Origin of the sequence: Microbacterium sp. HSID17254, assembly GCF_003989315.1 — a bacterium.
Taxonomy (GTDB): Bacteria; Actinomycetota; Actinomycetes; order Actinomycetales; family Microbacteriaceae; genus Microbacterium.
On sequence record NZ_RBLT01000005.1, the window covers coordinates 1 to 57,671 of the forward strand.

Consider the following 57,671-nt stretch of genomic DNA (forward strand, 5'->3'; position numbering starts at 1 on the left):
CCAGCGGCCGGCCGTGCCCGGCGCGGATGCCGAACCGGTCGCGACACGCGCGATGCCCGTCGCCGCGACGAGCGCGGATGAGACCCCCGCTCCGGGGCCGCGCCGGTCGACCGGCACCGAAGACCCCGCACCGGCGCTGGGCGGCGGGCTCGACGAGATCTTCGCCGCCCAGGACGACGGCCGCGATCACGGCGCGCCGACCAAGAAGAAGCGCCGCAAGGGCTGCCTCGTCGCCCTGATCATCGTCCTGGTGATCCTCGGCGGCATCGCCGCCGGCGGAGTCTGGGTCGCCAACACCTTCGGCGACCGCATCGCCGACGCCATGGGGTGGGGGGAGCCGAAGGACTGGGAGCCCGGTCAGGCGACCGGTGAGGTATACGTCACGATCAAGCAGGGCGACACGGGCGGCCCCGTGTCGACGGCGCTGTACGAAGCCGGCGTCACGAAGACCGAGGACGTCTTCTACGACTACCTCATCGACGAGAACATCGCGGTGACCTTCTATCCCGGCGTCTACCGCCTGCAGAAGAAGATGACGGCGGAGGATGCCCTCGCCGCGCTCCGCAACGAGGAGAACAAGCTCGAGAACACCGTCTCCATGCCGGAGGGCGGGACGATCGAATCGGCCCTGCCGTCCATGGCGGAGACTCTCGGGATGCCGCTGGCCGACCTCGAGGCAGCCGTCGCCGATCCGTCCGCGTACGGGGTGGAGGCGCAGAGCCTGGAGGGGTGGCTGTTCCCCGCGGTGTACACGTTCGACCCCGAGGTCACCGCGACGCAGGTCATCCAGCGCATGGTCGACCGGACGCGCGAATCGCTCGCCGCCGCCGGCGTCCCGGACGAGGACGCGCAGCGGATCCTCACGATCGCCTCGATCATCCAGCGCGAAGGCCGCACGGACGACTTCGCCAAGGTGTCCCGCGTGATCCAGAACCGCCTCGACGACGACATGCTGCTCCAGATGGACTCGACGGCGCAGTACGGGTACGGCTCCCTGCACGAGGGCGTGGTCTCGAGCTCGGCCGAGGCTCTGGAAGACCCCAACGAGTGGAACACCTACGTGAACAAGGGGCTTCCGGCCACGCCGATCGCGAGCCCGAACGATGCCGCGATCGATGCCGCGATGCACCCCGCGGACGGGCCGTGGATCTACTTCGTCACCGTCAACCTCGAGACCGGCGAGACGCAGTTCTCGGAGACCCTCGCGGAGCACGAGCGGGGCGTGGAGAAGTGGCGGGACTGGTGCCGCGCGAACCCCGACGCCGGTTGCTGACGCGGTGAACCGGAGACGGCTGGCGGTCTGGGGCGACCCGATCGGGCACTCACGGTCGCCGGAGCTGCACGCTGCGGCCTACGCGGTGCTCGGACTGGACTGGGAATACGGGCGCCGTCAGGTCGGCGCGGAGGGTTTCACGGACGCGGTCGAGGCGCTCGACGACACCTGGCGCGGCCTGTCCCTGACGATGCCGCTCAAGGAGGAGGCGTACCGATACGCCGCCACCCGAGACGCCCACGCGGAGCTGACCGGCGCGGTCAACACGCTCCTGCTCTCGGAGACCCCGGCCGGATTCAACACCGACGTCGGCGGGATCGTCGATGCGCTCGGGGACGCCGGCATCCGCGAGATCGGGACGGCGCGGATCCTGGGCGCCGGAGCCACGGCGGCCTCGGCCCTCGTCGCTCTCGCCGACCTGGGGGCGACACGGGTCGAGGTCGCCGCCCGTCGGCCGGAGCGCGCCGCGGGGCTCGTCGGGATCGGGGAGCGACGCGGCGTCGTGGTCACCCCGCGACCGCTCGACGAGGTGGAGGGCGCCGTCGACCTCACGGTGGCGACCCTGCCCTCCGGCACCGTGCTTCCGCCGGAGAGTGCCGCCCGACTGGCCCAGAGCGGCGGCACGCTGTTCGACGCCGCCTACGCGCCGTGGCCGTCCGCCCTGGCGGCGGCATGGGGTGCGGCGCCGGTGGTCTCCGGGCTCGGGATGCTGCTGCATCAGGCGGTGCGGCAGATCCGGATCTTCCTGCACGGCGACCCGTTCTCGCCGCTGCCGGACGAGGAGGCCGTCCTCGCCGCGATGCGCGCCACCCTCTGAGCGCCGCCGGACGAAACGCGGCACGGCGCGGGGGGAAACGCATGGGAGACTAGAGCACATGCTCCGCGTGCTCACGGCCGGCGAATCGCACGGCCCAGAACTCATCGCCGTCATGGAGGGTCTGCCCTCCGGCGTCCCGGTGTCGTCCGAGGCCATCCAGGCCGACCTCGCCCGCCGCAAGCTCGGCTATGGACGCGGCTCCCGGATGAAGTTCGAACAGGACGAGCTCACGATCTCCGGCGGCGTCCGGCACGGGAAGACGCTGGGCAGCCCCATCGCCCTGCGCATCGGCAACACCGAGTGGCCGAAGTGGATCGAGGTCATGAACCCGGAACCGGTGGAGCTCACCGATCGCTCGCGCGGTCGTGGCGCCCCGCTGACCCGGCCCCGTCCGGGCCACGCCGACCTCGTGGGCATGCAGAAGTACGACTTCGATGAGGCCCGTCCGATCCTCGAGCGTGCGAGCGCGCGGGAGACCGCTGCCCGCGTGGCGCTCGGTGCCGTCGCCCGCTCCTTCCTCGGCGAGCTCGGCATCCGACTCGTCAGCCACACGCTCTCCATCGGTCCGGTGCGCGTGCCGGATGGCGCGGCGCTGCCGACCCCGGACGACGTGGACGCCCTGGACGCCGACCCGCTGCGGTGCTTCGACCCCGCGACCTCGGCGCTCATGGTCGCGGAGGTGGACGACGCCAAGAAGGACGGCGACACGCTCGGCGGCATCGTCGAGGTCCTCGCGTACGGCCTGCCGCCGGGGCTCGGCTCCCACGTGCACTGGGACCGCCGCCTGGACGCCCGGCTGGCCCAGGCGCTCATGAGCATCCAGGCCATCAAGGGCGTGGAGGTCGGCGACGGCTTCGAGACCACGCGCCGCCGTGGCTCCGCCGCCCACGACGAGCTCTTCGCCACCGCCGACGGCATCGCCCGCGGCACGGACCGCGCCGGTGGCACCGAGGGCGGCATGTCCACCGGGACCGTGCTGCGCGTGCGGGCCGGCATGAAGCCGATCGCGACCGTGCCCCACGCGCTGCGCACGATCGACGTCGCGACCGGCGACGAGGCGACCGCGCACCACCAGCGTTCCGACGTCTGTGCCGTGCCCGCGGCGGGGGTCGTCGCGGAGGCCATGGTCGCGATCGAGCTGGCGCGCGCCGTGCTGGAGAAGTTCGGCGGCGACAGCATCCGCGAGACGCGCCGCAACCTGGAGGGATACCTCGACGGCATCCCCGCGGAGCTGCGCACGGCCCCCGCGTCCGAGGCGGCGCTCATCGCGCATGACGAACGCGGCTGATCCGCTGACGCTGGTCCTCGTCGGACCGATGGCGGCCGGCAAGACCAGCGTCGGACGAAGGGTCGCACGGCGGCTGGGCGTCGCCTTCATCGACACCGACAAGCGCATCGTCGCCGCGCACGGCCCGATCCCCGAGATCTTCGCCACGCACGGCGAGGCGCACTTCCGGGACCTGGAGCGCGCGGCGGTCCGCGAGGCCCTCGCCGAGGGCGGCGTGATCTCCCTCGGCGGTGGCGCCGTCACGGATCCGGAGACGCGCGCGCTGCTGCGCGCCCATCCGGTGGTCTTCCTCACCGTGAGCGAGGCGGCCGTCGCCGACCGCCTGCGCGGCGGGACGCGCCCGCTGCTGGCGGGCGAGGACCCGGTCGAGAAGTGGAAGCGCATCTTCGCCGAACGGCGAGGATGGTACGACGAGGTGGCTTCGGCCACGTTCGACACCTCGCGGCGTCCGATGCAGCGCATCGCGGACGAGATCGTGGCATGGAGGAGAGAACAGCGATGAGCACGACCATCAGCGTCACCGGGAACGACGCCTACGACATCACGATCGGACGGGGGATCCTCGACCAGGTGTCCGCGGCTCTCGCGCCGGGCGTCCGCAAGATCCTCGTCGTGCACCCGCCGACCCTCGCGGCCCGCGCCGCCGAGCTCCGCGACCGGCTCCTCGCCGACACCGCGGACGGCCCGCGCGAGGTGCTGCTCGCCGAGATCCCGGATGCCGAGCAGGGCAAGCGCATCGAGGTCGCCGCCTTCTGCTGGCAGGTCATGGGCCAGGCGGACTTCACCCGGACGGACGCCGTCGTCGGCTACGGCGGGGGAGCGGTGACCGACCTCGCCGGCTTCGTCGCGGCGACGTGGCTGCGCGGCATCCAGATCGTCCAGGTGCCCACCACCGTCCTCGGCCTCGTGGACGCCGCCGTGGGCGGCAAGACGGGCGTCAACACCGCGGAGGGCAAGAACCTCGTCGGCGCCTTCTGGGCCCCGCGCGCCGTCGTCGGCGACCTCGACGAACTGGGCAGCCTGAGCCCCAACGAGGCCACCGCCGGCTTCGCGGAGGTCGTCAAGGCCGGTTTCATCTGGGCCCCGGAGATCCTCGACATCGTCGAGGCCGATCCCGCGCGCGCGGTCGACACCTCGACGGACGAGTTCCGCCGGGCCGTGGAGCTCGCGATCGACATGAAGGCGCAGGTCGTCTCGGACGACTTCCGCGAGGCCGGGCAGCGGGAGATCCTGAACTACGGCCACACGCTCGGCCACGCGATCGAGCACGCCGAGCGGTACCGCTGGCGGCACGGGGCGGCCATCTCGATCGGCATGCTGTACGCCGCGGAGCTGTCCCGGCTCGCGGGGCGGCTGTCGGACGCCGCCGCGGAGCGCCACCGCACGATCCTCGAGTCGCTCGGCCTGCCGACGTCGTACCGGGCCGGTGCCTGGCCGCAGCTGCTCGCCACGATGCAGCGCGACAAGAAGAGCCGCGGCGGCATGCTCCGCTTCATCCTGTTGGACGACATCGCCAAGCCCACCGTGCTCCAGGCGCCGGATGAGTCGCTGCTCTTCGCCGCCTACCAGGAGATCGGCGCATGAGCATCGCCGTCCGGCGCATCACACCGGAGGACTGGCGGGAGGTCAAGGCGCTGCGGCTGCGGGCCCTCGCCGACCCGGCCGCACCGATGGCCTTCCTCGACACCGTCGAGCACGCCGCCGCACAGCCCGACCGCTTCTGGCAGGAGCGCGCCGCGAATGCCGCGGGCGACGCCGCCGCGGCGCAGTTCGTCGCGATCGCCGACGACGGCGCCTGGACCGGGACCGTGACCGTGCTCCCGCATCGCGAGCAGCACGACGCGGGGCTGGTCGTCGGGGTCTACGTGGCGGACGCGCACCGCGGTGCGGGCGTCATCGATGCGCTCCTCGACGCCGCGGCGGCCTGGGCCCGCGATCGCGGTCTCCGCGCGCTCGTGCTCGAGGTGCACGTGGACAACTCCCGGGCGCAGGCCGTGTACCGCCGAGGCGGCTTCGTCCGGACCGGGGAGATCGAGACGGCCAACTTCGGGCGGGAATGGGTCATGCGCCGCGAGCTGGTCGACTCCGGGAGCGTGCCCGCATGAGCGCCCCGCGTCGGCTGCTGCTCGTCAACGGCCCCAACCTCAACCTCCTCGGCACCCGCGAACCCGAGGTGTACGGCACCGCGACCCTCGCCGACGTCGAGCGGATCACCGCCGAGGCCGCCGCCGCGCTCGGGTTCGAGGTGCGGGCGCTGCAGAGCAACCACGAGGGCGTGCTCATCGACGCGATCCACGACGCGCGGGCGGACTGCGCGGGCATCGTCATCAACCCGGGCGGCCTCACCCACACCTCCGTCGCCCTGCGTGACGCGCTCACCGGCGTCGCGTTGCCCTTCGCCGAGGTCCACATCTCCGACGTGTACGCCCGCGAGGAGTTCCGTCACCACTCGTACCTGCACGACGTCGCCGCGGTGCGTGTCATCGGACGCGGCGTGGAGGGCTACGCCGACGCGGTGCGGGAACTCGTCGCGCAGCTCTGAGCGCGCGGGGATCAGGGCAGGCCGACGAGCAGCACGCACACCGTGATGCCCACGAGCGTCAACAGGGCCATGGCGAGGAAACCGGCGGCCAGCGCACGGAGCCGCGGCCGCACGCTCGACACCGCGAGGCGGATGACGACCATCGCGGCCAGGCCCAGGACCAGGATGATCGCGGTCACCAGGCCGACGGTTCCCGCCGCGCCGCCGCTGCGGACGATCCCGATCAGGGGCACGAGGCTGACCGCCGTGAAGATCGTGGCGACGATGAGCCAGACCGCCCCGGACGACGTCCGCAGCGCCGGCTGATTCGCCATCCGGGTCGGGTCCCTGTCGCGATCGTCCTCGCTCATGTCGATTCCTCCTGTCCTCGTCCACGCTGCCCGGGGCCACGGGCATCGTCACGGGGCTTCCGCTCTCGCGGAGGAGCGTCTATCGTGCCCCGCGACGGCCTGCGCCGGGCATCCCGTAGAATCGACTGTCGGCCGACCCCGGCCCCACGGACTCAGGAACGGAACTCCTCGCACATGGCATCCACCGCAGACATCAAGAACGGCGTCGTCCTCAGCATCGACGGGCAGCTCTGGAGCGTCATCGAGTTCCAGCACGTCAAGCCCGGCAAGGGCGGCGCCTTCGTCCGCACGAAGCTGAAGAACGTCGTCTCGGGCAAGACCGTGGACCGCACGTACAACGCCGGGGCGAAGATCGACATCGAGAACGTCGACCGCCGGGACTACACCTACCTCTACACCGACGGTGACGGGTTCGTGTTCATGGACCAGACCGACTTCGACCAGATCACGCTGCCGGCGGCCACGGTCGGCGACGCGAAGAACTTCCTGCTCGAGAACCAGCAGGTCACCATCGCCCTCAACAACGGCAACCCCCTCTACATCGACCTCCCGGCCTCGGTCATCCTCGAGGTGACCTACACCGAGCCCGGTCTGCAGGGCGACCGCTCGTCCGCCGGCACCAAGCCCGCGACGCTCGAGACCGGCTACGAGATCCAGGTCCCGCTTTTCCTGGAGACCGGCACGAAGGTCAAGGTCGACACCCGCACGGGCGAGTACCTCGGCCGCGAGAAGTAAGGCGTGAGCGCCCGCACGAAGGCGCGCAAGCGCGCGCTCGACATCCTGTTCTCGGCCGACGTCCGCGGCGACGAGGTCGCGGTGGCCCTCGCCGCCGAGGCGAAGCGCGCGGCGAACGAGCCCGCACGTGAGGCGTCGTGGCTGTACGCCCGCGAGATCGTCGACGGCATCATCGACCAGCGCGACGAGATCGACGAGCAGATCACGACCCACAGCCGCGACTGGAAGCTCGAGCGGATGCCCGCCGTCGACCGCGCCCTGCTGCGCATCGGCGCGTGGGAGATCCTCTACAACGACGAGGTGCCGACCGCGGTCGCGATCGACGAGGCGGTGGAGCTCGCGAAGGAGTTCTCCACCGACGAGTCGGGCGCGTTCGTGCACGGCGTGCTCGCCCGCGTCGCCCGCTCGGCCTGAGCGCCGCGGCGGCGGTGTCGGCGGTGGCGGGCAGGATCGTCTCATGATCCGCCCGCCCGCCTCCGCCACTCCGGGAGACGGGGCGCGGGATTGGCGTGCCCTGTTCGAGGCCGGCGCTGCTCCGGCGGCGACCCCCCTCGCGCTCGGGTTCGAGGTGCGCGTCCGCGACGCCCGAGGAGCCAACCCGTGGGCCTCACGCCCGCAGCGCACCGCGACTCCCCGTGACGTCGCCAAGGGTGTGGGGGAGATCCTCCTCGGCATCCGTCCGCTGGAGCGGAGCGCGGCGACGGGGTCCTGGGTGCTCGGCTCCGCCACCTGGGACGCGGTCCGCCGCGCGCCGGACCAGTACGGTCGGGAGCAGTCGCGGTGGTTCGCCGATCTGCTGAGCATCGCGCGCGACGCGCTGCTCTCCGGCACGGCGGGGGACTGGCTCGTCGCCGACCTCATCGAGTCGCGGCTCCTCTGGGGGCATCTGCGGTCGGCGACCGACCTCGGCATCCCGCTCGTGGCGGCCCAGCGGTCGACGACGCTCGTCCTCGCCGACACCGCAGAACTGACGGCGACCGTGTCCCGTGACGACGACGGCGGCCTCGTCGTCCGTCCGGTCGTGACCCTGGACGGGCGCGAGACGCTGCCGGGCAGCATCCGCGCCCTCGGGCGCTCCGGCGTGTACGAGGTCGCGCAGAGCGGGTCGCGCCTGCAGGTGACGCTCGCGGAGCTTCCGCTCGCGGGGCCCGCGCCGTCGCTGCTCCGGGCCGGGATGCTCGTCGTCCCCGCAGCGGAGGAGGCGACCTTCCTCCAGGACGCCTATCCACTCCTCGCGCGCCGTCTCCCCGTCCGCGCGGTCGGCCGCGTCGCGCTCCCCGACCTCCCACCGCCCCGTGCCGTGCTCCGGGTGGCGTTCCGTCGCGGAGACACCGTGGAGTACACCGTCGAGTGGGACTATCGCGGCTTCGGGCGGGTGCCGTTCACGCCGGGTCCGAAGGCCGTGCGCGATCCGGAGGCCGAAGCCTCTGTGACGCATCGGATCCGGAACGTCTGGCAGGAGCACGGCGTCGCGTTCGCCCCCGCGGGGGCGTTCCACGACGTGGCGGCCGCGGAGTTCATGACCCGCGTCGTCCCCGCCGTGGAGGCGGAGGGCGTCGAGGTGGAGGTGTCGGGCCGCCGCAAGACGTATCGCGAGCTCGCCGGGGAGCCGGAGATCACGGTCTCGACCGTGGAGAGCACCGACCCCGACTGGTTCGACCTCGGCGTGATCGTCCGCATCGACGGGCGGAACATCCCCTTCGAGCCGCTGTTCACGGCCCTGAGCGCGGGCCGGCGGAAGCTCCTGCTCGTCGACGGCAGCTACTTCTCCCTGAACCACCCGGCGCTCGACCGTCTGCGCGACCTCCTGGACGAGGCCGGGGATCTGGACGAGTGGGAGACGGGCCCGCGGATCAGTCGGCATCAGACGGATCTGTGGGAGGAGTTCGAGGATCTGGCGGACGAGGCCCTTCCCGCGGTGAGCTGGCGGGCCACCGCCGACGGACTGCGCAGCGCCACTGCGGTGCCGGCGGTGCCCCTCCCTCCGGGGCTCACCGCACAGTTGCGGCCGTACCAGAAGGAGGGGCTGGACTGGCTCGCGTTCCTCTGGTCGCATCGGCTCGGCGGCATCCTCGCCGACGACATGGGTCTCGGGAAGACTGTCCAGCTGCTCGCGCTCATCCTGCACGCCCGTGCGGCGGGGGAGGGACGCCCTTTCCTCGTGGTGGTGCCGACATCCGTGCTGGCGACCTGGCGCACCGAGGCGGCGCGGTTCGCTCCGGGTCTCCGCGTGATCACCCGGGACTCGACCGCCGGGCCTGCCGTGGCCGCCGTGGCTCGCGAGGCCGACGTGGTGCTCACCACCTACGCCGTCGCGCGGCTCGACGAAGAGGGGTTCGCGGGCGTCACCTGGGCCGGGCTGATCCTCGACGAGGCCCAGTTCGTGAAGAACCCGGCGACGAAGCTGCATCGTGCCGTCGCGCGTTTCCCGTCCGACGTCACCATCGCGGTCACGGGCACGCCGCTGGAGAACAGCCTCGAGGAGCTCTGGGCGCTGCTGAAGCTCACGGCACCCGGCCTGTTCGCCTCGGCGCGGAAGTTCCGCGAGCACTACATCCAGCCGATCGAGCAGGGGAAGGTCCCGGAGAACGCGGAGGGCGGACCGTACCGGCAGCGCCGCCTCGCGCAGCTCCGACGACGGATCCGCCCGCTCGTGCTCCGCCGCACCAAGGAGCTCGTCGCCCCGGACCTGCCGCCGAAGCAGGAGCAGGTGCTGGAGATCGAGCTGAGCGCGGGGCATCGCGAGCTCTACGAGACGGTGCTGCAGCGGGAGCGGCAGAAGGTGCTCGGCCTGCTGGAGGATCTCGACCGCAACCGCTTCATCGTGTTCCGTTCCCTGACGCTGCTGCGGATGCTGAGCCTCGCTCCGGCGCTGATTGACCCGGCCGACGCGCGCCTCGGCTCCCGCAAGCTCGACGAGCTCCTGGAGCGGATCGTCGAGCTGCAGGCGGAGGGGCACCGCGCGCTCGTGTTCAGCCAGTTCACGTCCTTCCTCGACATGGCGGCCGCGCGTCTGGACGCCGCCGGCATCCCGTACGCGCACCTCGACGGCTCGACGCGTCATCGCGAGCAGGTGGTCGCGGACTTCGCGGAGGGGGAGCAGCCCGTCTTCCTCATCAGCCTGAAGGCCGGCGGGTTCGGGCTCACGCTGACCGAGGCCGACTACGTCTTCCTCCTCGACCCGTGGTGGAACCCCGCCGCCGAGGCCCAGGCAGTCGACCGCACGCACCGCATCGGCCAGCGCAGCCAGGTGTTCGTCTACCGCATGATCGCCAGCGGCACGATCGAGGAGAAGGTCCTCGCGCTGCAACGCCGCAAGGCCCGCCTGTTCACCGCCGTGCTCGATGACGACGCGCTCTTCGCGCAGACGCTCACCGCCGACGACATCCGCGGTCTCTTCGACGACTAGACCGTTTTCCCCGGCCCGTCCCGCCGGGCGCTCAGGGAGCCGTCGGTACAATCGAACGGTTCATCTTCGAGAGGAATGCAATGCGGATCACGGGACTCGGCCACGCCGGCATGTTCATCGAGACGGTGGGCGGCAACATCATCTGCGACCCGGTGCTCGGCCCGTCCTTCTTCGGGTCCTGGTTCCCGTTCCCGGACAACCGCGCCCTCGACTGGGAGCGCTACGGTCGTGAAGCCGACTTCCTCTACATCTCGCACCGGCACCGCGACCACTTCGACCCGGCGCTCCTGGAGCGGTACATCCGCAAGGACATCGAGGTGCTCCTGCCGGAGTATCCGATCGACGACCTGGAGCAGGACATCCGGGCGCTCGGCTACACGAACATCACCTACGCGCCCGCCGGCGAGATCATCGAGCGCGGTGCGCTCAAGATGATGATCACCCCGCTGCGCGCGCCGAGCGACGGCCCGATCGGCGACTCGTCACTCAGCGTGGACGACGGCACCGGCTCGATGCTGAACCAGAACGACTCGCACCCGCTCGATCTCGACAAGCTGCTGCACTTCGGGAAGCCCGACGCCTACTTCACGCAGGTCTCCGGGGCGATCTGGTGGCCCATGGTCTACGACCTGCCGCTGGACGCGAAGCAGAACTTCGCCCGCCTCAAGCGCGAGGCGCAGAACAAGCGCGCGATGTACTACATCGAGAAGGTCGACGCTCCGCACGTCTTCCCGATGGCGGGTCCGCCCATGTTCCTCCGCGACGACCTCTTCGACTTCAACGGGATGGGCCGCAACGGCGAGTCCATCTTCACGGACCAGAAGCAGTTCATCGCGCACATGAAGGAGCTGGCCCCGAAGTACGACGGGCAGCTCTTCGTCCCTGGCACTCTCGTCACGATCGACGGCGGTGCGGTGACCACCGAGCAGACGCTCTACACCGAGGCCGAGCTCGCCCACATCTTCGACGAGAAGTGGGAGTACCTGGAGGAGCAGCGCGCGACCCGCCAGCAGGAGATCCGCGACGAGGAGGCCTCGCGCGCCGAGATCATCCCGCCGGAGGAGATGCTGGCCGCGATCAAGGAATGGTGGGAGCCGCTGCTGAAGAAGTCGCGCACCATCCGCCTCGGCGTCGGCGGGCACGTCCGCTTCCGCATCGGGGAGCTGGACATGGTGGTCGACTTCCCGCGCGCCAAGGTCCGCGAGTACGCGGGGGAGGAGTGCGTGTACTGGTACACGATCCCGGCCGACCTCGTCTCGACGAACATCCGCGACCACGAGATCGACTGGTCGAACTCGATCTTCCTGTCGATGCAGTTCTCGGTCGGCCGCAGCGGCAAGTTCAACGAGTTCCTCACCACGTTCCTCAAGTGCCTCTCGGTCGACCGGATCGAGTACGTCGAGAACTGGTACCAGGAGCAGACCGACCAGACCGAGGACGCGGAGATCGGCGACTGGGTCGTCCAGCGCCGCTGCCCCCACCTGCGCGCCGACCTCACCAAGACGGGGAAGGTCGACGAGGACGGCATCCTCACGTGCAGCATGCACGACTGGAAGTGGGACCTGAAGACCGGACGCTGCCTCTCCACGAGCGGCCACCCGATCCGTTCCTCGAAGATCGACGACGTGACGGATCCGGTGCTCCGCGAGGCGAGCTGATCTGCGGAGGCCTGATCCCTCCGATAGACTGGGATCACAAGCAACCTTTAACACCGTCCTGTGAGGCGGAGAAGGGAGCGGCTGATGGGTGTGCGCACTGTGCTGCACCAAGCCGATATCTCACGAGCGCTGACCCGGATCGCGCACGAGATCCTCGAGTCCAATCGCGGGGCCGACGACCTCGTCCTGCTGGGCATCCCGACCCGCGGCGTCACGCTGGGCCACCGGCTCGCCGCGCTGATCAGCGAGATCGCGCAGGTCTCCGTCCCCGTCGGATCCCTCGACGTGACGCTCTTCCGCGATGACCTCGCGAAGCACCCGACGCGATCGCCGCAGCCGACGGAGATCCCCGCGGGCGGCATCGACGGGAAGACGGTCGTCCTCGTCGACGACGTCCTGTTCTCCGGCCGGAGCATCCGCGCCGCGCTCGACGCCCTGCAGTCGATCGGCCGTCCCGCCGTCGTGCGGCTTGCGATCCTCATCGACCGCGGACACCGGGAGCTTCCCATCCGCCCCGACTTCGTGGGCAAGAACATCCCGTCCGCGCGCACCGAGCGCGTCAACGTGCGTCTGTTCGAGAACGACGGCGCCGAGGAGGTGACGATCGGCGAATGAGGCATCTCCTCGACACCCGCACGCTCGACAGAGCGACCGCCCTGCGCATCCTCGATGTCGCGGAGGACATGGCCGACACCCAGTCCCGCGAGGTCAAGAAGCTCCCCACGCTCCGCGGGAAGACCGTCGTGAACCTCTTCTTCGAGGACTCCACGCGCACCCGCATCTCCTTCGAGGCCGCCGCGAAGCGCCTGTCCGCCGACGTCATCAACTTCGCCGCCAAGGGCTCCAGCGTCTCCAAGGGCGAGAGCCTGAAGGACACCGCGCAGACGCTCGAGGCGATCGGCGCCGACGCGGTCGTCGTGCGGCACCCCGGCTCCGGCGCCCCGCAGACGCTCGCCACGAGCGGCTGGATCTCCGCCGGAGTCGTCAACGCCGGCGACGGCACGCACGAGCACCCCACCCAGGCGCTCCTCGACGCCTTCACCATCCGCAAGCGTCGCTTCGGTGCGGAGAGCCGCGGACGCGACCTCTCCGGTCTCCGGGTGACGATCGTCGGCGACGTGCTGCACTCCCGCGTGGCGCGCTCCAACGTCTGGCTGCTCACCACGCTCGGCGCCGAGGTCACGCTCGTGTCGCCGCCGACCCTGGTTCCGCAGAACGTGTCCCTGTGGCCCGTCCGCGTGGTCTACGACCTGGACGAAGCCCTCGCAGAGGGGCCGGACGCCGTGATGATGCTGCGCATCCAGCTCGAGCGGATGAACGCGGCGTATTTCCCGACTGAGCGGGAGTATTCGCGCCGGTGGGGCCTGGACGCACGGCGCGTGGCGGCTCTGCCGGGCGGTAGCATTGTCCTGCACCCCGGACCCATGAACCGGGGACTGGAGATCTCCTCCGAAGCTGCCGATTCCCCCCGTTCGACGGTGCTGGAACAGGTGTCGAACGGGGTCTCCGTGCGCATGGCGGTGCTGTACCTGCTGCTGGCAGGAGAACGAGACGACGAACGAGGGGGAGACCTGTGAGCGAGACCCTCGTCATCACCGGTGCACAGCTGCTCGGCGCGGACGGCGCCGACATCATCATCGAGGACGGCGTCATCGCCGAGGTCGGGACGGGGATCACCCGCACCGGCGCGCGGGTGATCGACGCCGCGGGCCTGGTCGCGCTGCCGGGCCTCGTCGACCTGCACACCCACCTGCGCGAGCCGGGGTTCGAGGCCTCCGAGACGATCCTCACCGGCACCAGAGCGGCCGCCGCGGGCGGGTTCACCGCCGTGTTCGCGATGCCGAACACCTCCCCGGTAGCCGACACGGCGGGCGTGGTCGAGCAGGAGCTCGCCCTCGGCGAGGCCGCCGGCTACGCGACCGTGCAGCCGATCGGCGCCGTCACGGTGGGGCAGAAGGGCGAGCGCCTCGCCGAGCTGGGCGCCATGGCCACCTCCCGTGCCCAGGTTCGGGTCTTCAGCGACGACGGCTTCTGCGTGTGGGATCCGCTGATCATGCGCCGGGCTCTGGAGTACGCGAAGTCCTTCGACGGCGTCATCGCCCAGCATGCGCAGGACCCGCGACTCACCGAGGGCGCCCAGATGAACGAGGGCACCGTCTCGGCCGAGCTCGGGCTGGCCGGGTGGCCGGCGGTCGCCGAGGAGTCGATCATCGCCCGCGACCTGCTCCTCGCCGAGCACGTCGGCTCCCGGCTGCACGTGTGCCACCTCTCGACGGCAGGCTCGGTGGACATCATCCGCTGGGCCAAGAAGCGCGGTGTCAACGTGACGGCCGAGGTCACGCCGCACCACCTGCTGCTCACGGACGAACTCGTCCGCGGCTACGACGCGCGGTTCAAGGTCAACCCGCCGCTGCGCCGCGAGGAGGACGTCTTCGCGGTCCGGGAGGGCCTGGCCGACGGCACGATCGATATCGTCGCGACCGATCACGCACCGCACCCCAGCGAGCACAAGGCGTGCGAGTGGCAGGCCGCCGCGAACGGCATGGTGGGTCTGGAGAGCGCCCTGCGGGTCGTGCACCAGTCGATGGTGCAGACTGGCCTGCTCGGCTGGGCCGACGTCGCCCGCGTCATGAGCACGACGCCCGCCCGCATCGGCCGGCTCTCCGGCCACGGCACGCCGCTCGAAGCCGGGCAGCCCGCGCACATCACGCTGTACGACCCCGCGGTCGACGGTGTGTTCACCGCCGCGGACCTGCACGGGCGCAGCGTGAACTCGCCCTACCTGGGCCGCGCCCTGCCCGGCAGGGTGGAGTACACCGTGCACGGCGGCGTCCTCACGGTCGACGGCGGCGCCGTCGTCGAGGAGCTCGGCGCATGAGCGCACGGGACCTCGCGGTCGCGATCATCATCGCCGTCGCGCTGCTGATCCTGCTCTCGATGCTGTTCGCCTGGCGACGACGAGTGCGGCGCGATGCCGCGTACACGGCCCCGCTCGGGGTGCCGGAGCACGCGGAGGTGACGCGCCGCGACGAGGTGCTCTACGTGTCCACCACCCGGCACGAGCAGCCCCTCGAACGGCTCGCGATCACCCCGCTGGCGTTCCGCGCACGCGGCGAGCTGGCTGTGACCGACCGCGGCATCGCGCTGGCCCTCGACGGTGCCCCCACCGTCTTCCTCGCCGCCGACCGCCTCGTCTCCGTCGACCGCGCGACCGTCACCATCGATCGCGTCGTGGAGCCCGGCGGGCTCGTGCGCATCTCGTGGCACGTCGACGACACGACCGTCGTCGACAGCTATGTGCGCCTCACCGGCGGCGACCTCCCGACCCTCATCTCCGACCTGCAGCGGCTCATCCCCGCCGCCCCTGACACAGGAGCCTCGTCATGACCCTCTCGACTTCCTCCCCGCAGGCCTCCGCGGCCCGCCTTCCCGACCCCGCCGTCCTCGTCCTGGAGGACGGCACCCGACACCGCGGACGCGCGTACGGCGCGCGCGGGCGCACCCTCGGCGAGGTCGTGTTCGCCACCGGCATGTCGGGATACCAGGAGACCATCACCGACCCGTCCTACGCCGGACAGATCGTCCTGCAGACGGCCCCGCACATCGGCAACACCGGCATGAACGACGAGGACACCGAGTCCCGCCGCATCTGGGTCGCCGGCTACATCGTGCGCGACCCCTCGCGCGTCGTCTCGAATTGGCGGGCGAACGCCTCTCTCGACGAGGTCCTCGTCGAGGACGGCATCGTCGGCATCAGCGGCATCGACACGCGCGCGGTCACCCGCCACATCCGCTCGGCCGGCTCCATGCGGGGCGGCATCTTCTCGGGTGCGGAGGCGGAGCTCGACCCGGAGGAGCAGCTGCGCATCGTCCGCGAGGCCCCGGAGATGACCGGCCTCAACCTCTCCGCGCAGGTGTCCGTCCAGAGCGCGACCGTCACCCCGGCGGTGGGGGAGCGCATCGGCAACCTCGCCGTGCTCGACCTCGGCGTGAAGCAGGCGACGATCGACAACCTCGCGGCCCGCGGCTTCGACGTGCACGTCCTCCCGCAGGACGTGGGCATCGACGAGATCCGGGCGATCGAGCCGGTCGCCGTCTTCTACTCGAACGGTCCCGGCGACCCCGCGGCCTCGGGCGACCACGTCGAACTGCTGCGCGCGGTCCTCGACGACGGGCTGCCCTTCTTCGGGATCTGCTTCGGCAACCAGCTCCTCGGCCGGGCCCTGGGTCTCGGCACGTACAAGCTGCCGTTCGGCCACCGCGGCATCAACCAGCCCGTGCTGGACAAGCAGACGGGCAAGGTCGAGATCACCGCGCACAACCACGGCTTCGCCGTCGAGGCGCCCCTGGAGGGCTCCTTCGACAGCCCGCACGGCTACGGCAAGGTCGAGGTCAGCCACGTCGGCCTCAACGACAACGTCGTGGAGGGCCTGCGTGCCCTCGACATCCCCGCCTTCTCGGTGCAGTACCACCCCGAGGCCGCGGCCGGACCGCACGACGCCAACTACCTCTTCGACCGCTTCCGCGACATGGTCATCGCGAACAAGAAGGACGCAAAGTAATGCCCAAGCGCGACGACATCCGCTCCGTCCTCGTCATCGGCTCCGGCCCGATCGTCATCGGCCAGGCCTGCGAGTTCGACTACTCCGGCACCCAGGCGTGCCGCGTCCTCCGTGAGGAGGGCGTCCGGGTCATCCTCGTCAACTCCAACCCCGCGACGATCATGACCGACCCCGACTTCGCCGACGCGACCTACATCGAGCCGATCACCCCCGCGGTGATCGAGACGATCATCGCCAAGGAGAAGCCCGACGCGATCCTGCCGACGCTCGGCGGTCAGACGGCGCTGAACGCCGCGATGGCCCTGCACGAGCAGGGGATCCTCGAGAAGTACGACGTCGAGCTCATCGGCGCGAAGGTGGACGCCATCAAGAAGGGCGAGGACCGTCAGGTCTTCAAGGAGCTCGTCCTCGAGGCGGGCGCGGACGTCGCCAAGAGCGTCATCGCCCACACCATGGACGACCTCCTCGCCGGTGCCGAGCAGCTCGGCTACCCGCTCGTGGTGCGCCCGTCCTTCACGATGGGCGGGCTGGGCTCCGGGTTCGCCTACGACGAGGAGGACCTGCGCCGCATCGGCGGCGCCGGCCTGCGCGACTCGCCGACGACCGAGGTGCTCCTGGAGGAGTCGATCCTCGGCTGGAAGGAGTACGAGCTCGAGCTCATGCGCGACACCGCCGACAACACGGTGGTCGTCTGCTCCATCGAGAACGTCGACCCGGTCGGCGTGCACACCGGCGACTCGATCACGGTGGCGCCGGCGCTGACCCTGACCGACCGCGAGTACCAGAAGCTCCGCGACATCGGCATCGACATCATCCGCGCCGTGGGCGTGGACACCGGTGGCTGCAACATCCAGTTCGCGGTCAACCCGGAGAACGGCCGCATCATCGTCATCGAGATGAACCCGCGCGTCTCCCGGTCGAGCGCCCTGGCGTCGAAGGCCACCGGCTTCCCGATCGCCAAGCTCGCGGCCAAGCTCGCCCTCGGCTACCGCCTCGACGAGATCCCGAACGACATCACCGGCGTGACCCCGGCCAGCTTCGAGCCGACGCTCGACTACGTGGTCGTGAAGGTCCCGCGCTTCGCGTTCGAGAAGTTCCCGGCCGCCGACGCCACCCTCACCACGACCATGAAGTCGGTCGGCGAGGCGATGGCCATCGGCCGCAACTACGCCACCGCGCTGCAGAAGGCGCTGCGGTCGCTCGAGAAGCGGGGCTCCAGCTTCCACTGGGGCGAGGAGCCGCGCACCGTCGAGGAACTGCTCGAGATCGCGAAGACCCCGACCGACGGCCGGATCGTCACCCTGCAGCAGGCGCTGCGCAAGGGCGCGACCATCGAGCAGGCGTTCGAGGCCACGGCCATCGACCCCTGGTTCCTCGACCAGATCGTCCTCATCAACGAGGTCGCCGAGGTCGTCCGCACCGCCGGCGAGCTGGACGACGCGACTCTGCGCTACGCCAAGGAGCACGGATTCTCCGACGTGCAGATCGCCCAGCTCCGCGGCGAGAGCGAGGCCGAGATCCGCGGCGTGCGCCACGGCCTCGGCATCCGCCCGGTCTACAAGACGGTCGACACCTGCGCAGGGGAGTTCCCCGCGCTGACGCCGTACCACTACTCGAGCTACGACGCCGAGACCGAGGTCGCGCCGTCCGACCGCACCAAGGTCGTCATCATCGGCTCCGGCCCGAACCGCATCGGTCAGGGCGTCGAGTTCGACTACTCCTGCGTGCACGCCTCGTTCGCGCTGTCCGACGCGGGCTTCGAGACCGTGATGATCAACTGCAACCCGGAGACCGTGTCGACCGACTACGACACGTCCGACCGGCTGTACTTCGAGCCGCTGACGCTCGAGGACGTGCTGGAGGTCCTGGACGCGGAGGCGGCGAGCGGCACCATCCTCGGCGTCGTCTGCCAGCTCGGCGGGCAGACCCCGCTCGGGCTCGCGAAGGGCATCGAGGCGGCCGGCTACACGGTCCTGGGGACGAGCCCGGAGGCCATCGACCTGGCCGAGGAGCGCGAGCTGTTCTCGCGCCTGCTCGACGAGGCCGGACTCCTCGCGCCGCGCAACGGCACGGCGATCGACGTGGAGGGCGCGGTGCGCATCGCCGAGGAGATCGGCTACCCGGTGCTCGTGCGCCCGAGCTTCGTGCTCGGCGGCCGCGGCATGGAGATCGTCTACGGCACCGACGCGCTGCGCGACTACTTCGTGCGGACCGCCGGTGAGGTCGTGATCGAGGAGGGCAAGCCGCTCCTGGTCGACCGCTTCCTCGACGACGCGATCGAGCTCGATGTGGACGCCCTGTACGACGGCACCGACCTCTTCATCGGCGGCGTGATGGAGCATCTGGAGGAAGCCGGCATCCACTCCGGCGACTCGAGCTGCACGCTGCCGCCGGTCTCGCTCGGCCGCAGCGACGTCGACCGCGTCCGCGAGGCCACCCTCGCCATCGCGCAGGGCGTCGGCGTGCGCGGTCTGCTGAACGTGCAGTTCGCGATCAGCGCCGGCGTGCTCTACGTCATCGAGGCGAACCCCCGGGCCAGCCGCACGGTGCCCTTCGTCTCCAAGGCGCTGGGCATCCCGATGGCGAAGGCCGCCAGCCGCATCATGGCCGGCTCCACCATCGCCGATCTCCGCGCCGAGGGGATGCTGCCCGCGCAGGACGGCTCGCGCGTCCCGCTGGACGCTCCGGTCTCGGTCAAGGAGGCCGTGCTGCCCTTCAAGCGGTTCCGCACCGCCGACGGCAAGACGGTCGACTCGGTCCTCGGCCCGGAGATGCGCTCGACCGGCGAGGTCATGGGCATCGATCGCGACTTCCCGACCGCGTTCGCGAAGTCCCAGGCCGCGGCCTACGGCGGCATGCCGACCTCGGGAACCGTGTTCATCTCGGTCGCCGACTCCGACAAGCGCGCGGTGATCCTCCCGGCGCACCGCCTCCAGCAGCTCGGCTTCACGATCGTGGCGACCGAGGGCACGGCGGAGATCCTGTCCCGCAACGGCATCGCGGTCACGGTGGTCGAGAAGTACAGCGAGACTCAGGAGTCCGGCGCCCGGAACATCGTCGACCTCATCAACGACGGGGAGATCGACATCGTCGTGAACACCCCGTCCGGTGGGGCAGCCCGTGCGGACGGCTACGAGATCCGCGCCGCCGCGGTGGCCGCCGACAAGGCGCTCTTCACGACCATCGCCGTGCTCGGCGCGGCGGTGAGCGGGATGGACGCCGCGCACGAGGGCTTCCAGGTCAAGAGCCTGCAGGAGTACGCCCAGGACCGGATGGCCGCGGTATGACGGAACGCTTCGGCAGGCGAGCCCGCGCCGCTCTGGAGGCGCACGGTCCGCTCTGTGTCGGCATCGACCCCCACGCCGCTCTGCTGGCGGCGTGGGGGCTGACCGCCGACGCCGCCGGAGTCCGGGAGTTCGGGCTCCGTACCGTCGAGGCGGCCGCCGGTCGCGTCGGTGTCGTGAAGCCGCAGGTGTCGTTCTTCGAGCGGTACGGCGCCGCCGGGTTCGCCGCGCTGGAGGACGTGCTCGCCGCCGCGCGGGCGGCCGGACTGCTCGTGATCGCCGATGCCAAGCGCGGGGACATCGGATCGACGATGGTGGATTACGCGCAGGCCTGGCTGCCCGCCGGTGCGCCTCTGGAGGCGGACGCCCTGACGGTGAACCCGTACCTCGGCGTCGGTGCGCTGGAGGGCGCGTTCGCCCTGGCTGAGGAGCACGGCAAGGGGCTCTTCGTCCTCGCGGCGACCAGCAACCCCGAGGCGACCGTGCTGCAGCGCGCGACGACCGCGGACGGCGAGACCGTGTCCGCGGCCGTGGTCGCCGAGGTGTCGCGCCGGAACGCCGCCGCGACGCCCGCGGGGGAGTGGGGGAGTTTCGGCTTCGTCATCGGCGCCACCGTGGACGCGGCGGAGGCCGGCCTCGCGCCGTTCGCGCCCGTCGCCCCGATCCTCGCCCCCGGCTTCGGCGCGCAGGGCGCCACTCCCGCGGATCTCGCCCGCCGCTTCGGCCCCCAGGCCGCCTCGGTGATCGCGAGCGAGAGCCGCAGCCTCCTCTCCGCGGGCCCGGCGGCCCTCGCCGAGACGATCGCCGACCGTGCCGCCCAGTATCGAGAGGTCAGCCGTGGCTGAGGAACGCCGCACCGTCCCCGAGGTCGACAGGGCCGCCGCCGCCCGCCGTGCGGTCGAGAGACGACGCGCCAGGGCTTCGCTCAAGCGGGATCTGACGATGCGCGTCGTCACCCCGCAGGCCGTGCTGCATCGCGCGACGGAGGACCCCGACTCGGTCGAGGGGTCCATGCGCATCACCGACTTCCTCCTGGCCCTCCCGGCGATCGGCGCGGGAAAGCGCGACCGCGTGCTGGAGCAGCTCCACATCTCTCCGGTCAAGCGGCTCGGCGGGCTGGGCGCCCGGCAGCGCCGGGTGCTGGAGGAGTGGCTGGACGACCGGTTCCCCGTACCTGCGCCCCGCGGGGCGCGCAGCCGACTGCTCGTCCTCGCCGGTCCCACGGCCGTAGGCAAGGGGACCGTCGCCGCGCACATCCGCGAGAACAACCCCGAGATCCATCTGTCCGTCTCGGCGACCACCCGACCTCCACGCCCGGGCGAGATCGACGGCGTGCACTACTACTTCGTGGATGACGCCGAGTTCGACCGCCTGATCGCCGACGGCGAGTTGCTGGAATACGCGGTCGTGCACAACCGCTCGCGCTACGGCACCCCGCGCGCTCCCATCGACGCCGCCCTGGCCGAGGGGAAGACGGTGCTGCTGGAGATCGACCTGCAGGGCGCGCGCCAGGTGCGCGCGGCCGAGCCGTCGGCGACCCTCATCTTCCTTCTGCCGCCGAGCTGGGACGAGCTGGTGCACCGACTGGTCGGCCGGGGCACCGAGGACGCCGAGGAGCGAGCCCGCCGGCTGCGGACCGCGAAGGTCGAGCTGGCGGCGCAGAACGAGTTCGACCACCTCATCGTGAACGAGGACGTCGCCACCGCCGCTCGCGAGGTCGTAGACTTGTCTACAAGCTCTGCGCGCTGACCTGATTCCAGGGTCGAGCACCACGCCGGTCCCTGAGCTCGTCGAAGGGTCGCGCGCCCGCAGCACCGTCTTCGCGGCGAATCCCGTCGCCTGATCAGGAGGTCCACCCATGGCCGGACGCAACAACGGCATCATCGATCCCCCCATCGACAACCTGCTGGAGCGCGTCGACTCCAAGTACGAGCTCGTGATCTACGCGGCCAAGCGCGCCCGTCAGATCAACGACTACTACTCCGACCTGCACGAGGGGAACCTCTTCGACAACGTGGGCCCGCTCGTCGACTCCTCGGTCGAGGACAAGCCGCTCACCATCGCCCTGCACGAGATCAACGAGGACAAGCTCCGCCTGCGTCACGCGGAGTAACTCGACGACCGCGCCGCCCCGACGTCGGTGGCGCGGTCCAGAATGGGTGCCACACCCTCCCACCGTCCGTCCCCGTTCTGGAGCATCGATGAGCGCGCTGCGTCTGTTCACGTCCGAGTCCGTCACCGAAGGGCATCCGGACAAGATCTGCGACCAGATCTCGGACAGCATCCTCGACGGACTGCTCGCGAAGGACCCGGCCTCCCGGGTCGCGGTCGAGACGCTCGTCACGACCGGGCTCGTGCATGTGGCCGGCGAGATCCGCACCGACGCCTACGTCGACATCCCGACGATCGTCCGCCAGGTCGTGAACGGCATCGGCTACACGTCGTCCGACACCGGCTTCGACGGCGACTCGTGCGGCGTCAGCGTCTCGGTGGGGGAGCAGTCCACCGACATCGCCCACGGGGTCGACAACGCCCAGGAGCACCGCGACGGCTCGTCGGTCGATCCGCTCGACGGCCTCGGCGCCGGGGACCAGGGCATCATGTTCGGGTTCGCCACCAACGAGACCCCGCAGCTCATGCCGATGGCCGCATGGACCGCGCACCGCATCGCCGAGCGGCTGACCGAGGTGCGCCGCAGCGGGCTGCTGCCCTTCCTGCGCCCGGACGGGAAGACGCAGGTCACCCTCGGCTACGACGGCTTCACCCCGAAGACCGTCGACGCCGTCGTGCTGTCCACGCAGCACAACCCGGACATCGCCCAGGACGACCTCAAGGCGCAGATCCGCGAGCACGTCATCGATCCGGTCCTCGCCACGACCGGCCTCGACCTCGACGACGTCACCTACTACATCAACCCCGCGGGCCCCTTCGTCACGGGCGGCCCCAAGGGAGACGCCGGGCTCACCGGCCGCAAGATCATCATCGACACCTACGGCGGCGCCGCACGGCACGGCGGTGGTGCCTTCAGCGGCAAGGACCCGTCGAAGGTCGACCGCTCCGGCGCCTATGCGACGCGCTGGGTCGCCAAGAACGCGGTCGCCGCGGGCCTCGCCGACCGCCTCGAGGTGCAGGTCGCCTACGCGATCGGCGTCGCCCGCCCCGTCGGCCTGTACGTGGAGACCTTCGGCACCGGACGGGTGTCCGACGAGGTCATCACCCGCGCCATCGACGAGGTGTTCGACCTCCGGCCGCAGGCCATCATCGAGCAGCTCGACCTGCTGCGGCCGATCTATGCGCAGACGGCCGCGTACGGGCACTTCGGTCGGGAGCTGCCGGACTTCACGTGGGAGCGGACGGACCGGGCCGAGGAGCTGCGGCGCGCTGCCGGGCTCTGACGGGTCCGCGGTGCTGATCTCTCCGGAGAGCCGGCGCATCGCGCGGGTGCTCCTCGAGTCGCCGCTGCCGCAGCTCGACCGCCTGTTCGACTACGCGCTCCCGCCGGAGCTCGGTGACGTCGAGCCCGGGGTCCGCGTGCGCGTGCCCCTGCGGACCGCGGGGCGCGTGGTCGACGGATTCGTGGTGGAGCTGGACGTGGAGGACGACGCCGATCGGCCGCTCTCCGAGGTCGAGAGCATCGTGTCCGCCGTTCCCGTACTGCCGGATCGCCTGTACCGACTGGCGCGGCGCGTCGCCGATCGCGCGGCAGGGTCAGCAGCCGACGTGCTGCGGCTGGTGATCCCGAAGCGGCAGGTGCGGGTCGAGAAGGCCTGGACCGCCGACGCTCCGACGCCGCTCCTCGAACCCGAGGCCCGCGACGCGGCCGCGTCCGTCGTCGGACTGTACGACGGACTGCAGGCGGTGCTCGACGAGAACGGACGGGCGGCCGTCGAGGCCATCCCGCAGCTCAGCGACGACACACCGGGCTGGGCGCGGATGCTCGCTGCTGCCGCCGCGACGACGCTCGCGGCGGGGAAGTCGACCATCCTCGTCGTGCCCGACCACCGTGACCTCGATCGGCTGCTGGCCGCCCTCGACAGGTTCGTCCCGGCGGAGGCGATCGCGCGGTACGACTCCCGACAGCCGAACCCGGATCGCTATCGCTCCTTCCTGCGCACGCTCGAGGACGCGCCCTGCATCGTCGTCGGGAACAGGTCCGCCGTGTACGCCCCTGTCGTCGCCGGTCTCGTGGCGCTGTGGGACGACGGCGACAGCCTGCTGGGCGAGCCGCTCGCACCCTACGTCCACGCCCGGGACGCGGCGCTGCTGCGGCAGGAGGCGGAGGGCTCGGCCCTGCTCTTCGCCGGTCACACGCGGACGACCGAGGTCGAGCGGCTCGTCGTGCACGGCTGGCTGCGGGATGTCCGCGCGACCCGGCGGGTCCTCCCGCGTGTGGTGCTGAGCACGCCGCAGGAGATGGAGCAGCCGACGCCCCAGCGCATGCCGTCGTCGGCCTTCCTCGCCGCCCGGAACGCGGCCGCGGAGGGTCCGGTACTCATCCAGGTCTCGCGGCCCGGCTTCGCGCCGTCCCTCGTCTGCGCCGACTGCCGGGCCCCCGCCCGATGCCCTCATTGCGGCGGTCCTCTCGGCGCCCGCCATCGTGGCGCGGTCCCGGTGTGCGGGTGGTGCGGGCGTGGGGCCAGGGCGTGGACCTGCCCGGCGTGCTCCTCGACCCGTCTCCGGCTCGCTTCATCCGGCAGCGAGCGGACCGCCGACGAGCTCGGACGCGCCTTCCCCGGCGTCCGCGTCATCGTCGCCGACGGCAGCCATCCGGTGGAGCGCGTCGACGCGCGCCCGGCCCTCGTGGTCGCCACGCGCGGCGCCGAGCCCCTCGCGGAGGGCGGCTACCGGGCGGTCGTCCTGCTCGACGGCCCGCGGATGCTGCAGGCGCCGGATCTGCGCATCGGCGAAGCGTGTCTGCGGTGGTGGTCGAACGCCGCCGCCCTCGCCGCGCCGGGCGCCCCCGTCAACCTCGTCGGCGTCGACGGCGCCGTCGCCAGAGCCCTCGCCACGTGGAACCACCCCGCCTACGCACGCACCGAGCTGGAGCAGCGTGCGCCGCTGCACATGCCGCCGACCGCGCGCGTCGCGCTCGTGGAAGGCTCGTCCGCCGCCGTGGCGCGCGCTCTGGAGGCCCTGTCCGAACTCTCGCTGCCCTCCGACGCGGTGCTCGGTCCCGTCCCCGTCGAATCGGATGACGTCCCGCCCCGCGTACGGGCGCTCGTGCGCTTCGACTACGGCGCGGGGAGTCGCGTCGCGACCACCCTCCGTGCTGCCGTCGTGGCGGAGGCGGTGAGCGGCCGCCGAGGCCGGACCAAGGCCGCCCGCAGCACGCTCTCGGTCCGCCTCGATATCCTCGATCCAGAACTCTGACCCTTCCGGAGAACCTTCATGCGCCTCGTCTTCGCCGGCACTCCCGCCGCCGCGGTCCCCACTCTGCGACGCCTCGCCGCCGAGCACGACATCGTCGCCGTGGTGACGCGCCCCGACGCCCCCCTCGGGCGCAAGCGTGTGCTGACCCCGTCGCCGGTCGCTCAGGCTGCGGTGGAGCTCGGCCTGCCGGTCATCCACGCTGCCCGGCTGGACGAGGCGGTGACGACGGAGATCTCGGCCCTGCGCCCGGAGCTCGGCGTGATCGTCGCGTACGGCGGGCTCGTGCGCGAGCCGCTCCTGTCGGTGCCGGATGCCGGGTGGATCAACCTGCACTTCTCGCTCCTGCCGGCCTGGCGCGGAGCCGCGCCGGTGCAGCGAGCTCTGATCGCGGGAGATGCCGTCCTCGGCGCGAGCGTCTTCCAGCTCGTCCCCGAGCTCGACGCCGGCGACGTGTTCGCGATGCGTACCGTCGAGCTCCCGGCGACCGCCACGGCGGGGGAGGCGCTGGAGGCTCTGGCCCTCGACGGCGCCGGTCTCACCGCCGACGTGGTCGCCGCGATCGCGGACGGCAGCGCCCGCGCCGTCCCGCAGGAAGGCGAGCCGACGTTCGCCGGCAAGCTGACGCTCGAGGACGGTCTCCTCGACTTCCGCGAGCCGTTCGACGCCGTGTACGCCCGGTTCCGCGGAGTCACGCCGGAGCCGGGAGCGCACACGACGATCGACGGTCAGCGGCTGAAGATCCTCGAGGCGCGACCCGCCGGTGCCGAGGCGGAGGACCTGCGACCAGGTGCCATGGCGGGCACGCGAGCGGAGGTCCTGATCGGGACGGCCACCTCGCCGCTGGCCGTCACCCGGCTGCAGCCCGCGGGCAAGGGCCCCATGAACGCCGCCGACTGGTGGCGGGGTCTGCAGGGTGCGACTCCGGTGGCCGGCTCGTGAACGCGAACGACGGACGGCGCCCCGGCTCGGGTCGGCAGCACGCAGGCCGGGCGCGGAACGGCCGCGGCCCGAACCGGTCGGTCCAGCCGGCGCGCCGCGTGGCCTACGACGTGATCAGGGCGGTGTCGGACTCCGACGCCTACGCCAACCTGCTCCTCCCGACGGCGATCGCCGAGGCGGGGCTGGACCCGCAGGACGCGGCTCTGGCGACGGAACTGACCTACGGCACACTCCGTCGCCGGGGCACCTACGACGCGATCATCGCCGCCGCCGCCGACCGCCCCGCCGACGCGATCGACCCCGCCGTGCTCGACGCCCTCCGGCTCGCGGTGCACCAGCTCCTCGCGACGCGGGTGGCCTCGCACGCCGCCGTGAACGAGTCCGTGAACCTCGTGGCCCTCACGGCGGGGCGTGGCGCGTCGAGCTTCGCCAACGCGGTGCTCCGGCGGATCGCCCGCGAGTCGCCGGGCGAGTGGCTCGCGCGCATCGAGGCGGCGGCGCGATCGGACGACGAACGCCTGGCCCTCCGAGCCGCGCACCCGGTGTGGATCATCCGGGCGCTGCGGCGCGCCCTCGCCGCCGAGGGGCGCGTCGAGGAGCTGGACGCCCTGCTGGAGGCCGACAACGTCTCGCCCGAGGTCACCCTGGTCGCCCTCCCCGGGCTCGCGGAGCCGCAGGAGCCCCGCCGGCCCTACGCCGCCACGGCGTTCGCGTCTCCGGGAGGCGATCCGCGTCTCGCGCTGGCCGCCTCCGACGGTGCGGTCCGAGTGCAGGACGAGGGATCTCAGCTCGTCGCGCTCGCGCTGACCGCGGCGACGCCGCTGCGCACGGGGGAGCGGTGGCTCGATCTGTGCGCAGGACCCGGCGGGAAGACGGCCCTGCTCGCCGCCGTCGCCCGGCAGAACGACGCGGTCCTGGAAGCCAACGAGGTGGTGCCGACCCGCGCCCGGCTCGTGCGCAATGCGCTGCGCGCTGTCCCGGGCGACGTCACCGTGCACGAGCGCGACGGCCGGGAGCTGGCGGCCGAGCGGCCGGAGGCGTTCGACCGGATCCTCGTGGACGCCCCCTGCACCGGCCTCGGCGCCCTCCGACGGCGCCCGGAGGCCCGGTGGCGGAAGTCCCCGGCGGACGTCGCCGAGCTCGTGCCGCTGCAGGTCGGCCTGCTCACGGCGGCTGTGGACGCTCTCGCACCGGGAGGCGTCGTCGCGTACGTCACCTGTTCGCCCCATCTCGCGGAGACCACGGCGGTGGTCGAGGAGGTGCGGCGCATCCGGCCGGAGCTCGTCGAGCTCGATGCCCGCGCGGTGCTGCACGGCGTGGCGCAGTCGCCGATCGATCTCGCCGACGACGGGCGGGCGCAGACGGGCAGCGCTCAGCTCTGGCCGCATCGGCACGGCACCGACGCGATGTTCCTCGCACTCCTGCAGCGCCCGCTGGAGGCGACAGACGCCCCGAAGGAAGGTTGAGACCATGGACCTGCCCCGCGCCCCGCGCATCAACCCCAGCATCCTCGCCGCTGACTTCGTCAACATGCAGGCGGAGCTCGCCCGCATCGCGACCGCCGACTTCGCGCACGTCGACGTCATGGACAACCACTTCGTCCCGAACCTCACGTTCGGCCCGCAGATGGTCCAGCGCATCCAGGAGACCAGCCCGGTCCCGCTGGACGTGCATCTCATGATCACGGATCCGGATCGCTGGGCCCCGGGCTACGCCGAGCTCGGCGCCACGAGCGTGACCTTCCACCTGGAGGCGGCGGGGGAGCCGGTGGCTCTCGCGCGGCGGCTGCGCGACATCGGCGCCCGTGCCGGGGTCGCGGTCAAGCCCGCGACTCCTGTCGAGGGACTCTTCGACCTGCTGGACGAGTTCGACCAGATCCTCGTGATGACCGTCGAGCCGGGGTTCGGCGGACAGGGCTTTCTGCCCGAGACCATGCCGAAGCTGCAGGCGCTGTCCGCGGAGGCGCGGCGCCGCGGCTCGTCCGTCTGGCTCCAGGTCGACGGGGGCATCTCCGACGCGACGATCGCCCAGGCGGCCGAAGCGGGAGCCGACACCTTCGTCGCCGGATCCGCGGTCTACGGGGCCGACGACGTGGAGGCGGCCGTCACCCGGCTCAGGGACCTCGCGCGAGCCGGTAGCCTGGAGGGGTGAAGACTTTCGACGAGCTGTTCGCCGAGCTCAGCGTCAAGGCCGAGACCCGACCCGAGGGATCGGGCACCGTGGCGGAGCTCGACGGCGGCGTGCATGCGATCGGCAAGAAGATCGTCGAAGAGGCCGCCGAGGTCTGGATGGCGGCGGAGTACGAGTCGGATGCCGCTGCCGCCGAGGAGATCTCCCAGCTCCTCTACCACCTGCAGGTGATGATGCTCGCGAAGGGCCTCACCCTGCAGGACGTCTACCGACATCTGTGATGCGCTCCGGTCCCACTCCTTCGAACTGAAAGCCGTTCATGCTGCGCATCGCCGTTCCCAACAAGGGCTCGCTCTCCGAGACCGCCGCCGAGATGCTCGCGGAGGCGGGCTACGCCGGCCGCCGCGACCCCAAGACCCTGCATGTCATCGACGCCGAGAACGACGTCGAGTTCTTCTTCCTCCGCCCGCGCGACATCGCCACTTACGTGGCCTCCGGCGCCCTCGACGTCGGCATCACCGGTCGTGATCTCCTCCTCGACGTGCAGCAGCCGGCGCGCGAGATCGAGCAGCTCGGCTTCGGGGCGTCCACGTTCCGCTTCGCGGGTCCTCCCGGACGCTTCACCTCCGTCCAGGATCTCGACGGCGTCCGCGTGGCCTCCGCCTATCCGGGTCTGGTCGGCTCCTTCCTCCGCGACCAGGGGGTGAACGCCGAGCTCGTGCAGCTCGACGGTGCCGTGGAGTCCGCCGTGCGCCTCGGTGTCGCCGACGCGGTCGCCGACGTGGTGTCCACCGGCACCACCCTGCGCCAGGCGGGGTTGGAGATCTTCGGCCCCGTGATCCTGGAGTCCGAGGCCGTGCTGATCAGCCGTCCCGGTGAGGCCGACGGCGTGGAGACGCTGCTGCGCCGACTCCGCGGCGTCATGGTCGCGCGGCGCTACGTGCTCCTCGACTACGACCTCCCCACCGAGCTCGTCGATCAGGCCGTGGCCATCGCCCCGGGTCGCGAGTCCGCGACCATCTCGCCGCTCCGCGACCCGGCCTGGGTGGCCGTGCGCGTCATGATCCCGCGTCGCCGGGTCAACCAGGTGATGGACGACCTGTACGCCCTGGGCGCCCGGGCCATCCTCGTCACGGCGATCCACGCGGCGAGGCTCTGATGGCCCTCGCGAGTCGCGTCATCCCGTGCCTCGACGTCGCCGACGGTCGCGTCGTCAAGGGCGTCAACTTCGAGAACCTCCGCGACATGGGCGATCCGGTGGAGCTCGCCCGCCACTACGCCGCCCAGGGTGCCGACGAGATCACGTTCCTGGACGTCACCGCGACGGTGGACGCGCGGGCCACGACCTACGACGTCGTGCAGCGCACCGCGGAGCAGGTCTTCGTGCCGCTGACGGTGGGCGGCGGGGTGCGCAGCGTCGACGACGTCGCGCGACTCCTCGCCGTCGGTGCGGACAAGGTCGGCGTGAACTCCGCGGCGATCGCCCGTCCCGAGCTCATCGGCGAGATCGCGGATCGCTTCGGTGCCCAGGTGCTCGTGCTCTCGCTCGACGTCAAGCGCGCCGACACGACGCGCTCCGGCTTCGTCGTCACCACGCACGGCGGTCGCACGCAGACCACGCTGGACGCGCTCGACTGGGCGCGCGAGGCCGCGGAGCGCGGGGCGGGGGAGCTGCTCGTGAACTCGATCGACGCCGACGGCACTCGCGACGGCTTCGATCTCGAGCTCGTCCGACTCATGCGCGAAGTCGCGCCGATCCCCGTGATCGCCTCCGGCGGTGCGGGACGGGCGACCGACTTTGCTCCGGCCATCAAGGCGGGCGCCGACGCCGTGCTCGCGGCCAGCGTGTTCCACACCGGAGCCCTGACCGTCGGCGACGTGAAGGATGCGCTGCGCGCGGAAGGAGTGCTCGTCCGATGACCGACACGCCGAAGCAGGACGAGGTCTCCGTCGACGACCGCATCGCGCAGGTCGCCTTCAACGCCGACGGGCTCGCCCCGGTCATCGTGCAGCAGTGGGATTCGCGTGAGGTGCTCATGCTCGCGTGGGTGGATGCCGAGGCGCTGCGCCGCACGCTCACCTCCGGTCGTGCGACCTACTGGTCCCGCTCGCGGCAGGAGTACTGGCGCAAGGGCGACACGTCCGGCCACATCCAGGTCGTGCGGGAGGCCAGGCTCGACTGCGACGGGGATGCGCTCCTGCTCCTCGTCGACCAGACCGGCCCCGCGTGCCACACCGGCACGCGGACGTGCTTCGACACGACGGACCTGGGCGCCCTCGACGGGGTGGCCGCCTCGTGAGCATCGCGCAGCGCGGACGCTCCCTCTCCGTGACGGGGTTCCTGCTGGCCGGCGCCATCGGGATCGTTTCCTCCACGCAGACCTGGTTCACGGTGCAGCGCGCGGACGCGGGGGAGGACATCCTCGTCCCCGGAGCCTCCGCCCTCGTGCTCCTCGCCCCGCTGAGCCTCGCGGTCCTGGCGCTCGGTGCCGCCCTCTCGATCGCCGGCCGGGTCGTGCGCGTCGTCTTCGGGGTGCTGGCCGCCGCGGCCGCGCTGTTCCTGGGCTGGTCCACGCTGCAGCTCCTCCTCGGCGACGCGTACGGCGCTGTCGCTGCGACCGTCACCGAGACGACGGGACTCGCCGGGAGCGGAGCCGTCCACGAGGTCGCGGCGAGCATCGTGCCGTCGGCCTGGCCGTTCCTCGCCCTCGTCGGCTGGGCGATCCTGCTCGTCGCCGCCGTCGTCGTGCTGACCACCTGGCGGCGCTGGAAGGCCGGCGGCCGTCGCTATCGCACCGACGCGCCGAGCGACGCGCCGCACGACGGTCCCGTCGACGCGGTCGATTCCTGGGACGAGCTGTCCCGCGGGTCCGACCCGACGCGCTGACCCCGATAGACTGAACCCAGATCCCCACGTCGTCCCCGGAGGAGAACATGACCAACCCGATCGCTGACCCCGGCCACGGACACTCGCCTGCGGCCTGGACCGCCGTCGTGATCATGCTCGTCGGCTTCGCTGCCGCGACCGTCGCGTTCTGCTTCGAGCAGCCGACCCTGGTGTGGATCGCCGCCGCACTGATCCCGATCGGGGCGATCGTCGGCTGGGTGCTCGCGAAGGCGGGATACGGCGTGAAGGGTCCCAAGTACGCTCCGAAGGCGCACTAGTGGTCCTCGCCGACCTGACGGCCGGCGCTGTCGCAGACGCCGAGCGTCGCTCCCAGTCCCGTCCGCTCGCGGTCGTCGAGCGTGACGCCCTCGCGCGCCCCGCGGCGAAGGACGCGCTGTCGTACCTCGCTCCCGCCGACCGGGTGAAGATCATCGCCGAGGTGAAGCGGGCGAGTCCATCCCGCGGTGCCCTCGCGGAGATCCCGGATCCCGCGCACCAGGCCGCGCTCTACGAGACCGGTGGCGCCTCCGCGATCAGCGTCCTCACCGAGGAGCGCCGCTTCGGCGGCAGTCTCGCCGATCTGGAGGCGGTCACTGCCCGGGTCTCGCTGCCCGTGCTCCGGAAGGACTTCATCGCCACCCGGTACCAGGTGCTCGAGGCGCGTGCCGCCGGTGCCGACCTCGTCCTCCTGATCGTGGCGGGCCTGGAGCCGGACGTCCTCCGCGACCTGTACGGGTTCATCCTCGAGCTCGGCATGACGCCGCTCGTCGAGACCCACTCGGCGGAGGAGCTGGAGGCCGCGATCGACCTCGGCGCCGCTCTCATCGGCGTGAACGCCCGCAACCTCAAGACCCTCGAGCTCGACCGCGATCTGTTCGGCCGGCTCGTGGACCGCATCCCCGACTCGGCGATCAAGATCGCGGAGTCCGCGGTGCTCACCCCCGCCGATGTCGCGCACTACCGTTCGGCCGGTGCCGACGTCGTGCTGATCGGCGAGGCCCTGGTGACCGGAGACCCGGTCGCCACTCTCGAGAGCTTCCTGGAGGCGAAGTGAGTCTGCGCGACCAGCACGGTCCGTTCTTCGGCGAGTTCGGCGGACGGTACATGCCGGAGTCCCTGGTCGCCGCGATCGACGAGCTGACGGTCGCCTACGAGGAGGCCATCGCCGACCCGGAGTTCCGTGCCGAGCTCGCCCATCTGCTGTCCTCCTACGCCGGGCGTCCGTCCGCGCTCACCGAGGTGCCCCGGTTCGCTGAGCACGCGGGCGGCGCGCGGGTCTTCCTCAAGCGCGAGGACCTCAACCACACCGGTTCGCACAAGATCAACAACGTGCTGGGCCAGGCTCTGCTCACCAAGCGCCTCGGCAAGACCCGGGTCATCGCCGAGACCGGAGCGGGTCAGCACGGCGTCGCCACGGCGACCGCCGCCGCGCTGTTCGGCCTCGACTGCACCATCTACATGGGCGAGGTCGACACCGAGCGCCAGGCGCTGAACGTCGCCCGCATGCGTCTGCTGGGCGCCGAGGTCGTCGCGGTCACCTCGGGCTCGCGCACGCTGAAGGACGCGATCAACGACGCCTACCGCGACTGGGTGGCCTCGGTCGAGACCACCAACTACATCTTCGGCACCGCCGCCGGCCCGCACCCGTTCCCGGCGATGGTCCGCGACTTCCAGAAGATCATCGGCGAAGAGGCTCGCGCCCAGATCCTCGACGAGGTCGGCCGGCTTCCTGACGCGGTCGTCGCCTGCGTCGGCGGCGGATCCAACGCGATCGGCATGTTCGACGCGTTCCTGGACGACGAGGGCGTGCGCCTGTACGGCGTGGAGGCGGCCGGCGACGGCGTCGACACCGACAAGCACGCCGCCTCGATCGAGCGCGGCCGCCCCGGCGTGCTGCACGGCGCGAAGACGTACGTGCTGCAGGACGAAGACGGCCAGACCGTCGAATCGCACTCGATCTCCGCCGGTCTCGACTACCCGGGCGTGGGCCCCGAGCACTCCTGGCTGGCCGACATCGGCCGCGCCGAGTACATCCCGGCGACGGACGACGAGGCGATGCAGGCGCTGCGGCTGCTGAGCCGGACCGAGGGCATCATCCCCGCGATCGAGTCGGCTCATGCCCTCGCCGGCGCACTGCGGATCGGCCGCGAGCTCGGTCCCGACGGCCTGATCGCCATCTGCCTCTCCGGCCGCGGGGATAAGGACATGGACACCGCCGCCCGCTACTTCGAGCTCTACGACGAGGACGCCCTCGCGCACGACGTGTCCGAGGAGAGCGCCGCCGAGGACGCGGCCTCGAAGGGAGAGCCGCAGCTGTGAGCCGCGTCGAACAGGCCATTCAGCGCGCGCACGACGCCGGCCGCAGCGCCTTCGTCGGCTACCTGCCCGTCGGCTTCCCCGACCTGGAGACGAGCATCCAGGCCGCGATCGCCCTCGCCGAGAACGGCGTGGACATCATCGAGCTCGGGCCGCCCTACAGCGATCCCGTCATGGACGGCGCCATCATCCAGGAGGCGACGACCAAGGCCCTCGCCGCGGGCTTCCGAATGAAGGACCTCTTCACCGCCATCCGCGCGATCACCGCCGCGACCGACGTCCCCGTCCTCGTGATGACCTACTGGAATCCCGTGCTGCAGTACGGGGTGGACCGGTATGCCGAGGACCTGCTCGCCGCGAGCGGCGCGGGTCTCATCACCCCGGACATCACCCCGGAGGCCGCCGGCGAGTGGATCGCGGCCAGCGAGCGGCTCGGTCTCGACCGGGTCTTCCTCGCAGCTCCGACCTCGTCGGACGAGCGCCTCGACCTCGTCGTGCGGTCCTCGACGGGCTTCGTCTACACCGTCTCGACCATGGGCATCACGGGGGAGCGGGCCGAGCTCGACCGTGCGGCACGCACCCTCGTGTCGCGGCTCCGCGACCACGGTGCCCGTCGCGCCTGCGTGGGCATCGGCATCTCGACCCCGGAGCAGATCGCCGGCGTCTCCGAGTACGCCGACGGCGCCATCGTGGGCACCGCCCTCGTCCGCGCCCTCCGCGATGGCGGTGTGCCCGCTCTCGCCGAAGTCACCCGAACCCTGGCCGCCGGCACCGCGTCGGCGCGCTTCGCCTCAGAGAAGTAGGATCGCACTCATGTCCTCCGCGCTCCACAGCACCGCCGCCGGCGTGCTCGCCAGCATCCCGAGCCCGCCCGTGTCGTACGTCGACCTCGGTCCGCTCCGGATCCACTTCTACGCGCTCTGCATCATCGCCGGCATCATCGTCGCCGTCCTGATGACCAATCACCGCCTCACCAAGCGGGGCGCGGAGCCGTGGGTGGTCATCGACATCGCGATCCTCGCGGTGCCGCTCGCGATCATCGGCGCGCGCATCTTCCACGTCCTCACCCACCCGAACTTCTACTTCGGCGAGGGCAAGAACACCTGGAACCCCTTCGAGCCGGGCTCGGTCTGGGCGATCTGGGAGGGTGGCATCGCGATCTTCGGCGCCCTCATCGGCGGCGCCGTCGGCGCCTACCTCGGCTGCCGGTGGACCGGCATCCGCTTCTGGACGTTCGCGGACGCGCTCGCGCCAGGGCTGCTTCTCGCGCAGGCGATGGGACGTTTCGGCAACTGGTTCAACCACGAGCTCTTCGGCCTGCCGACTTCGCTCCCGTGGGGCCTGGAGATCGAGTCCACGAACTCGGCCTTCCCTCCCGGTCTCCCCGAGGGCACCCTCTTCCACCCGACCTTCCTGTACGAGGTCATCTGGAACGGCCTCGGCGTCCTCGTGCTGCTGTGGCTCGGACGCAAGCTGTTCTTCCAGTGGGGGCGCCTCTTCGCGATCTACCTCATCTGGTACAGCGCCGGACGCATCCTGTGGGAGTCGATCCGCATCGACCCGAGCGAGATCATCCTCGGCCTGCGCAGCAACGTCTGGGCCGCCATCATCGGCGTCGTCCTCGGCCTCGTCATCCTCGTGGTGCAGACGCGCCGTCACCCCGGTCTCGAGCCCTCGCCGTACCAGCCGGGCCGCGGACGGAAGGACGTGGACGCTGATGTACAATCGCAGGACAATCCCTCTGATTTCGTGGACGTGAGCGAGCCTCCGGCCGAAGAAGTCGCCGCCGGAGCCACTGCCACAAGCGCTGCTCCCTCGAGCGGGGACGGCTCCCGATAACGCCGACTCGCGGCGGGAGAACCATTGCACTGAACGAGCGGGCCGACGACGTCCCCGGGTTTCACTGAAGATCTGAGGACGGTAACTGGTGTACTTCCAGCCCCCTTACGGCGCCTCCGGCGCATACCCCCCGAAGCAGGGCATGTACAACCCGGCGTTCGAGAAGGACGCCTGCGGCCTGGCCATGGTCGCAACGCTGCGCGGCGAAGCCGGGCACGACATCATCGCGCTGGCCCTCGAGGCCCTGCGCAACCTGGAGCACCGCGGGGCCATCGGGTCCGACGCGGGCACCGGGGACGGAGCCGGCATCCTCACCCAGATGCCGGACGAATTCCTCCGCGCGGTCACCGGCTTCGAACTGCCGCCCGTGGGGGAGTACGCGGCCGGGCTGGCCTTCCTGCCTCGCGATTCGAGCGAGCGCCGCCAGCAGAAGGCAGGGATCGAGAAGATCGCCCGCGCGGAGGGGCTCCGCGTCCTCGGCTGGCGCGAGGTCCCCACGGCCAACGAGAACCTCGGCAAGCTCGCCGACGAGGCCCGTCCCGCCTTCGAGCAGCTCTTCGTGAGCGCCGGCGGCGCCACTCTCGCCGATGCGCCGCTGACCGGCATCGCGCTCGACCGCGTCGCCTATCGCCTCCGCAAGCGCGCGGGCCACGAGCTCGGCGCCTACTTCGTCTCCCTGTCCAGCCGCACGCTCGGCTACAAGGGCATGGTCACCACCCTCCAGCTCGAGCCGTTCTACCCGGATCTCCAGGACGAGCGCTTCGCCTCCGAGCTCGCCGTCGTGCACTCGCGGTACTCGACGAACACGTTCCCCTCGTGGCCGCTCGCGCAGCCGCTGCGGATGCTGGCCCACAACGGCGAGATCAACACCGTCGGCGGCAACCGCAACTGGATGCGCGCCCGCCAGTCGCAGCTCGAGTCCGAGCTCCTCGGCGACATCTCGCCCCTGCTGCCCATCTGCACCGACGGCGCCAGCGACTCCGCCTCGTTCGACGAGGTGCTGGAGCTGCTCACCCTCACCGGCCGCAGCCTGCCGCACGCGATCATGATGATGGTGCCGGAGGCCTACGAGAAGCAGGCCGACATCTCGACGGAGCTGCGCGCGTTCTACGAGTACCACTCCAACCAGATGGAGCCGTGGGACGGCCCGGCCGCCCTCATCTTCACCGACGGCACGCTCGTCGGCGCGACCCTGGACCGCAACGGCCTGCGCCCCGGACGCTGGACGGAGACCACCGACGGGCTCGTCGTCATCGGCTCCGAGACCGGCGTCCTGCACTTCGAGCCGGAGCGCATCAAGCGCCGCGGCCGGCTGCAGCCCGGCAAGATGTTCCTCGTCGACACAGCCCAGCGCCGGATCGTCGAGGATGAGGAGATCAAGCACGATCTCGCGACGATGCACCCGTGGCAGGAGTGGCTCGACGCCGGTTCCGTCCGCCTGGCCGACCTCCCCGAGCGCGAGCACATCGTGCACCCGCCGGCCTCGATCACCCGGCGGCAGCGCACCTTCGGGTACACGGAGGAGGAGGTCCGCATCCTCCTCACCCCGATGGGCCAGACGGGTGTCGAGCCGCTGGGCGCCATGGGATCGGACACCCCGATCGCCGTGCTCAGCAAGCGCCCGCGGCTGCTCTTCGACTACTTCACGCAGCAGTTCGCGCAGGTGACCAACCCGCCGCTCGACTCGATCCGCGAAGAGGTTGTCACGAGTCTCAAGCTCGGTCTGGGCCCTGAGGTCAATCTGCTGACCTGGGGTCCGGAGCACACCCGCACGGTGTCGCTCGACTTCCCGGTCATCGACAACGACGAGCTCGCGAAGATCCGGCACATCGACAAGGCCCTGCCCGGGCGTTCGAGCGCCACGATCCGCGGCCTCTACCACTTCGACGCAGGACCCCACACCCTCGCCGAGCGCCTCACCGAGATGTGCGCCGAGGTCGATCAGGCGATCGAGGACGGCGCGGAGTTCATCATCCTGTCCGACCGCGACTCGAACAAGGATCTCGTCCCGATCCCGTCGCTGCTCATGGTGTCGGCGATCCACCACCACCTCATCCGGCGCGAGAACCGGATGAAGGTCGGTCTGATCGTCGAAGCCGGCGACGTGCGCGAGGTGCACCACGTCGCGACGCTCATCGGCTACGGCGCTTCGGCGATCAACCCCTACCTCGCCATGGAGACGGTCGAGCACCTCGTGCGGACCGGCTACATCACGGGCATCTCCCCGGAGAAGGCCGTGAAGAACCTCATCTACGCGCTCGGCAAGGGCGTGCTGAAGATCATGTCGAAGATGGGCATCTCCACGGTGTCGTCCTATGCGGGCGCGCAGGTGTTCGAGGCGGTCGGCCTCAGCCAGGAGTTCATCGACGCCTACTTCACGCGTACCGAGTCGAAGCTGGGCGGCATCGGGATCGAGGAGATCTTCGCCGAGAACCAGGCCCGCCACGACTACGCCTACCCGGAGGACGCCGCGGTCCGTGCCCATGAGCGGCTGTGGACCGGTGGCGAGTATCAGTGGCGCCGCGACGGCTCTCCGCATCTCTTCAACCCGGAGACGGTGTTCAAGCTCCAGCACTCCACGCGGACCCGCCGTTACGACATCTTCCGCGAATACACGAAGCTCGTCGACGACCAGGCGGCCGAGCTGAAGACGCTGCGCGGCCTGTTCTCGCTGCGGACCGGCACGCGCAAGCCCGTGCCGCTGGACGAGGTCGAGCCCGTCTCGGCGATCGTCAAGCGCTTCTCCACGGGGGCGATGAGCTACGGCTCCATCTCCAAGGAGGCGCACGAGACGCTCGCGATCGCGATGAACCGGATCGGCGGCAAGTCGAACACGGGGGAGGGCGGGGAAGACCCCGACCGTCTCGTCGACCCCGAGCGGCGCAGTGCGATCAAGCAGGTGGCCTCGGGTCGATTCGGCGTCACGAGCCTCTACCTCACCGAGGCGGACGACATCCAGATCAAGCTCGCCCAGGGCGCGAAGCCCGGTGAGGGCGGTCAGCTCCCGCCGACCAAGGTGTACCCCTGGGTCGCGCGCACCCGGCACGCCACCGCGGGGGTCGGCCTCATCTCGCCGCCGCCGCATCACGACATCTACTCGATCGAAGACCTCAAGCAGCTCATCTTCGACCTGAAGCGGGCGAACCCCGAGGCGCGCATCCACACGAAGCTCGTCAGCCAGTCCGGCATCGGCGCGGTCTCGGCCGGTGTCGCCAAGGCGCTCAGCGATGTCATTCTCGTGTCCGGTCACGACGGCGGTACGGGCGCGAGCCCGCTGAACTCGCTGAAGCACGCGGGAACGCCGTGGGAGCTCGGCCTCGCGGAGACGCAGCAGACGCTCATGCTCAACGGCATGCGCGACCGCGTCGTCGTGCAGGTCGACGGGCAGCTCAAGACCGGACGGGACGTCATCATCGGCGCCCTGCTCGGTGCCGAGGAGTTCGGCTTCGCCACCGCGCCCCTCGTGGTCAGCGGCTGCATCATGATGCGCGTCTGCCACCTCGACACCTGTCCGGTGGGCGTCGCGACGCAGAACCCCGTCCTGCGCGACCGGTTCACCGGCAAGCCCGAGTTCGTCGTGAACTTCATGGAGTTCATCGCCGAGGAGGTGCGCGAGCTGCTCGCCGAGCTCGGCTACCGCTCGATCGACGAGATCGTCGGTCGCACCGAGCTCCTGGAGACCAACGCGGCGATCGCGCACTGGAAGGCCGAGGGACTCGACCTCAGCCCGGTGCTGGAGGGACCGGCGTTCCCCGCGGGCGAGCCGCGTCGCAGCGGCCGCGCCCAGGACCACGAACTCGACAAGCACTTCGACGTGCAGCTCATCGACATCGCGAAGGGAGCGCTGCTGAACGGCGACCCCGTCGTGGTGGAGCTCCCGATCGCCAATACCGAGCGCGCGGTGGGCACGATGCTCGGACACCAGGTGACCTCGCGTCACGGCGCCACCGGTCTGCCGAAGGAGACCATCGACGTCACCCTCACCGGCACGGCGGGACAGTCGCTCGGGGCGTTCCTTCCGCCGGGCATCATCCTCCGGCTGGAGGGCGACGCGAACGACTACGTCGGCAAGGGACTCTCCGGTGGGGACATCACGATCCGGCCGCCCCGCGGCTCCGCGATCGCCCCGCACGAGAACGTCATCGCGGGCAACGTGATCGGGTACGGCGCCACGTCCGGCACCATGTTCATCTCCGGTGTGGTGGGCGAGCGCTTCCTCGTCCGCAACTCCGGTGCGACCGCGGTGGTCGAGGGCGTGGGCGACCACGCTCTCGAGTACATGACCGGCGGCCTCGCGGTGATCCTCGGATCGACCGGCCGCAACTTCGGCGCCGGCATGTCCGGGGGAGTGGCCTACGTGCACGCTCTGGACACCGCGAAGGTCAACGCGCAGTCGCTCGGCAGCGGCGAGCTGCGGCTCGAGCCGCTGGACCGCGCCGACCTCGAAGTGCTGCGCGGGCTGCTCGTGGAGCATGTGGAGCGCACGGCGTCCCCGCGCGCCACCGCCCTGCTGGAGGACTTCGACGCCAGCGCGGCGGAGTTCGTGAAGGTGCTCCCGCGCGACTTCGCCGCCGTGCGCAGCATGCGCGAGGAGGCACTGGCCGAGGGGATCGACCCCGACGGCGACATCGTCTGGAACCGCATCCTGGAGGTGACCGGTGGCTGACCCCAAAGGCTTTCTGAAGGTGACCGAGCGGGAACTTCCCGCTCGCCGTCCGGTGCCCGTGCGCATCATGGACTGGAAAGAGGTGTACGAGCCCGGCGACAAGGCGGTGCTCCGTCGCCAGGCCAGTCGCTGCATGGACTGCGGCGTGCCCTTCTGCCACTCCGGCTGCCCCCTGGGCAACCTCATCCCGGAGTGGAACGACCTCACCTGGCGCGGGGAGGGCCGCGCGGCGATCGAGCGGCTGCACGCGACGAACAACTTCCCGGAGTTCACCGGACGGCTCTGCCCGGCCCCGTGCGAGAGCTCGTGTGTCCTCGGCATCAACCAGCCGGCCGTGACCATCAAGCAGATCGAGGTCTCCATCATCGACGAGGCCTTCGCCAAGGGCTGGGTCGAGCCGGAGCCGCCGGAGCGTCTGACGGGCAAGACCGTGGCCGTCGTGGGCTCGGGCCCCGCCGGTCTCGCCGCCGCCCAGCAGCTCACCCGCGCCGGCCACACCGTCGCCGTCTTCGAGCGGGACGACCGCATCGGCGGCCTGCTGCGCTACGGCATCCCGGACTTCAAGATGGAGAAGAGCCAGCTCGAGGCTCGCCTGCGCCAGATGCAGGAGGAGGGCACGCGGTTCCGCGCCGGCGTCGAGATCGGCAAGGACATCTCCTGGGCCGACCTGCGCGCGCGGTACGACGCGGTCGTGATCGCCACCGGCGCCACGGTCCCGCGCGACCTGCCGATCCCCGGTCGCGACCTCGACGGCGTCCACTTCGCGATGGAGTACCTCGTCGAGTCGAACCACGCGGTCGCCGGCGACACCGTCCCGGACCAGATCACCGCCGAGGGCAAGCACGTCATCGTCATCGGCGGCGGCGACACGGGCGCCGACTGCATCGGCACCGCGCACCGCCAGGGCGCGCTCAGCGTCACCAACCTCGCCATCGGCAAGCAGCCGAGCGAGACGCGGCCGGATCACCAGCCGTGGCCGATGATGCCGACGATCTTCGAGGTGGCCTCGGCTCACGAGGAGGGCGGGGAGCGGGTCTTCCTCGCCTCGACCGTGGAGTTCCTGTCGAACGACGTGGGCGAGGTCCGCGCGCTCCGCGTGGCCGAGACCGAGTACATCGACGGCCGCCGCGTGCCCAAGAGCGGCACGGAGCGGGAGATCCCGGCCGACCTCGTGCTCATCGCGATGGGCTTCACCGGGCCGGAGCAGGACGGCTACACCGAGGACACCCGGCCGGAGGTGACCGAGCGCGGCGCCTTCCGTCGCGCCGCGAGCTACGAGTCGTCGATCCCCGGCGTGTTCGTCGCCGGGGACGCGGGACGCGGGCAGTCGCTCATCGTCTGGGCGATCGCGGAGGGCCGGGCGGCGGCGGCGAACGTCGACCGCTTCCTCATGGGCACCACCGTGCTGCCGGAGCCGGTGCGCCCGAGCGATGTCGCGATCGGCCTCCAGCCCGCGTAGGCTGAGGCCGGCAGTGTCGCCTGTTTGTAATCCCCCACTTCTACCCTGGAGACATGTTGAGACGCGCGAAAATCGTCGCCACCCTGGGCCCCGCCACTTCCACGTATGAGACGGTGCGCGCACTGATCGATGCCGGTGTGGACGTCGCCCGACTGAACCTCAGCCACGGTGACTACTCCGTGCACGAGAACAACTACGCGAACGTGCGCCGTGCGGCGGAGGACTCCGGTCGTGCCGTCGCCATCCTCGTGGACCTCCAGGGTCCGAAGATCCGTCTGGGCCGCTTCGAGGACGGACCCTACGAGCTCGCCAAGGGCGACATCTTCAAGATCACCACCGAGGACATCATCGGCAACAAGGAGATCTGCGGCACGACGTTCAAGGGCCTTCCTCAGGACGTCAAGCCCGGCGACTTCCTGCTGATCGACGACGGCAAGGTGCGCGTCGAGGTCGTCGAGACCGACGGCGTGACCGTCACCACGCGTGTCGTCGTCGCCGGCGCCGTCTCGAACAACAAGGGCATCAACCTGCCCGGCGTCGCCGTCAACGTCCCCGCGCTCAGCGAGAAGGACGAGGAGGACCTCCGCTGGGGCCTCCGGACCGGTGCCGACCTCATCGCGCTGTCGTTCGTGCGCAACGCCTCGGACGTGACCCGCGTGCACGAGATCATGGCGGAGGAGGGCGTCCGCGTCCCGGTCATCGCCAAGATCGAGAAGCCGCAGGCCGTCGACGCGCTCGAAGAGATCGTCGACGCGTTCGACGGCATCATGGTCGCCCGTGGCGACCTCGGCGTGGAGCTGCCCCTCGAAGCCGTCCCGATCGTGCAGAAGCGCGCCGTCGAGCTGGCCCGTCGCAACGCGAAGCCCGTGATCGTGGCGACGCAGATGCTCGAGTCGATGATCAACAGCCCGGTGCCGACCCGTGCCGAGACCTCCGATGTCGCCAACGCCGTCCTCGACGGTGCCGACGCGGTCATGCTCTCCGGCGAGACCAGCGTGGGCGACTACCCGGTCGTCGTCGTCGAGACGATGGCCCGGATCATCGAGTCGACGGAGGAGCACGGTCTGGAGCGCATCCTGCCGCTCACGACGAAGCCCCGCACGCAGGGTGGTGCCATCACGCTCGCGGCCCTCGAGGTCGCGGAGTTCGTGGACGCCAAGTTCCTGTGCGTGTTCACGCAGTCGGGCGACTCGGCGCGCCGCCTGTCCCGTCTGCGCTCCCGCATCCCGATGCTGGCCTTCACGCCGGAGCCCGGCATCCGTCGTCGTATGGCGCTGACCTGGGGTCTCCGCTCCACCCTCGTCGACATGGTGCAGCACACCGACCTCATGTACCACCAGGTCGACGAGTACCTCCTCGGGAACGGCCTCGCCGTCGAGGGGGACAAGGTCGTCGTCATCTCCGGGTCCCCTCCCGGGATCATCGGTTCCACGAACGACCTGCGCGTGCACAAGGTCGGCGATGCGCTCCGCGGCGCCGCGCCGATCTACAAGGCCGGCGTCTGACGCAGGGCGTTCCGGGAGGGGCGGGGCTTCGGCCTCGCCCCTCCCTGTCATCTCCGGGCCGGTGCGTCAAGCCTCTCGGCCGTGACGGCGGCCTCGGTTAGCGTGCTGCCATGGTCCTCCGTCGTCTCCTCGTCACCTCCGGGCTGACGTTCCGCATCCTGGAGAGTCCGCGGCCCGCCGGCAGCACCGCCCCGACCGTGGTCCTCGTGCACGGGATCGGGATGTCGCATCGGTACCTGTCGCGGCTGCACGCCGTGCTCGCCGACACCACCAGGGTGGTCTCCGTCGATCTCCCGGGCTTCGGCGGCCTGCCCAAGCCCCGGTTCGACGTCTCCATCCCCCAGATGGCGGCGGGCCTGGCTCAGGTGGTGGCGAGCCTCGACGACGATCGCGTCGTGCTCGTCGGGCACTCGATGGGCGTGCAGTGGGCCGTGGAGACGGCGCTGCGGCATCCCGAGTACGTCCGGACCGTCGTGACGATCGGTCCCGTCACGGACGACGCCCACCGGACTCTCGCCGCGCAGGCCCGGGCCCTGGCCGTCGACACCGTCGGCGAGACCCCGGCGATCAACACGGTCGTCTTCACCGACTACTTGCGCTGCGGCGTGCGGTGGTATCTCCGCCAGCTCCGGCACATGCTCGCGTATCCCCTGGAGGAGAGGGTCGCGGCTCTCACCATGCCGGTGCTCGTCGTCCGGGGGAGTGACGATCCGATCGCAGGACGCGCGTGGTGCCGGCGCCTGCGCGACGCGGCGGCCGTCTCGCGATTGGTGGAGATCCCCGGTCACCATCATGTCGCGCAGCAGTCCGCGCCCCGGGCGGTGGCTTCCGCGATCCTGGCCCACACGACGGGAGCATGGCCGACGGAGGTGCCGGCCGCAGCCATCCGACGGGGGAGGGCACGATCAGCGTCCTGAGGATCCTGGGCTGGTGGGCCGCGGACTACGCCTACGCGGGGTTCTGGCAGGTCCGCTCGTTCTTCGGCCGTGACCAGGCGGACGACTTCACCACCGGAGACCGCGCCCCGCTCGTGGTGCTCGCCGGTGTCTACGAGACCTGGCGCTTCCTGGAGCCGCTCATCGTCGCGCTGCACGAGCGGGGGCACCCGGTCCATGTCGTGGATGCGCTGCGCCGCAACCAGTTCCCGGTGCAGGATGAGGCCGATCAGGTGGCCGATTACCTGCGAACCCACGACCTCTCCGGCGTGTTCCTCGTCGCCCACAGCAAGGGCGGTCTCGCCGGGAAGCTGGTGATGACCGGCCCGGAGGGGGCGCGGATCCGCGGCATGCTCGCCATCGCGACGCCGTTCGGAGGCTCCCGCTACGCGCGGCTCCTGCCCGGACGGGTGCTGCGGGCCTTCGCGCCCGACGACCCCTCGATCGTCGCGCTGGGGCGGGAGCTCGACGTGAACGCGCGCATCGTCTCGATCTACGCCGCGTTCGATCCGCACATCCCCGAGGGGAGCGAGCTCGCCGGGGCCAAGAACGTCGTCCTGGAGACGGGCGGACACTTCCGCATCCTCGCCCACCCCCGCGTGATGGCCGAACTCGCCGCACTCGCCGAGTGACGGGGCGAGCGGTCCGCGATGCTGGTGCCGGCGGTGGGACTCGAACCCACACGCCCTCTCGGACAAAGCATTTTGAGTGCTCCGCGTCTGCCATTCCGCCACGCCGGCCCGTGTCTCGCGACTTCGACTGTAGCGCAGACGACGGACGGTTCCCCGCGCGCCCGCCGTCTTCAGCCGGCGGTGGGGACCTCTCCGTTAGGATGGAGGGGTGACCGAGCAAGAACAGGCTGAGCAGCCCACGGCATCCGCACCCCGACGCGTCGTCGTCGCCGAAGACGAGTCGCTGATCCGTCTCGACATCGTCGAGATCCTCCGCGACAACGGCTTCGATGTCGTCGGCGAGGCCGGCGACGGCGAGACGGCGGTGGCCCTCGCCACCGAGCTGCGTCCCGACCTCGTCATCATGGACGTGAAGATGCCCCAGCTCGACGGCATCAGCGCTGCCGAGAAGCTCCACAAGGGCAACATCGCCCCGGTCGTGCTGCTGACCGCGTTCAGTCAGAAGGAGCTCGTGGAGCGCGCGAGCGAGGCCGGAGCCCTGGCCTACGTCGTGAAGCCCTTCACCCCGAACGATCTCCTCCCCGCGATCGAGATCGCCCTGGCCCGCCACGAGCAGATCATCACCCTCGAGGCCGAGGTCGCCGACATGGTCGAGCGCTTCGAGACCCGCAAGCTCGTCGACCGCGCGAAGGGCCTCCTCAACGAGAAGATGGGCCTGAGCGAGCCCGAGGCGTTCCGCTGGATCCAGAAGGCGTCGATGGATCGCCGCCTGACGATGCAGGACGTCGCCAAGGCGATCATCGAGCAGCTCGCTCCCAAGAAGTAAGGCACTCCGGTGCTCCGGCTGGACGCAGAGCACGTTCTGCGGCCGGTCCGCGCCGGCGACGGTGCGGCGCTCGCGCACGCGTATCTCGCGAACAGAGAGCACCTCGCCCCGTGGGAGCCGGAGCGCTCCGAGGCGTTCTTCACCGAGGACTGGCAGGAGCAGAACGCGCAGCAGTGCGTCGCGGAGGCCGCCCTCGGCCGGAGCTCCCGGTTCGTGATCCTCTCGGACGACGGCGAGATCCGCGGCCGGGTCAACCTGAACACCATCGTGCGCGGTGCGTTCTGGAGCGCCGATCTCGGGTACTGGATCGATTCCACCCGGCTGCGCCGCGGGCTCGCCGGGCGCGCGGTCGCCCTCGTGGCGGAGCACGCGCGGGACGAGCTGCGACTGCACCGCCTCCAGGCGTCGACGCTGCTCCACAACGTCGCCTCGCAGCGGGTCCTCGCCGCCACCGGCTTCGAGCGCATCGGCATCGCCCCGAAGTACCTGCGGATCGCGGGGGAGTGGCAGGACCACATCCTGTTCCAGCTCCTGCTGGAGGAGCCGCTCAGCCCGCGGCGGGAGCGTCCTTGATCATGTTGGTGATGCGGATCGTCGAGCAGCGCCGGCCCTGATCGTCGGTCACGACGATCTCGTGCACCGTGATGCTGCGCCCCAGGTGCACAGGCGTGCAGACTCCGGTGACCACGCCCGAGGTGGCCGACCGGGTGTGCGTGGCGTTGATGTCGACGCCGACAGCGAGGCGGCCGGCGCCCGCGTGCAGGTTGGCCGCCATGGAGCCGAGCGATTCGCCGAGCACGACGTAGGCACCGCCGTGCATGAGACCGACCGGCTGGGTGTTGCCCTCCACCGGCATCGTGGCCACACAGCGGTCGATGCCGAACTCGACGAACTCCATGCCCATCTTCTCGGCCAGCGCTCCCATGCCGCGGGCGGCCGCCCACTCGAGTCCCTCGCTGGTGGCGACCTCGCTCATGCATCCTCCTCTGCGGGTGTCCGTGCTCCTCGTTAGGCTGACAGGGTGACGGACTCCGCAAAGCCTACCCTCATGGTCGTCGACGGCCACTCGCTCGCCTACCGGGCCTTCTTCGCCCTCCCGGTCGACAACTTCACCACCAAGGACAACCAGCACACGAACGCCATCTACGGCTTCCTGTCCATGCTGGTCAACCTGATCAAGGCCGAGCAGCCCACGCATCTCGCGATCGCGTTCGACACCTCCCGCCACTCGTTCCGCACCGACGAGTATCCGGAGTACAAGGCCACCCGGTCCGAGACGCCGCAGGAGTTCAAGGGCCAGATCCCGCTGCTGCAGGACTGCCTCGCGGCGATGTCGATCCCGGTGCTGACGCAGGAGGGCATCGAGGCCGACGACATCCTCGCCACCCTCTCCACGCAGGGGGCGGCCCAGGGCTACGACGTGCTCGTGGTCTCGGGAGACCGTGACACCATCCAGCTCGTCACCGACGACGTCACGCTGCTGTATCCGTCCGTCCAGGGGGTCTCGCAGCTCAAGCGCTACGACCCGGCGACCGTGCAGGAGCGCTACGGCGTCCGTCCTGAGCAGTACCCCGACATCGCCGCCCTTGTGGGTGAGACCAGCGACAACCTCCCCGGCGTGCCGAAGGTGGGGGAGAAGACGGCCGTCAAGTGGCTCACGCAGTTCGGCTCCCTCGACGAGCTGCTCGAGCGTGCCGGTGAGATCAAGGGCGTGGTCGGCGGCAACCTCCGCGACCACATCGACGACGTCCGCCGCAACCGCAAGCTCAACCGCCTGCTGACCGACGTGGAGCTGCCGGTCGCACCGGCCGACCTCGCCGTCGCCCCGATCGACGCCGAGGCCGTCCGCGACATCTTCGCCCGGCTGGAGTTCCGCACGCTGCTGCCCCGGGTCTTCGAGGCCGTCGGAGCGGGCGAGGTCGCCGACGACCCGGCCTCCGTCGTCGAGATGCCCACGCCGGTACAGGTGTCCGCCCCCGATCTGGCCGTCTGGGCCGCAGCACAGGACGGAGACGTCGCTCTCCGGGTCGTGGTGCAGTCCGGCGCACCTGTGCGCGTCGGCGTCGCCACCGGGAGCGAGCTGCGCGAGCTCGACTGGTCGGAGGAGGCGGCCGCGGCGCTGCGCCCGTGGCTGGAGTCCGAGGCGCCGAAGGTGCTGCACGACGCCAAGCCGCAGGTGAAGGCGTTGCTCCGTCAGGGCATCCGCCTGGGCGGGCTCGCCTACGACACGAGCCTTGCGGGCTGGCTGCTGCGCCCCAGCTTCCCCGACAAGACGCTGTCCGACCTCGTGCAGCGCTACCTGGGGGAGAAGCTCCCCGAGGCCGATCCGTCGCAGCTCGTGCCGGAGACCGAGGGCGCCACCCCCTCGCAGGAGGCATGGTTCATCCTCCGGGTGGCCGAGGCGCTGCGGAACGATCTGCCGGAGCCGGTCGACGCCGTGCTCCGCGACATCGAGCTGCCGACGCTCCGCACGCTCGCCGACATGGAGCTCGCCGGCGTCGCCGTGTCGCACGAGGTGCTGTCGACGTTCTCGGCCGAACTCGCGACGCGGGCGGACGCCCTGGCCCAGGAAGCCTTCTCGGTCGTCGGTCGCGAGTTCAACCTCGGGTCGCCGAAGCAGCTCCAGGAGGTGCTGTTCGAAGACCTGCAGCTCCCGAAGACGCGCAAGACGAAGACCGGGTACTCGACCGATGCAGCGGTGCTCGCCGACCTGCAGGAATCCCACCCGCACCCGTTCCTCAGCCTGCTGCTGCAGCACCGTGAGGCGACGAAGCTGCGGCAGATCATCGAGTCCCTCGATACCGCGATCCGCGAGGACCACCGGGTCCACACGACGTACGTGCAGACGGGGAGCCAGACCGGGCGCCTGTCCAGCACCGATCCGAACCTGCAGAACATCCCGGTCCGCACCGAGGAGTCGCGGCGCATCCGCAGCGCCTTCGAGGTCGGCGAGGGGTACGAGACCCTGCTCACCGCCGACTACTCGCAGATCGAGATGCGGATCATGGCGCACCTCTCGGGCGACGAGGGGCTGATCGAGGCGTTCAACAGCGGTGAAGACCTCCACCGCTTCGTCGGCGCCCGGGTGTTCGGCGTCGATCCGTCCGAGGTCACGCCGGCGATGCGCACTAAGGTGAAGGCGATGTCGTACGGCCTCGTCTACGGCCTCTCCGCATTCGGGCTCTCGAAGCAGCTGCGCATCGAGCAGTCCGAGGCCAAGCAGCTCATGGTCGAGTACTTCGCACGGTTCGGCGCGGTCCGCGACTACCTGCGGGCCTCGGTGATGAAGGCCAAGGAGGTCGGCTACACCGAGACGATCTTCGGGCGTCGGCGGCCGTTCCCCGATCTCGCGAGCCCCAACCGCGTGCTGCGGGAGAACGCCGAGCGGGCGGCGCTCAACGCCCCGATCCAGGGCAGCGCGGCCGACATCATGAAGATCGCGCTGTTCCACATCCACGACGACCTCCACGCCGCGAAGCTGGAGTCGCGGGTGCTGCTGCAGATCCACGACGAACTCGTCGTCGAGGTCGCGGCAGGGGAATGGGATGCGGTGGAGCAGATCGTCCGCACGCGGATGGGGGATGCCGCGCAGCTCTCCGTGCCGCTCGACGTGCAGGTGGGCCGCGGTCGGGACTGGAACGAAGCCGCGCACTGATCCCGGTGGCGGACGGGGGCGGGGATTAGGCTGGAAGGTATGACTTCAGCACCCCGCACCCCCTCCGCCATCGACAGGGTCGCCGATGAATGGGTCGACAGGATCGCCGTCCTGGCGCCGACTCTCGGCACCTACATCGGCCGGTCCGAGGTCAACGACCGGTTCGGCGATCTGAGCCCGGAAGGCCATGAGGAGATCGCCGCGGCGACGCGGGCCACGCTCGACACGCTGTCCGCGCTGGAGCCCGTCGATGCGATCGACGAGGTGACCAAGACCGACCTCAGTGCGGAGCTGCGCCTCGACCTCGAGCTGCACGAGGCGAAGTGGCACCTGCGCGATCTGAACGTCATCGCCTCCGCCGCGCAGGACGTCCGCTCCGCCTTCGACCTGATGCCCACCGCGACGGTCGAGGACTGGGAGGTCATCTCCACCCGGCTCTCCGCGGTTCCCGCGGCGCTGCGCGGATACGTCGAGACGCTGCGCCTGGGCATCGCCGAGGGCGTGACGCCTGCACGACGCCAGGTCGCGGAGGTCGCGACGCAGATCGACCGCTACATCGCCGACGACGGCTTCTTCGCGGCGTTCGTCGCGCACGCCGATCCCGAGGAAGGCCAGCTTCCCGCCTCGCTCGCCCGCACCCTGGCGGACAACTCCGCGGCTGCGCGGGTCGCGTACGGGGAGCTGCGGCGCTTCCTTGCCGAGGAGCTCGCGCCCGAGGCCGGTGAGACGGACGCCGTGGGGCGCGACCTCTACGCCCTCAACTCCCGTCGATTCCTCGGCGCCACCATCGACCTCGACGAAACCTACGAGTGGGGTCGCGAAGAGCTCGCCCGCATGGTGGCCGAGCAGACGGCGATCGCGAACGAGATCCTCCCCGGCGCCTCCGTGGAGGAGGCCGTCGCGCATCTGGAATCGGATCCCGCCCGCAAGCTCGTCGGCACCGAGGCGCTCCAGCGGTGGATGCAGGAGACCAGCGACCGCGCGGTCGCCGAGCTCGGCGCCTCGCACTTCGACATCCCGGAGGCCATCCGCACCCTGGAGTGCATGATCGCGCCGACGCAGGAGGGCGGGATCTACTACACCGGCCCCACCGACGACTTCTCGCGCCCCGGCCGCATGTGGTGGTCGGTCCCCGAGGGCGTCACCGAGTTCGACACGTGGCGCGAGCTCACCACCGTGTACCACGAGGGTGTGCCGGGGCATCACCTGCAGATCGCCCAGGCCGTGTACAACCGCGCCGAGCTCAACTCGTGGCGACGGCTGCTCGCCGGCACCTCCGGTCACGCGGAGGGCTGGGCGCTGTATGCGGAGCGACTGATGGAGCAGCTCGGTTACCTGGACGACCCGGCGGATCGCCTCGGCATGCTGGACGGGCAGCGGATGCGGGCGGCGCGCGTGGTCCTCGACATCGGCGTGCACCTCGGCAAGCCCCGTCTCGACGGTGACGGCGTCTGGGATGCCGACTACGCGCTCGACTTCCTCCGTCGCAACGTCAACATGTCGGACCAGTTCGTGCAGTTCGAGGTCAACCGGTACCTCGGCTGGCCGGGTCAGGCACCGTCGTACAAGGTCGGTCAGCGCATCTGGGAGCAGGTCCGCGACGCCGTCCAGCAGGCGGAGGGCGACGCGTTCAGCTTCAAGGGCTTCCACAAGCGCGCCCTCGATCTGGGCGGTGTCGGGCTGGACACGCTGCGGAGTGCGCTGCTGCCTCGGTGACGGGAATGCCGGCCTCCCGCCGCGTGTTCCATTCACCTGAATAGGAAGGTGTGACATGGACATCGAGTTCGGGCTGGACACGTTCGGCGACATCACCCGGGATCAGGACGGCGAGCTGCTCAGTGGCGCGCAGACCATCCGGAACGTCGTCGCCCAGGCGGAGCTGGCTGATACGGTCGGCGTGGACTTCTTCGGCGTGGGGGAGCACCATCGGCGCGAGTTCGCGGTCTCGTCTCCGGAGATGGTGCTCGCGGCGATCGCCGCCCGCACCGAACGGATCCGGCTGGGCACCGCCGTGACCGTGCTGTCCTCGGACGACCCGGTGCGCGTGTTCGAGCGCTTCTCGACCCTCGACGCCCTGTCCGGAGGGCGGGCGGAGGTCGTGCTCGGGCGCGGTTCGTTCATCGAGTCCTTCCCGCTGTTCGGCTACGACCTGCGCGACTACGACCGGCTCTTCGAGGAGAAGCTGGAGCTGTTCGTCGAGCTCCTCAAGGAGGAGCCCGTGACGTGGTCCGGGTCGCTGCGGCCGTCGCTCGACAACGCGGACGTCTTCCCGAAGACCGAGAAGGGTCTGCGCACGTGGGTCGGCGTCGGCGGCAGCCCCGAGTCCGTCGTGCGTGTCGCGCGTCACGGTCTCGGCCTCATGCTGGCGATCATCGGCGGCCCGGCCGGGCGATTCAAGCCGTTCGTCGACCTGTACCACCGCTCGGTCGCCTCCTTCGGGACGACGGCGCACCCGGTGGCCGTGCACTCGCCGGGACACATCGCGCCCACCGACGCGGAGGCATGGGACGAGGCCTACCCGGGCTTCGAGGCGATGAACAACACCATCGGTCGCGAGCGCGGCTGGCCGCCCTACAGCCGCGCGCGTTTCCAGAACGACATCGGTCCCGAGGGCTCGTTCTATGCCGGCTCACCGGAGCGTGTCGCCGCGAAGATCGCCGACACGATCACGACCCTCGGGCTGGGCCGCTTCGACCTCAAGTACGCGACGGGAACCCTCTCGCACGAGTCGATGATGCGCAGCATCGAGCTGTACGGCACCGAGGTGATCCCTCGGGTGCGGAAGCTCCTCGCCGACCGCGACTGAGCGGGCGTCATCTCGCGGCTCGGCGGGACGGCCGGCCCTACGATGAGAATCATGGCCGATACCGCCCTGCCGAGCCGCACCTCGCTCGCCGAGCGCCTCGACGTCCTCCCGTTCACCCGCCGGCACCTGCGCCTGCTCACGGGCTCCGGCGTCGGCTGGGCGCTCGACGCGATGGACGTCGGACTCATCTCCTTCATCATCGCGGCGCTCTCGCAGCAGTGGGATCTGACGAAGGGGGAGGCCGGCTGGATCGCCTCGCTCGGTTTCGTCGGCATGGCGGTCGGCGCGACCCTCGGCGGTCTTCTCGCTGACCGCTTCGGCCGCCGGCAGGTGTTCGCCCTCACTCTGCTCATCTACGGTGTGGCCACCGGAGCGAGTGCGCTGGTCGGGGGAGTGGCGGCCCTGCTCGTGCTGCGTTTCTTCGTCGGCCTCGGCCTCGGCGCGGAGCTGCCGGTCGCCTCGACCTATGTGAGCGAATTCGCTCCCGCGCGCATCCGCGGACGGCTGATCGTCATCCTGGAAGCGTTCTGGGCCGTCGGCTGGACAGCATCGGCCCTGATCGGATACTTCGTGATCCCCGCCTCCGAGGCGGGCTGGCGATGGGCCTTCGCGCTCGGCGCGATCCCCGCGGTCTACGCCCTCGTCGTGCGGTGGGGTCTGCCCGAGTCGCCGCGCTGGCTGGCGTCCCGCGGACGCATCGCGGAAGCGGATCGCATCGTGGCGGCCTTCGAGGCCGATGCGGGAGTCGAGTACACCCCGCCCCTCCGGAAGGAACCGGCGTCGCGGGCCATCGCGAAGACGGCACGGGCACGGCTCGCGACCCTTTGGAACGCGGAGTTCCGCGTGCGGACGGCGTGCCTCTGGCTCGTGTGGCTGGCCGTGAACTTCGCCTACTACGGGGCCTTCATCTGGATCCCCAGCATTCTCGTGGATGCCGGATTCGACCTCGTCCGTTCGTTCGGCTTCACCCTCATCATCACGCTCGCGCAGCTCCCGGGCTACGCCGTGGCGGCCTGGCTCATCGAGGTGTGGGGACGCCGCATCACGCTGTCGGTCTTCCTGCTGGGGGCGACCGCGTCGGCCGTCGTCTTCGGCACCGCCACGACCGTGCCGATGATCATCGGCGCCGGAATGGCCCTGTCGTTCTTCACCCTCGGCGCGTGGGGCGCGCTGTACGCGGTGACGCCCGAGATCTACCCGACCTCGCTGCGCGGCACCGGGGCGGGCTGGGCCGCGGGGGTCGGACGCATCGCCTCCATCGTGGCGCCCCTCGCCGTTCCTGTCCTCCTCGTCGCCGGCGGCGCTCCTCTGCTGTTCGTCGTGTTCGCGGCCTGCTTCCTCGTCGCGGCGGCCGCCGCCTGGGGACTCGTCGACCGGAGCGGAGCGGCGCTGGACGACCGGTGACGTCCGGGACCGGGAATAGGCTGGGCGCGTGGCTGATGTACGTTTCGTCGCGATAGGCGACTCCTTCACCGAAGGCGTGGGCGATGTGCTCCCCGATGGGCGCGAGCGCGGCTGGGCCGACATCGCCGCGCAGGGATGGGCGGATGCCGCGGGGCACCCCATCCAGTACGCGAACCTGGCGATCCGAGGGAAGCTGGCCTGGCCGATCGTCGAGGAGCAGCTCGAACCCGCGCTGGCCCTCCGTCCCACGCACCTGTCGTTCAACGGCGGCGGCAACGACATGCTGCGGCCACGGACCGACGTGGAGCACATCGCCGATGCGTTCAGCCGAGTGCTGCGACGGTGTGACGAGGAGGGCGTGACGATGATCCTGCTCTCCGGCGCCAACCCCAGCGGGCAGCTTCCGATGGGCTCTCTCGTGCAGCGCCGAGGCGACCTGCTCTCCGAGGCGGTCCTGCGGCGGATCGAGGATCGCTCCGACGTGATCCGCGCCCTCAACTGGCCGGACACGGAGCTCTCGAAGCCCGCGTACTGGTCGGAGGACCGGCTTCATATGAACGCGGCCGGACACCATCGTGTCGCGGCCCGCGTGCTGCATGGACTCGGCTTCGAGCCGCCGGCAGCCTGGTGGGCGCCGCTCGATCGCTGGACCGCCGGCCCCGCGGGTCTGGCCTACTACCGGGAGTTCGTCGGGCCCTGGGTGCGTCGACGCGTGACGAGGACCTCGTCCGGAGACGGCCGCGCAGCGAAGTACCCCACCTGGGTCGAACGGTCTCCGGCGTGAGCGTCGCCGTACCCCGCGCATGAGCGATATCGAGCTCGTCCGTCTCGCCGCCGGCACGGTGACGCTGCACGACGCCCGGCGACGCACGCGCCGCACCGTGGAACTCGAACCCTTCGCCCTCGGTGTCTTCCCGGTGACCGAAGAACAGGTCACCGAGGTCCTGGGCACCCCGTCACGGCATCCTCGTCGCCCGGTCGCCGACGTGAGCTGGCTGCGGGCCGTCCACTTCTGCAACGCCGCCTCGGAGTGGGAGGGGCTCGATCCCGTCTACCACTTCGAGGGTGAGGATGTGGCCTGGGACACCACGGCGGACGGCTACCGCCTGCCGACCGAGGCCGAGTGGGAGTACGCCTGCCGCGCCGGTTCCACCGGGCCGCACTACGCCCCGCTGGCCGAGGCCGCGTGGACCGCTGCCGACGGAGTCGGTACGCCGCAGGACGTGGGCGGGAAGCTCCCGAACCTGCACGGGCTGTTCGACACGCTCGGGAACGTGTGGGAATGGTGCTGGGACCTCCTCGACCCCGCGCGGTACGACGACTACCGGGTCTTCCGCGGCGGCGGGTTCGCCGACGACGCCTGGAGCGTCCGCGCCTCGGTCCGCCGTGGGGGAGCGCCGCGCATGCGCCACGAGGACGTCGGCTTCCGCGTGGCCCGCGGCGCCTTCGACACCGAGGAGGAGGCACAGGGCTGGTCGGCTGCGGCAGACCGGGACCGCGCCTTCGTCGACGGAGGGCTCCCGTCGGGATGGACGCCGCGCCGGCGTTAGTGCAGGCCGGGTGCGGCGGTTTTGGCCGTGGTCTGTGCCGGGTGGGTGCGGCGGTTTTGGCCGTGGTCTGTGCCGGGTGGGAGACTGAGCGGATGACCAGGCCCTTCGCGCTCATCCTCAACCAGGGTCGCGTCGCCGACCGCACGGACGGAGCCCTCGTCGGGGCGCGCCGCGTCGCCGACGCCCTGTCTTCGCTTCTCCGGCGGGAGCCCGTCGTGGTCGGCACTCCGGAGCCCGGTCGGCTCGACGACTGGTCGGTCGCGCTGCCCGAGGCCTCGGACACGCTCGCGGGCCTCCGTGCCGCGGTGCAGGAGGCGATCATGGGGGAGACGACGCCGCTCCTCGTGACGAACACGTGTGCGGCGAGCCTCGGAACGCTGCCGAGCGTCGCCGAGCACCACCCCGACGCGGTGGTGCTCTGGATCGATGCGCATGGCGACTTCAACACGCCGGACACCACCGACTCCGGCTACCTCGGCGGCATGGTCCTCGCCGCCGCCTGCGGGCTGTGGGACAGCGGCCACGGGGCGGGCATCGACCCGCGGCAGGTCATCGTCGTCGGCGGCCGCGACATCGACCCCGCCGAGGGAGAGCTCCTCTCCGGCGCGGGAGTGACCGTCCTCAGCCCCGCGGAGAGCACGCCGGAGCGGCTGAGCGCTCTCATCGCCGGGCGACCGGTGTGGATCCATGTCGACTGGGACGTCCTGGAGCCCGGCTACATCCCCGCGGCCTATCGGGTCGGCGCCGGTCTGCTGCCGCACCAGGTGGCCGCGCTGTTCGCCGCCATCCCGGTCGCCGACGTCCGCGGCGTGGAGCTCGCCGAGTTCGAGGCGGGCGACGCGGAGGTTCCGGAGCGCGTCAGCGTCGAGTTGATCGTGGAGACGGTGCAGCACCTGCTGCGCTGACGGCGCGGAGTGCCGTCACGGCGCGGCGGGTGCGGCGCCGAGGTGCCAAGCGGTGATCTCGACCTCGGAGCCCGAGACGATGTCGAGCTCGACCGGCCACGAGCCGCGGTCGAGTCCGGGGAGCACGGCGGCATGCAGGGCGCGGGCGACGAGAGCGCCGTCCGTGGCATTGGCATCCCAGCCGATCACCGCGGTCGCCTCGCCGCCGGGCGGTACCGTGACGGGCGCGATACCGGGGTCGGTCGCCAGGAATGAGGAACCGGGGCGCACCTCGACGTCGAGCGCATGGCCGTTCTGGTCCGCGAACGCGATGTCGGGATACCCCTCGACCACGCAGGGCTCCTCACCGACGTTCATCAGCCGGATGCTCTGGGCACGATGCCCCGTGGCCCCGTCGGCTGTTCCGAGCAGCAGTGTGGCTCGGTCGAGGGTGCAGGCGCCCGCGGGAAGCTGGGGTGTCGAGGCCCCCGGAGCGCGCTCCGGCACAGGGTCGCCCACAGCCGCCGGATCGACGAAGGCTCCCGTCTCGTCGGTGGCGCCCTGCAGCGCGGCGTTCTCCTCGACGATCTGGCGCTGCCACGCGGCATCGGCCAGGCTCCCGACGACGACGAGAGCGACCACGCTCGCGAGGGTGACACCGAGAAGGCCCGGGGACCACCGCCGCGCAGATTCCTCACCGGCTCTGCGCGAGAACGCCCAGGCGGGGATCCAGCCCCAGGCGAGTCCCCAGTAGGCAGTGTCCGGCGCGGACTCGACGACCGCAGCCGTGAGACCGTGCAGGCCCGAGAGAGGGAGGAAGGACAGGACCCGGGTGACGTCGTCGCACAGCCCGACGACCGTTCCGGCGAGGACGGCACCGAACCAGAGCACGAGGAACGCGGGAGCCCGGCCGACGCCCCGTGCTCCGCGTGCCACGATCCAGACGACGCTGCAGAGCACGGCGGCCGTCACCGTCAGCACGAGGACGCCCCACGCACCGGGGAGCAGCCAGGCATGACTCTGCAGCGGTCCGATACCGGCGAAGCTCAGCAACCGCGTCAGAACGATGTCGGAACCGGTCAGTCGAGCGATGGCGCCGGAGACGATCCAGAGTGCGCCGAGGAGCAGGCCGGCGAGCAGCCCCGCCGTCACCGGTGGCCTCGTGCGGCCGTCTCGGGCGCTCGAGACGGGGGCGGTCGACGGGGGAGCGGAGGCCATGCCTCATCCTATGGGCGCTCAGCGACGCCGCTCGGGATCCAGCCCCATGCGGATGCGCGTCCGTTTGCGTTCGATGAGGATGAAAACGACCCCGAGGATCCAGAGGGGGATCGGGGTGAGGAACGCGACGCGGAAGGCGTCGAGCGTGTAGGTGTCCGGGGTGCCGGCGCCCTGGGCGTCGAGGAGGAGGCCGATCACGAAGACCGCGATCAGGGCTGCGATGAAGCCCCCCGCGTTCGTGACTCCGGTCGCCGTGCTGAGGCGGTGCGCGGGGTTGTGCGTGCGAGCATGGTCGAAGGCGATCATCGACGCGGGGCCCCCGGTCGCGAGAGCGATCGCCAGCACCCAGAGGAGCCAGTCCGGGGCGGGGCCGGGGAGGGCGATGACCGCGATCCACGCGGCCATCTGCACGCCGACGGCGGGGAGGACGAGGGCGAGCGAGCGGTGATTCGGGAGGCGGCGGGAGAGATCGCCGATGATCGGACCGAAGATCATGCCCGCGACCACGTAGATCGAGATGATCCCCGCCGCGTGGGCGGTGGTCAGGCCCTCGCCTGCCGTGAGGAACGGCATGCCCCACAGCAGCACGAACACCGTGCCGGCGAACGGAGTCGTGAAGTGCGACCAGAACGCGAGCCGCGTGCCGGGATGCGCCCACGCCGCCCGGATGCCGACGCCCGTGTCGATCGCCGACGTCACGACACGCACGACTCCGGTGTCCGTGTTCACCGA

53 protein-coding genes and 1 tRNA gene (1 of these 54 running past the window's edge) are annotated in these 57,671 nt (G+C 70.9%); 49 read left to right on the forward strand and 5 right to left on the reverse strand.

Translation table 11 applies throughout. The features are described 5' to 3' along the window. From mltG to aroQ, 7 genes are all read left to right on the forward strand, one after another. On the forward strand, positions 1-1,273 hold a 1,273-nt coding region (gene mltG / locus D8M34_RS03395), incomplete at its 5' end, for an endolytic transglycosylase MltG (protein ID WP_126893164.1). A gap of 4 nt (positions 1,274-1,277) precedes the next feature. After that, entirely contained in the window at positions 1,278-2,090 is an 813-nt protein-coding gene (locus tag D8M34_RS03400) for a shikimate dehydrogenase (RefSeq protein ID WP_126893165.1), read from the forward strand. A 58-nt stretch (positions 2,091-2,148) separates the two neighbouring features. Beyond that, positions 2,149-3,378 carry a chorismate synthase gene (aroC, locus tag D8M34_RS03405; protein WP_025103508.1) on the forward strand — a complete coding sequence of 410 codons (1,230 nt, stop codon included), beginning with the start codon at positions 2,149-2,151 and terminating at the stop codon, positions 3,376-3,378. Continuing rightward, positions 3,362-3,880, forward strand: coding sequence for a shikimate kinase (locus tag D8M34_RS03410; protein ID WP_126893166.1), 519 nt, complete (start codon positions 3,362-3,364; stop codon positions 3,878-3,880). The genes aroC and D8M34_RS03410 overlap by 17 nt, the downstream gene beginning before the upstream one ends. Next, positions 3,877-4,962 carry a 3-dehydroquinate synthase gene (aroB, locus tag D8M34_RS03415; protein WP_126893167.1) on the forward strand — a complete coding sequence of 362 codons (1,086 nt, stop codon included), beginning with the start codon at positions 3,877-3,879 and terminating at the stop codon, positions 4,960-4,962. Before D8M34_RS03410 ends, aroB begins: the two co-directional genes overlap by 4 nt. After that, on the forward strand, positions 4,959-5,483 hold the full coding sequence (locus tag D8M34_RS03420) for a GNAT family N-acetyltransferase (RefSeq protein WP_126893168.1): 525 nt from the start codon (positions 4,959-4,961) through the stop codon (positions 5,481-5,483). The genes aroB and D8M34_RS03420 overlap by 4 nt, the downstream gene beginning before the upstream one ends. Further along, positions 5,480-5,920 carry a type II 3-dehydroquinate dehydratase gene (gene aroQ / locus D8M34_RS03425; protein WP_085607554.1) on the forward strand — a complete coding sequence of 147 codons (441 nt, stop codon included), beginning with the start codon at positions 5,480-5,482 and terminating at the stop codon, positions 5,918-5,920. The genes D8M34_RS03420 and aroQ overlap by 4 nt, the downstream gene beginning before the upstream one ends. 11 nt (positions 5,921-5,931) lie before the next feature. On the opposite strand, the gene D8M34_RS03430 is transcribed toward aroQ, so the two are convergent. After that, positions 5,932-6,270: a hypothetical protein gene (locus tag D8M34_RS03430; protein ID WP_126893169.1), complete on the reverse strand. Its 339-nt coding sequence runs from the start codon at positions 6,268-6,270 to the stop codon at positions 5,932-5,934. A gap of 174 nt (positions 6,271-6,444) precedes the next feature. On the opposite strand from D8M34_RS03430, the gene efp reads away from it, so the two are divergent. From efp to D8M34_RS03595, 33 genes are all read left to right on the forward strand, one after another. After that, positions 6,445-7,005 (forward strand): elongation factor P, encoded by a 561-nt coding sequence (gene efp / locus D8M34_RS03435; RefSeq protein WP_025103502.1) that lies wholly within the window; start codon positions 6,445-6,447, stop codon positions 7,003-7,005. Positions 7,006-7,008: 3 nt separating this feature from the next. Continuing rightward, positions 7,009-7,419: a transcription antitermination factor NusB gene (gene nusB / locus D8M34_RS03440; RefSeq protein ID WP_060922157.1), complete on the forward strand. Its 411-nt coding sequence runs from the start codon at positions 7,009-7,011 to the stop codon at positions 7,417-7,419. Between the two features lie 43 nt (positions 7,420-7,462). After that, positions 7,463-10,414 (forward strand): DEAD/DEAH box helicase, encoded by a 2,952-nt coding sequence (locus D8M34_RS03445; protein ID WP_126893170.1) that lies wholly within the window; start codon positions 7,463-7,465, stop codon positions 10,412-10,414. Positions 10,415-10,494: 80 nt separating this feature from the next. Further along, positions 10,495-12,072, forward strand: coding sequence for a Rieske 2Fe-2S domain-containing protein (locus D8M34_RS03450; protein ID WP_126893171.1), 1,578 nt, complete (start codon positions 10,495-10,497; stop codon positions 12,070-12,072). An 84-nt stretch (positions 12,073-12,156) separates the two neighbouring features. Further along, on the forward strand, positions 12,157-12,687 hold the full coding sequence (pyrR, locus tag D8M34_RS03455; protein ID WP_025103498.1) for a bifunctional pyr operon transcriptional regulator/uracil phosphoribosyltransferase PyrR: 531 nt from the start codon (positions 12,157-12,159) through the stop codon (positions 12,685-12,687). Beyond that, on the forward strand, positions 12,684-13,649 hold the full coding sequence (locus tag D8M34_RS03460) for an aspartate carbamoyltransferase catalytic subunit (RefSeq protein WP_025103497.1): 966 nt from the start codon (positions 12,684-12,686) through the stop codon (positions 13,647-13,649). The genes pyrR and D8M34_RS03460 overlap by 4 nt, the downstream gene beginning before the upstream one ends. Continuing rightward, a complete protein-coding gene (locus D8M34_RS03465; RefSeq protein WP_126893172.1) occupies positions 13,646-14,950 on the forward strand; it encodes a dihydroorotase in 1,305 nt (434 codons plus the stop codon). The genes D8M34_RS03460 and D8M34_RS03465 overlap by 4 nt, the downstream gene beginning before the upstream one ends. Further along, positions 14,947-15,459, forward strand: a complete 513-nt coding sequence (locus D8M34_RS03470) for a PH-like domain-containing protein (protein ID WP_062634504.1) — start codon at positions 14,947-14,949, stop codon at positions 15,457-15,459. Before D8M34_RS03465 ends, D8M34_RS03470 begins: the two co-directional genes overlap by 4 nt. Beyond that, complete coding sequence (gene carA / locus D8M34_RS03475; RefSeq protein ID WP_085607542.1) at positions 15,456-16,634, forward strand: glutamine-hydrolyzing carbamoyl-phosphate synthase small subunit; 1,179 nt, start codon at positions 15,456-15,458, stop codon at positions 16,632-16,634. The genes D8M34_RS03470 and carA overlap by 4 nt, the downstream gene beginning before the upstream one ends. Further along, positions 16,634-19,921, forward strand: a complete 3,288-nt coding sequence (carB, locus tag D8M34_RS03480; RefSeq protein WP_025103493.1) for a carbamoyl-phosphate synthase large subunit — start codon at positions 16,634-16,636, stop codon at positions 19,919-19,921. Before carA ends, carB begins: the two co-directional genes overlap by 1 nt. Further along, positions 19,918-20,763 (forward strand): orotidine-5'-phosphate decarboxylase, encoded by an 846-nt coding sequence (pyrF, locus tag D8M34_RS03485; RefSeq protein ID WP_025103492.1) that lies wholly within the window; start codon positions 19,918-19,920, stop codon positions 20,761-20,763. Before carB ends, pyrF begins: the two co-directional genes overlap by 4 nt. Beyond that, positions 20,756-21,667 carry a guanylate kinase gene (gene gmk, locus D8M34_RS03490; RefSeq protein ID WP_025103491.1) on the forward strand — a complete coding sequence of 304 codons (912 nt, stop codon included), beginning with the start codon at positions 20,756-20,758 and terminating at the stop codon, positions 21,665-21,667. Before pyrF ends, gmk begins: the two co-directional genes overlap by 8 nt. Positions 21,668-21,776: 109 nt before the next feature. Beyond that, a complete protein-coding gene (gene rpoZ / locus D8M34_RS03495) occupies positions 21,777-22,031 on the forward strand; it encodes a DNA-directed RNA polymerase subunit omega (protein WP_025103490.1) in 255 nt (84 codons plus the stop codon). Positions 22,032-22,119: 88 nt separating this feature from the next. Continuing rightward, a complete protein-coding gene (gene metK, locus D8M34_RS03500; RefSeq protein WP_105949851.1) occupies positions 22,120-23,313 on the forward strand; it encodes a methionine adenosyltransferase in 1,194 nt (397 codons plus the stop codon). A 16-nt stretch (positions 23,314-23,329) separates the two neighbouring features. Next, on the forward strand, positions 23,330-25,288 hold the full coding sequence (locus D8M34_RS03505; RefSeq protein WP_126893255.1) for a primosomal protein N' family DNA-binding protein: 1,959 nt from the start codon (positions 23,330-23,332) through the stop codon (positions 25,286-25,288). Between the two features lie 18 nt (positions 25,289-25,306). Beyond that, on the forward strand, positions 25,307-26,227 hold the full coding sequence (fmt, locus tag D8M34_RS03510) for a methionyl-tRNA formyltransferase (RefSeq protein WP_126893173.1): 921 nt from the start codon (positions 25,307-25,309) through the stop codon (positions 26,225-26,227). Between the two features lie 98 nt (positions 26,228-26,325). Further along, a complete protein-coding gene (locus tag D8M34_RS03515; RefSeq protein WP_126893174.1) occupies positions 26,326-27,693 on the forward strand; it encodes an RsmB/NOP family class I SAM-dependent RNA methyltransferase in 1,368 nt (455 codons plus the stop codon). 4 nt (positions 27,694-27,697) lie between these two features. Then, on the forward strand, positions 27,698-28,378 hold the full coding sequence (rpe, locus tag D8M34_RS03520; RefSeq protein WP_126893175.1) for a ribulose-phosphate 3-epimerase: 681 nt from the start codon (positions 27,698-27,700) through the stop codon (positions 28,376-28,378). Beyond that, on the forward strand, positions 28,375-28,638 hold the full coding sequence (locus D8M34_RS03525) for a phosphoribosyl-ATP diphosphatase (protein ID WP_025103484.1): 264 nt from the start codon (positions 28,375-28,377) through the stop codon (positions 28,636-28,638). The genes rpe and D8M34_RS03525 overlap by 4 nt, the downstream gene beginning before the upstream one ends. 38 nt (positions 28,639-28,676) lie before the next feature. Then, positions 28,677-29,516 carry an ATP phosphoribosyltransferase gene (gene hisG / locus D8M34_RS03530; RefSeq protein WP_025103483.1) on the forward strand — a complete coding sequence of 280 codons (840 nt, stop codon included), beginning with the start codon at positions 28,677-28,679 and terminating at the stop codon, positions 29,514-29,516. Beyond that, positions 29,516-30,277, forward strand: coding sequence for an imidazole glycerol phosphate synthase subunit HisF (gene hisF, locus D8M34_RS03535; protein ID WP_025103482.1), 762 nt, complete (start codon positions 29,516-29,518; stop codon positions 30,275-30,277). The genes hisG and hisF overlap by 1 nt, the downstream gene beginning before the upstream one ends. Then, a complete protein-coding gene (gene hisI / locus D8M34_RS03540; RefSeq protein WP_025103481.1) occupies positions 30,274-30,657 on the forward strand; it encodes a phosphoribosyl-AMP cyclohydrolase in 384 nt (127 codons plus the stop codon). The genes hisF and hisI overlap by 4 nt, the downstream gene beginning before the upstream one ends. After that, positions 30,654-31,244 carry a Trp biosynthesis-associated membrane protein gene (locus tag D8M34_RS03545; RefSeq protein WP_126893176.1) on the forward strand — a complete coding sequence of 197 codons (591 nt, stop codon included), beginning with the start codon at positions 30,654-30,656 and terminating at the stop codon, positions 31,242-31,244. Before hisI ends, D8M34_RS03545 begins: the two co-directional genes overlap by 4 nt. Before the next feature lie 47 nt (positions 31,245-31,291). Then, a complete protein-coding gene (locus D8M34_RS03550) occupies positions 31,292-31,522 on the forward strand; it encodes an HGxxPAAW family protein (protein WP_025103479.1) in 231 nt (76 codons plus the stop codon). Further along, positions 31,522-32,298 carry an indole-3-glycerol phosphate synthase TrpC gene (trpC, locus tag D8M34_RS03555; RefSeq protein ID WP_025103478.1) on the forward strand — a complete coding sequence of 259 codons (777 nt, stop codon included), beginning with the start codon at positions 31,522-31,524 and terminating at the stop codon, positions 32,296-32,298. The genes D8M34_RS03550 and trpC overlap by 1 nt, the downstream gene beginning before the upstream one ends. Beyond that, positions 32,295-33,563: a tryptophan synthase subunit beta gene (gene trpB / locus D8M34_RS03560; RefSeq protein WP_025103477.1), complete on the forward strand. Its 1,269-nt coding sequence runs from the start codon at positions 32,295-32,297 to the stop codon at positions 33,561-33,563. The genes trpC and trpB overlap by 4 nt, the downstream gene beginning before the upstream one ends. Continuing rightward, positions 33,560-34,363: a tryptophan synthase subunit alpha gene (trpA, locus tag D8M34_RS03565; protein WP_126893177.1), complete on the forward strand. Its 804-nt coding sequence runs from the start codon at positions 33,560-33,562 to the stop codon at positions 34,361-34,363. Before trpB ends, trpA begins: the two co-directional genes overlap by 4 nt. Before the next feature lie 10 nt (positions 34,364-34,373). After that, positions 34,374-35,399: a prolipoprotein diacylglyceryl transferase gene (gene lgt / locus D8M34_RS03570; RefSeq protein ID WP_025103475.1), complete on the forward strand. Its 1,026-nt coding sequence runs from the start codon at positions 34,374-34,376 to the stop codon at positions 35,397-35,399. A 142-nt stretch (positions 35,400-35,541) separates the two neighbouring features. Next, positions 35,542-40,065 carry a glutamate synthase large subunit gene (gltB, locus tag D8M34_RS03575; protein ID WP_126893256.1) on the forward strand — a complete coding sequence of 1,508 codons (4,524 nt, stop codon included), beginning with the start codon at positions 35,542-35,544 and terminating at the stop codon, positions 40,063-40,065. Next, positions 40,058-41,524 (forward strand): glutamate synthase subunit beta, encoded by a 1,467-nt coding sequence (locus D8M34_RS03580; RefSeq protein WP_025103473.1) that lies wholly within the window; start codon positions 40,058-40,060, stop codon positions 41,522-41,524. The genes gltB and D8M34_RS03580 overlap by 8 nt, the downstream gene beginning before the upstream one ends. A 56-nt stretch (positions 41,525-41,580) precedes the next feature. Next, positions 41,581-43,029 carry a pyruvate kinase gene (gene pyk, locus D8M34_RS03585; RefSeq protein WP_025103472.1) on the forward strand — a complete coding sequence of 483 codons (1,449 nt, stop codon included), beginning with the start codon at positions 41,581-41,583 and terminating at the stop codon, positions 43,027-43,029. 110 nt (positions 43,030-43,139) lie between these two features. After that, on the forward strand, positions 43,140-43,946 hold the full coding sequence (locus D8M34_RS03590) for an alpha/beta fold hydrolase (protein WP_126893178.1): 807 nt from the start codon (positions 43,140-43,142) through the stop codon (positions 43,944-43,946). After that, on the forward strand, positions 43,886-44,596 hold the full coding sequence (locus D8M34_RS03595) for an esterase/lipase family protein (RefSeq protein ID WP_126893179.1): 711 nt from the start codon (positions 43,886-43,888) through the stop codon (positions 44,594-44,596). The genes D8M34_RS03590 and D8M34_RS03595 overlap by 61 nt, the downstream gene beginning before the upstream one ends. Positions 44,597-44,618: 22 nt before the next feature. Here the strand turns inward: D8M34_RS03595 and D8M34_RS03600 are convergent. Further along, positions 44,619-44,704, reverse strand: a tRNA-Leu gene (locus D8M34_RS03600). A 100-nt stretch (positions 44,705-44,804) separates the two neighbouring features. Between D8M34_RS03600 and D8M34_RS03605 the strand changes: the two genes are divergently transcribed. Next, positions 44,805-45,422 (forward strand): ANTAR domain-containing response regulator, encoded by a 618-nt coding sequence (locus D8M34_RS03605; RefSeq protein ID WP_025103469.1) that lies wholly within the window; start codon positions 44,805-44,807, stop codon positions 45,420-45,422. A gap of 9 nt (positions 45,423-45,431) precedes the next feature. Continuing rightward, the gene (locus D8M34_RS03610) at positions 45,432-45,995 is read left to right on the forward strand and encodes a GNAT family N-acetyltransferase (RefSeq protein WP_126893180.1); all 564 of its coding nucleotides are present in this window, start codon (positions 45,432-45,434) and stop codon (positions 45,993-45,995) included. Here D8M34_RS03610 and D8M34_RS03615 read toward each other — a convergent pair. Next, positions 45,970-46,398, reverse strand: coding sequence for a hotdog fold thioesterase (locus D8M34_RS03615; RefSeq protein WP_062634544.1), 429 nt, complete (start codon positions 46,396-46,398; stop codon positions 45,970-45,972). The genes D8M34_RS03610 and D8M34_RS03615 overlap by 26 nt on opposite strands. 45 nt (positions 46,399-46,443) lie before the next feature. Between D8M34_RS03615 and polA the strand changes: the two genes are divergently transcribed. From polA to D8M34_RS03650, 7 genes are all read left to right on the forward strand, one after another. Continuing rightward, on the forward strand, positions 46,444-49,077 hold the full coding sequence (polA, locus tag D8M34_RS03620) for a DNA polymerase I (RefSeq protein WP_174235369.1): 2,634 nt from the start codon (positions 46,444-46,446) through the stop codon (positions 49,075-49,077). A 39-nt stretch (positions 49,078-49,116) separates the two neighbouring features. Continuing rightward, a complete protein-coding gene (locus tag D8M34_RS03625; protein ID WP_126893181.1) occupies positions 49,117-50,793 on the forward strand; it encodes a DUF885 domain-containing protein in 1,677 nt (558 codons plus the stop codon). A gap of 55 nt (positions 50,794-50,848) precedes the next feature. Continuing rightward, entirely contained in the window at positions 50,849-51,883 is a 1,035-nt protein-coding gene (locus D8M34_RS03630) for an LLM class flavin-dependent oxidoreductase (RefSeq protein WP_126893182.1), read from the forward strand. Between the two features lie 51 nt (positions 51,884-51,934). Then, the gene (locus D8M34_RS03635; protein WP_126893183.1) at positions 51,935-53,287 is read left to right on the forward strand and encodes an MFS transporter; all 1,353 of its coding nucleotides are present in this window, start codon (positions 51,935-51,937) and stop codon (positions 53,285-53,287) included. 28 nt (positions 53,288-53,315) lie between these two features. Then, a complete protein-coding gene (locus D8M34_RS03640) occupies positions 53,316-54,071 on the forward strand; it encodes an SGNH/GDSL hydrolase family protein (RefSeq protein ID WP_126893184.1) in 756 nt (251 codons plus the stop codon). Between the two features lie 19 nt (positions 54,072-54,090). Beyond that, complete coding sequence (locus D8M34_RS03645) at positions 54,091-54,837, forward strand: formylglycine-generating enzyme family protein (protein WP_126893185.1); 747 nt, start codon at positions 54,091-54,093, stop codon at positions 54,835-54,837. Between the two features lie 92 nt (positions 54,838-54,929). Then, a complete protein-coding gene (locus tag D8M34_RS03650; RefSeq protein WP_126893186.1) occupies positions 54,930-55,742 on the forward strand; it encodes an arginase family protein in 813 nt (270 codons plus the stop codon). Between the two features lie 15 nt (positions 55,743-55,757). Here the strand turns inward: D8M34_RS03650 and D8M34_RS03655 are convergent, their stop codons facing one another. Continuing rightward, positions 55,758-56,939: a DUF4232 domain-containing protein gene (locus tag D8M34_RS03655; protein ID WP_126893187.1), complete on the reverse strand. Its 1,182-nt coding sequence runs from the start codon at positions 56,937-56,939 to the stop codon at positions 55,758-55,760. An 18-nt stretch (positions 56,940-56,957) separates the two neighbouring features. Beyond that, positions 56,958-57,671, reverse strand: partial view of an MFS transporter gene (locus D8M34_RS03660; RefSeq protein ID WP_126893188.1) — the 3' portion only. It continues 612 nt past the right edge of the window; 714 of the gene's 1,326 nt are visible here — the last part of the coding sequence; its start codon lies off the right edge, out of view; its stop codon occupies positions 56,958-56,960.

Coding starts and splice junctions, on each gene's coding strand:
- aroC (WP_025103508.1), top strand. CDS start 2,149: ATGCTCCGCGTGCTCACGGCCGGCGAATCGCACGGCCCAGAACTCATC.
- D8M34_RS03410 (WP_126893166.1), top strand. CDS start 3,362: ATGACGAACGCGGCTGATCCGCTGACGCTGGTCCTCGTCGGACCGATG.
- aroB (WP_126893167.1), top strand. CDS start 3,877: ATGAGCACGACCATCAGCGTCACCGGGAACGACGCCTACGACATCACG.
- D8M34_RS03420 (WP_126893168.1), top strand. CDS start 4,959: ATGAGCATCGCCGTCCGGCGCATCACACCGGAGGACTGGCGGGAGGTC.
- aroQ (WP_085607554.1), top strand. CDS start 5,480: ATGAGCGCCCCGCGTCGGCTGCTGCTCGTCAACGGCCCCAACCTCAAC.
- D8M34_RS03430 (WP_126893169.1), bottom strand. CDS start 6,270: ATGAGCGAGGACGATCGCGACAGGGACCCGACCCGGATGGCGAATCAG.
- efp (WP_025103502.1), top strand. CDS start 6,445: ATGGCATCCACCGCAGACATCAAGAACGGCGTCGTCCTCAGCATCGAC.
- D8M34_RS03445 (WP_126893170.1), top strand. CDS start 7,463: ATGATCCGCCCGCCCGCCTCCGCCACTCCGGGAGACGGGGCGCGGGAT.
- D8M34_RS03450 (WP_126893171.1), top strand. CDS start 10,495: ATGCGGATCACGGGACTCGGCCACGCCGGCATGTTCATCGAGACGGTG.
- pyrR (WP_025103498.1), top strand. CDS start 12,157: ATGGGTGTGCGCACTGTGCTGCACCAAGCCGATATCTCACGAGCGCTG.
- D8M34_RS03460 (WP_025103497.1), top strand. CDS start 12,684: ATGAGGCATCTCCTCGACACCCGCACGCTCGACAGAGCGACCGCCCTG.
- D8M34_RS03470 (WP_062634504.1), top strand. CDS start 14,947: ATGAGCGCACGGGACCTCGCGGTCGCGATCATCATCGCCGTCGCGCTG.
- carA (WP_085607542.1), top strand. CDS start 15,456: ATGACCCTCTCGACTTCCTCCCCGCAGGCCTCCGCGGCCCGCCTTCCC.
- carB (WP_025103493.1), top strand. CDS start 16,634: ATGCCCAAGCGCGACGACATCCGCTCCGTCCTCGTCATCGGCTCCGGC.
- pyrF (WP_025103492.1), top strand. CDS start 19,918: ATGACGGAACGCTTCGGCAGGCGAGCCCGCGCCGCTCTGGAGGCGCAC.
- rpoZ (WP_025103490.1), top strand. CDS start 21,777: ATGGCCGGACGCAACAACGGCATCATCGATCCCCCCATCGACAACCTG.
- metK (WP_105949851.1), top strand. CDS start 22,120: ATGAGCGCGCTGCGTCTGTTCACGTCCGAGTCCGTCACCGAAGGGCAT.
- fmt (WP_126893173.1), top strand. CDS start 25,307: ATGCGCCTCGTCTTCGCCGGCACTCCCGCCGCCGCGGTCCCCACTCTG.
- rpe (WP_126893175.1), top strand. CDS start 27,698: ATGGACCTGCCCCGCGCCCCGCGCATCAACCCCAGCATCCTCGCCGCT.
- hisG (WP_025103483.1), top strand. CDS start 28,677: ATGCTGCGCATCGCCGTTCCCAACAAGGGCTCGCTCTCCGAGACCGCC.
- hisF (WP_025103482.1), top strand. CDS start 29,516: ATGGCCCTCGCGAGTCGCGTCATCCCGTGCCTCGACGTCGCCGACGGT.
- hisI (WP_025103481.1), top strand. CDS start 30,274: ATGACCGACACGCCGAAGCAGGACGAGGTCTCCGTCGACGACCGCATC.
- D8M34_RS03550 (WP_025103479.1), top strand. CDS start 31,292: ATGACCAACCCGATCGCTGACCCCGGCCACGGACACTCGCCTGCGGCC.
- lgt (WP_025103475.1), top strand. CDS start 34,374: ATGTCCTCCGCGCTCCACAGCACCGCCGCCGGCGTGCTCGCCAGCATC.
- gltB (WP_126893256.1), top strand. CDS start 35,542: ATGTACAACCCGGCGTTCGAGAAGGACGCCTGCGGCCTGGCCATGGTC.
- D8M34_RS03590 (WP_126893178.1), top strand. CDS start 43,140: ATGGTCCTCCGTCGTCTCCTCGTCACCTCCGGGCTGACGTTCCGCATC.
- D8M34_RS03595 (WP_126893179.1), top strand. CDS start 43,886: ATGGCCGACGGAGGTGCCGGCCGCAGCCATCCGACGGGGGAGGGCACG.
- D8M34_RS03615 (WP_062634544.1), bottom strand. CDS start 46,398: ATGAGCGAGGTCGCCACCAGCGAGGGACTCGAGTGGGCGGCCGCCCGC.
- D8M34_RS03625 (WP_126893181.1), top strand. CDS start 49,117: ATGACTTCAGCACCCCGCACCCCCTCCGCCATCGACAGGGTCGCCGAT.
- D8M34_RS03630 (WP_126893182.1), top strand. CDS start 50,849: ATGGACATCGAGTTCGGGCTGGACACGTTCGGCGACATCACCCGGGAT.
- D8M34_RS03635 (WP_126893183.1), top strand. CDS start 51,935: ATGGCCGATACCGCCCTGCCGAGCCGCACCTCGCTCGCCGAGCGCCTC.
- D8M34_RS03645 (WP_126893185.1), top strand. CDS start 54,091: ATGAGCGATATCGAGCTCGTCCGTCTCGCCGCCGGCACGGTGACGCTG.
- D8M34_RS03650 (WP_126893186.1), top strand. CDS start 54,930: ATGACCAGGCCCTTCGCGCTCATCCTCAACCAGGGTCGCGTCGCCGAC.
- D8M34_RS03655 (WP_126893187.1), bottom strand. CDS start 56,939: ATGGCCTCCGCTCCCCCGTCGACCGCCCCCGTCTCGAGCGCCCGAGAC.